A 57,092-nucleotide genomic window follows, 5' to 3' on the forward strand; every position below is an offset into this window, starting at 1 on the left:
CGTCAGAAAAAACGGAATCATCGGGGCGTTGAAGATCATTGTAATAATGATGCCGAGCATCATCGGCTTGCGGATCAGGAATTCCTTGCGGGATAACGGGAACGCGGTTAAGACCGAGAACAGCATGCTCAGCAGCGTACCGACAACCGTAATGTAGGCCGTCACCCCGAAGGCGGTCCATAATCCTTTATTTTGCATGATGTGGACCCATGAGGCCCAAGTGAATTCTACGGGAAGCAGGAACACCTGCTTCGAATCGGCCGCGATCGGCGAGCTGAGCGATACGGCCAGCAGATGGATAAGCGGCATCAGCATCGTGGCGGCGGCCGCAACGAGAAACATATAGTTCAACGCTTGAAATACCTTTTCACCGTATGTCTGCTTCATCACCACAACCCCTGTTCTGACTTTCTCGCCATCCGGTTAAAGATCCACAGCAGCACGAAGCCGATGACGGATTGGAACAGCCCGATCGCTGTTGTAACGCTGTACTGGCCTTGAAGAACCCCTGCACGGTAGACGTAGGTCTCAATAATATCGCCTACGGAGTACGTCATTGGCGTCAATAGATTATAAATCTGGTCAAACCCAAGCTCCAGGAAATTGCCGATATGCAGCAGGAACAGCACGAGAATCGTTGGGAACAAGACAGGGAGCGTAATATGAAGCGTCTGCTTCCAACGGTTCGCCCCGTCCATCACGGCCGCCTCATACAAATTCGGATTGATGCCGGCAATTGCGGCGAGGTAGATGATGGTCCCCCAGCCGACCTCTTTCCAAATTCCCGATAGCACGACAATGGTGCGGAAATAGCTCTGCTGCTGCATAAACAAGACCGGCTCGAGACCGAACCATCCGCGTACCATGTTAGCCACGCCTTGATTGGACAACAGCTCGAACACGATGCCGCCTACAACGACCCAGGATAAGAAGTGCGGGAGATAAAACATGCTCTGCACGACCCGTTTGACCAGCATCAGCCTCACTTCATTGAACAGCAGGGCCAGAATGATAGGCGCCGGGAAGCCGAACACAAGCTGATAGGCGGCTATCGTGGCGGTGTTTCTTAATACATGGTAGAAGTCCTGGTAGGTGAAGATGAATTTGAAATTGTCGAACCCTACCCACGAGCTGCCCAAGATTCCCTTGAAGATCTGATAGTTCTGAAAAGCGATCGCACTCCCCATGAGCGGCACGTATTTAAAAATAATGTAGTATAAGAGCCCGGGGATGATCATTAGATACAGAACCCAATGTTTTCGCATATTCATCAGATACCGGTTTTGCGCGGACTTCGAATGTGTCAATTCTCTATCTGCGATCCCGGCCTTCGCTTCTGTATACAGCTTTGCCACTGTCGCAAACCTCCTTCACGTCTAGTACCGCCATCTTACCCGCCGGGGCGCTTGGAATACAATCGTTCAATCCTCTAGGACATGAACCGATCCGCGAATCGGCTGATTCCCTGCAATTCGTAAGTGAACTGGAGGATAGGTTGATGCCCCGAACACCGATTCTGCCTGGGATTTGCACATAGCCTGCATATAGGCGGCCGGTATATAAGATTATCTTGCATAGAGGAATTGTTGATGTGTTGGAGCATTTGTTTATTCGAATTAATGAACCATTCTCATGTGAATCGCGCTCATTTGGCCATCCCGTTTGAACCAACAAGAATCCGGTTATCCTATTTCTCAGGTGCCGGACTTTTGGTATACTGGGAACAAACCAACTAGAAATGGGTGTCGAGTGTTGAAAAATGAAGATATGCTTGCGGTGCTGAAGGCTCTCTCGAATGAGACTCGTCTCAACATCCTGTGCTGGCTGCGGGAGCCGGAGAAGCTGAACATGAAGCTGCCGAACGTTATCAAAGAGGAGTTCTCCGGCGGTGTCTGTGTGGGAAGCATTCAGGAAAAGTCCGGCCTGGCGCAGTCGGTCATCTCCTCGTACCTCTCTTCCATGCAGAAAGCCGGATTGCTGGAGTCCCGTCGCTATGGTCAATGGACCTATTACAGGCGCAACGAAGAAGCGATCGCCGCCTTCTTGGAGAACTTCGCCGCGGGGCTGCAGGCCAAAAAGGACTAAGGATTACTCCACGGTCTGCTCTGTAGTGCTTGCATTTCACCAAGTTAATCTATATATTTGTATATACAGATTAATAAATAACCTTTTCATTTATAGGAGGAGAGAATATCATGACCCTATCCCAAACATCCAAGGCTTTGTTCAAGCCTTTTGAAGGCGGCCGTCTGCAGCTCGACAACCGTGTTGTCATGGCGCCGATGACCCGCTCCTTTTCGCCGAATGGCGTTCCAGGTCCGAACGTAGCCGGATATTACCGCCGGAGGGCGGAGAATGCCGTCGGCCTCATCATCACGGAAGGAACCGTTATTAACCATCCGGCTGCCGCCGCCGATCATGGCGTGCCGCACTTTTACGGGGAGGAAGCTCTGGAAGGCTGGGCGCGCGTCGTCCGGGAAGTGCACGCAGCCGGCGGCAAAATCGCTCCGCAAATCTGGCACGTCGGTACGGCCCGCTCGAGGGAGAAATTCCCGGATTCGAATGCCGCTCCGATCGGGCCGTCGGGTCTGAGCCTGACCGGCGAACAGGTATCCGAGCCGCTGACCGTCGAGGAGATTCGCGGTCTCATACAGGCGTATGCCCAAGCAGCGGCCGATGCGAAGCGTATCGGATTCGATGCGGTGGAGATTCACGGTGCGCACGGTTACCTCATCGACCAGTTTTTCTGGGACGTGACCAACAAGCGGACGGATGCCTATGGCGGCGACTTCGTTGGCCGCACCCGCTTCGCGGTCGAGGTTATCGAAGCGGTAAGAGCCGCGGTCGGTCCCGACTTCCCTATTATTTTCCGCTTCTCCCAATGGAAGCCGGTCGATTACAGCGCGAAGCTGGCCGCGAATCCGGAGGAGCTGGAGCGCTTCCTCGCCCCGTTGTCCGCGGCAGGCGTCGATATCTTCCACGCCTCCACGCGGCGCTTCTGGGAGCCTGAGTTCGAGGGTTCCGACCTCAACCTGGCGGGCTGGACGCGCAAGCTGACCGGGAAGCCGGCGATTACCGTCGGCTCGGTGGGGCTGGACTCGGATTTCACCTCCTTGTTCTCGGAAGGCAAGGGCGGGCAGGCAGCCGGTCTCGATAGCCTGATCGAGCGTCTGGAGCGCGGCGAATTCGATCTCGTCGCCGTCGGCCGCGCGCTGTTGACCGATCCGGCCTGGGCGGTCAAAATTCGCGATGAGCGCACCGACGAGCTGCAGCCTTTCACCCGGGAGGCGCTGGGCACGCTGAGCTGATTCACGCGGAATCCCGGATTCTCAGCCGGCCGGGTTACATGCAATCATAAGCAGATGACGTCAGCACTTGCTGATGCATCCCTTCGAAGGGCAGCCATCCGGCTGCCCTTTTCTGCTGTTCGTACAAAAGGTCGATTCAGCCTAATATTTTGATTGAAAGCGCTTATATTCCCTTCCGCATCTATCCCTATAATCGTTACGTGAGCTAGAAAGCTGCAACTGAAAGGGGCGGATAAGGCACTCAATCCATCATGCTTGGTCAGGTTGATCGTTAGGCAATGGAAATGAAAATATGGGATAAGAAGGTGTACGTGAATGAAGTGGCTGTCCTCATTACTGTCTATGGTCCTCATTAGCTTAACTTTAATCCCGGTTGTTCATGCGGAGAATGCTGCCGTTCATGTTAACCGAGCTTCTACGGAGCAACAAGCCGAGAAATTTAAAGATTTGATAGATTTGCCGCAGGAAACGAAAGCCAAATTGGATTCGTTGATTCAGGACGGTGTATTCAACGGAGTTTCGGACGATAGGTTCGGCTTGAACGATAAAATGAACCGCGCGCAGTTCGCCAAGGTTGCCGCCATCATCTTCGCCCTGCCGGTCAATCTGTCGGCTGCCGCATCGTCCTTTGCCGATGTCCGCTCCGACGACCCGGCTAACGGCTACGCCCTCCCCTACATCGAAGCGTTACTTGCGGCCGGACTTACGAATGGCGTCGACGAAGAAGGCAAGCTGTACAATCCGGCAGGGCAAGTCACCCGGCAAGAGCTGGCAGCGTTCTTGATCCGCGGGCTGAAGTGGAAGGATACCGGTGTTGCGCCGATTGCGGACAGTACGGTGGATGCCTGGGCACAAGGCTATGTCGCGCTGGCGCTTCAGAATAAGCTCATGACGAACGTAGCCGTGGGGAGCTTCGGCGGCACAGCCCCCTCCACCCGGAAGACGCTTGCTCTCGCCGGCTTCGCAGCCAGACAGGCTTATCAGAGCAAGGCGAGTCCTGTCTCCGGCAGTCCCGCCGCAGCCGAGAGCCTGCCCGCGGGTATTACGGTGCTGCCCACTAAGATTGAACTCGATAATGCCGTTAAGCTGAGCGCAGGAGATGCTTATTATGATGCGGACGGGCATATCTCGACAACGGGGCAGCCGCCGGTGATCGGTCTGAAAGTGACGGGGCCGGACAATTACGAATTTACCCTGAGTCAGATTGAAACTCTCTACAGCAGCGGTTATATCGATATATCCGCCGCGGGCGGCATCGTTCTCGATCAGCCGGCCGTCGGTCAAAGCTATGCGGGACTTGGCAAAATTGTCGTCAAAGAAGTGACTGCGGAGGGCGACGCCTCGATCACGGCCAGCCTTACGCATGTGGGCGATGCCACGGCGAGCCGGACGTTTACCGTAGCGCCTATGCGCATTCCTGCGAGCGTTGAGGTGAATGCCAAAGAGATGGTCGTGCTCGCCGAGAATGAACAGCCGCAAGGCCTCGCTTTTACGATCAAAGACCAATATGGCCAAGCATTCCGTGCGGCTTCTTCCCAGGATCCCAACCGTTATCTGATAGCCTATAAACTGGAGAGAATATCCGGCGAACCCGGTCTGCAAAGCGCCGGGGAGTTCTTCGAGTCGCCATGGAGCGATGGCGCCGATCGCAGCGTCCTGACTTGGCAGCTGCCAGTAGACAAAAGCGGCGATTTGTATAAATTTATGTTCAAGTCCCTTCAGAAGCCGGTAGGCCCGGAGGGCTCCCATTATCAACTTACAGCTTCTGTCGTCAAGCAAGACACCGCTGAAGCGATAGCCTCGGCGACGTCTTCCTTAGAGATTTACAACTGGAAGGATTATGACCCTTTCATGAAATACGAGCTGGATATGCTCGATGATCATTTTGCGGCAGGCCAATATTTATTCGAACGCCATTCACTAGGCTCTCCGGATGATGTCGCCGCGCTGAATGCCAAATATCCTTATTACGGGAAAGAAATTAACATTATCGCTTCCGATGACAAAAACCGGAGAATCGATATCACCAAGGTATTCAAAGACAAAGCCGGCAAGCCGATTTCCGTCGTGCAGCAAGTATCCCCCGATACGAAAGATGCGATTATGGCCGCCCCAAGCGTGAATACGTCCGGCATTCCGGTGTACAAGGCGTACGGCATCCAGCCGACGGAGCTATTCAACGTAGACGTAACGTTCTATACGCCAAGCGGATTGAAAACATTAACCAAATACCAGGTGACCGTTGACGGCGGCGTGCCTGTCGCGAAAGCGGTGGCGCTCAAAAATACGGCGCTGCAATTCAATTTAAACACCGTATATACAATCGTCAAATCAGACGGTACATCCGAACAAATCAGAGGCTCCGACTATCTCGCAAGCAACCCTTATGTATGGGAGTTTCTCAAATTCAGCGACAATCTCGGGCAGAGTGTGAAATACGAAAGCGGCTTCTTCAAATATTTCGTTCAGTCCACCGATCAGTTCGGCTACAAATACCAGAACACCAGCGATGGCGGCATCACGGATTTCGTGGATAACCTCGATCTGCTGAAGGTCCAAGTGGCCATTGATACGGATAACAAATATCCGCCTAAGTGGAGCGTGAAAGACGCGACCTTACAGGATAAAATCTGGATTGACGACAAGTACAGGCTGCATTATGAGCCTGCTGCCCGCAAAGCCGACGGCTCCTTCGACTATTCGAAGAAAACGTTGCAAAGCTTCAGCATCGAGCTCATCACACCCTCGCAACAACGGTCGTGGTGCAACGTTACATTAGGCTATTAAGAAAAATAGACCTGCCAATGACGCCCTCTCCCATACCGGAAGGGCGTCTTTCCTTGCTCAAACGCCTATCTTTTTCAGCCGGTTTTTATTGCGTCGGCGGTAACGTTCATGCTACTGTGAGATGGACTCAATTAACCAACACAAAAGGGTATGGCGATATGAACGAACTTTTCATGGATTTCTTAACGATTCTGCTCCCTACTTATTTCTTTTTCTATATGGCCGTCACATTAATACATCGAAATATGAAGAGTATGCTGAACCGGATTGCTGCCGTACTCATGCTGGCTTTTCAATTTTATTTCCTAGGGGAATATATCAAAACGTCGCTGCTGCCCCAGTATCAAATGCAGATCGTCCTTTATGGGAATAGCCCGATGCTTCTGTTAGTCATCTGCTGCTTGGTCCACCTCAGCATGCTCATCGGCGGCCCCGCTGCATCGCCCTTGAAGCGATGGCTGCCTCTCGTTTACGCCGCACCCTACACGTTGTGGATGATTTTTCTGATTACCAAGGATCATCGGGTATTATACAATGCCGCCGTGACGGATGGGCGAAGTCCGCTCGATCCGCTCTTTCTGCTGCTTACCGTTCTCTTCGTGGCGGGCTATATCCTGATTTCGGTTGTGATCCTCGCCGTTTCCTGGTACCGGGTTCGCGAACCAAAGCATAGGACCATTCTTCGTTCCTTGCTGCTCAGTTTATTTATGCTTTTTGCCTGGTTTGTCCTGGTCACCTTTCTCCTGCAATCGAAGCTAACCACTTCGCGGAATGCGATGATCTTATTTTTCATCGGTTATTTATTCTGGGGAATTATACTTCGCCATTTGATTGGCAAATATGACATTATGCCGGATTACCGCAAGCTGTTTCACATCCTTTTCCAATCGGCTCCTACAGCCATTCTGCTTCTGGACCCTAAAGGGACCGTTAAGGAAATGAATCCAAGAGCCACACAGTGGCTGGAAGGAATCCCTGCCCCCGACATCGTGAGTTATATCCAGTTCGAAGACAGACTGAGTCTGGCCGACAGGTTGGCACGGGTTGAACGGGAGAATGAAGCTCAATGGGAAGCTCGAATGGTTAATCCGAATAAAGGCGATATGGATCTGATCATCGGCCTTGAATTGCTGGAAGAGACCGATGAGAAACTGTTCGTCATGCACCTGACCGACGTTACTTCGCTGAAGGATACGGAACGCAAACTTCTGGAGTCCGAGCAGCGCTACAAATATTTGGCCCACCATGACTCACTGACAAATTTATACAATCGCGCGGCCCTTCAGGAGCAATTGCTGCAAAAAATAGCGCATCGCGAATCTTTTGCCCTCATCATGATCGACTTGGATCAGTTCAAACCGATTAACGATACATACGGACATTTCGTTGGAGATCTTTATCTGAAGCATATTGCTCATCGTTTGGAAAATAGCTCCCGGCCCGATGATCGGATAGGACGTATTGGCGGGGACGAATTCGTATGGGTCATTTCATCTGCGGAAGATAGTGAATTAGACACCATGATCCATAGAGGGTTGTCCCTCCTGGATAAAATTCCCTTCCGGCATGAGGGGATTGAAATTCCGATTTCGTTCAGTGCCGGCTTCAGTCTGTCCCCTAGAGACGGTACGGACCTTGACACCTTAATGAAGATCGCAGATGAGGCTATGTACAAAATGAAACGCGCCAGAAAGCAGCTGCCTGCTCCGGCACCCTGGAATTGAGCAAATCGAAAATCCCCAGAACAACTTGTTCCTGGGGATCTTCTGCTGCCCGTATCTTCGCGGAAACGGTCACATCATGGGTTGCACGTTTCACATCCGCTGTTCCAGCGTTCGTTCCAGACTTGCAAGGACTTGCGGATAACCCTCGATCAATTGACGGAACGTCTCCCGCCTCGCCGACAGCAGCACCGATCGCCTCGTTGCGCGTATAGTAGCGGTTCGGGGAATTCCCCTCAGCAAGGCGATTTCGCCGAAATGATCCCCGTCCTGCAAGGTGGCGACCCGAGCCTCTCCGCCGCCTGGCGTACGCTTAAGAACTTCGACCTGACCGCGCACAATAATATAAAACTTATTCCCTTCGTCTCCCTCACGGACGACGAGGTCATTCGCTTGAAAGACCTCCGTTGCGAACAAGCCCGCAATATGATGCAGCAACGACGTATCGATCCCTTCGAAGAACGAGATGCGCGACAGCCGTTCCGCTTCCACCTCGGCATGCAGTCCGTCATCCGACAGTCGGAAGCCGTGCTGCTTCTCCCACAGCTTGCTATACAGCCCTTTGAGCTGCAGAAGCTCATCGTGCGTCCCCGATTCCACGACGCGGCCTCTGTCAAAGACATGAATACAATCGGCGTCGACGACGGAATCCAGCCGATGCGTGACGGATACGATCGTCCGATCCGGCCGGAGCCGCTGAACCAATGCATGGATCTCCGCTTCGGAAGCCGGGTCGAGCGCGGCTGTGATTTCGTCGAGCAGCAGCAGCTTCGGGCTCCGCAGAAGCGCTCGGGCGATCGATAACCGCTGCCGCTCCCCGCCGGACAAGGAAGCTCCGTTCCCGTGAATCGCCGCATCGTACCCGTTCGGCCAGCGGAGGATGACATCGTGAATGTTCGCTTGCGCCGCGGCTTCTCCGATCTCTTCTTCCGTCAGTCCGGTTCGATCCAGGACCAGGTTGTCCCGAACCGTTCCGTGGAAGAAGAACGCGTCCTGGGACACAAGCGCCGTCGCGCCGCGGAATGACGCTTCATCGATCTCGAACAGATCGATGTCGTTCAGCGTTACAGCGCCTTCCTTAGGCTTGTAGAAGCGAGCAAGCAGCTGCAAGGCCGTGCTCTTCCCGGAGCCGCTCGGCCCTACGAACGCGGCGTAGGTCCCTCCCGGGATCGTGACCGTAACGTCATGCAGCTGCAGCGCGTCCTCCCCGTAACCGAAGGAAACGCTGTCTAAGCGGAGACGCTGCAGAACCGCCGGCATCCCCTTCGGCTGAACCGGTTCGTCGAGCACCGGCTCGTCGAACACTTCGCGAACCCGCCGGTAGCTTACGCCCGATTCGATAATAGCCGGGATGATCGTAGAAAGATTGGTGGCCGATTGCCCGACGTTCAGAAACAGCGTGAAGAAAGCCATGAAGCCGCCGACGCTCAGCTCGTCTTGGAAGATGAGAGACCCGCCGTAACCGATCATAATCCCGTTCAATAGCAGCAGTACCGTTAACGGTACGCGTTCCATCAGCGCGTTCACACTCTGCAGCTTCACTCCGAACGTAAACAGTTCGTTGATTTGCTCGCGGGCTTTCTCTTGGAAACGGCGCTCTTGATGCAATCCCCTTATCGTTCTATGACCTTTCAACGTTTCGTCGATCGTGTTCGCGAAGCGCTCCTGCGCTTCCTTGTACGACAGATTGGCGTTCTCCGCACGGCGCGCGAGCAATCGCGGACTTAGGAACATCAGCGCGGAAGCGGCAAGCACGGCAACGGTCAGCTTCCACTCAAGCGAGAAAAGCAGCACTAATCCGATAGCTACGCTGAAGGTCTCCCTGAGAAAGTAAGGGCTCAACAGGCGAACGGTCCGCTCCACGGCATGCAGATCGTCTGCGAATCGGGTCATCAGATCGCCGATGCGGTACCGCTGGTAGAACGATAGCGGCAGACGCTGAATATGGGTATACAAGTCGACCCGAAGCTTGCGAACGATGCTCGCGCTCAGCCGGCCGATCGCGTAATCCCCCGCCAAATTGGCGCAAACATTGAGAGCTCCTCCTATGATTAATAACGTTAAGATTAGTACGAACATATGCACATTCTTTTGCAAAAAAGCGCCGTCCACCATAAATTTCAAACTGAGCGGAGCTGCGACTGTGTAAGCCGCCTCTGTCAGAACGCCCGCCAGGAATACGCCGCCAAGAAGCTTGTACGACGCTGCCAGTCGAAACATTTCTCGTATAAAATGCAAAATCAGCGCCCCCGTATCCAACCAATTGGCAAACTCTGTAGTATTTACTTTACCATACTAATAATCTATCATCTAAACAAATTTTTCTCCCCGTCCGTTGACATGCGAATAAGACCGCCGATGGGTCGTCCGGCAGTCTAAGGAAGTCGTACAATCGATTAAAACTCGATGTTTTTCAATACTTTTGCAGGATTGCCTCCTACGACAACATTGGCAGGGATATCTTTCGTCACAATGGCCCCGGATGCTATAACCACATTATCGCCAATGGTAACTCCCGGGTTAATGACCGCCCTGCCTCCTATCCACACCTGATTGCCGATCGTCACAGGCTTCCCGAATTCTGCCCCGGAGGCTCGTTCCAACGGATTCAGCGGATGAGTGGCTGTATATATATGAACGCCTGGAGCCAATAAACAATTTTCACCGATACGAACTTCACATACATCCAGAATCACACAGTCGAAATTGGCGTAAAAGTTGTTGCCTACATGAATGTTGTAGCCGTAATCGCAGCGGAACGTCGGTTCCACATACAGGCTCGGGCCGGTTGAACCAAAAAGCTGTTTGAGCAGCTCTACACGTCTCTCATACTCCGTTTCCAGCGTTTCATTCAATAAGCGCGTCCATTTCCGGGCATTTTCACGATCCTTCGTTAATTGCGGGTCGGACGCCTGATAGAGCTCTCCGGCTAACATTTTCTCTTTCTCGGTTCTCAGATCCATGTGCAGCTCCTTCCTGTCTATTCAACTTTTTTGGTTAAAATGATTTCCAATGGCTCATTCTCGAGCAAGAGACACCCGGAGTCGCGATAGCCTAATTTTCTGTAGAAGTGCTGCGCTTCCTCATTGGCCAGGGTAGAGGTCATCACCCGTTCAACCCCCTTCTCTTTCATCGCACGTTCCCAAAAAAGGACGGCTTGTTTCCCCATCCCTTGGCGCCTATAGGGTTCATCGATCCAAATCAAATTCATAAACGGCGTGTTATCCCAGAAGTATCCATACCGCAGGAAGCCGATATTCATATCTGCATCGTCACGCAGGAGGTAAATCTCGTTTCCCTTAATTTTATGTAAGATCAGGTCTTTCAAAATATGAGGATCATGCTCTTGGATATACGCATAGTCCAAATGACTTGCAGCTACGATTTTCACCTCTAGATCCCTCCTGGTCTTCTCGTTAGCCATCGCGATATCCATATTTTAACACAAAAACGATCCGATACATCCGATTACGCCGGCCTGATCGCCGCAGATTGTGAAAACTTTAGGACCTTAATCTTCAAAAACAGCAGCAGGCCGCCAGTACCGGCAGCCTGCTGCTTATGTTAAATAATGGTAGGTACCATCCCCCCGTCCATACGGATGGCGGAGCCTCGAAATGCAGACGCATAAGGGCTGCATACGAAGGCAACCAGCCTGGCTATTTCGGAAGGCCTGATAAACCGCTGAATTTCCGATTGGGGCAGGTTGGCAGCCATAAATGCTTTCTCTTTCTCGGCAAATGCCCTATCATCAGGAAATAAATGATCAATAATTTGATATACATTCTCGGAAAGCGTCGGTCCCGGCATGATTGCATTGGACGTGACGTCCGTTCCCGCCGTTAATTTAGATAAGCTTTTGGATAGCGAAAGCAACATCGTTTTGGTCACGCTATATTGAGGCATTTGTCCTGAAGGCATAACCGCCTCTTCACTTGCGATAAAAATGATTCGTCCGTCATTGTTCTTCAACATTTCAGGCAAATACCATTTAGATAATCCATTAGCCGCAAGGACATTCGTCCGAATGTATCTTTCCCATACTTCATCGTCAACGTCCTCATAGGACATGATTTCATAAATCCCCATACTGTTAACAAGAATATCGACACGGGGATATTTCCGGCATAACGCTTCTCTTTGCTCCCTATCCACAAGATCCGCGGTTGCATTCTGAGGCAAGGTGGATGGAAACTCCGCCTTCAGCTCAGCTACCGTTCGTTCTACCTCTTCATGATTTCGCCCATTAATGAGAACATGAACCCCTTCCCTGGCAAGTTCGATGGCAATCGCTTTCCCTATCCCTCTTGTCGATCCCGTTACTAAAGCTGTTTTGTTCTTTAATCCCATATCCATACCCGATGTCTCCTTTGCTGTCTTCAAGACTTCTGCGCCCCGAATAGAGATCATATTACTTTGTCTGGATCGTTCAGTAACTAGCGTGCGGCGCCAAATTTCTAGTTCAACACGCCATCATTCATGCCGCCACCTTAAAGAGGGTGTGGGTTGGAGCCGATTCGTTCTACACCAGCGGGTGTGACCTTACGACCTTACGTATGCGGAACGCCAATTGGCAGGAGTATCCCCTTCCCATAGGCGGAAGGCGCGGTAGAAGGAGTTCTGGTCCGTGTAGCCAATTAAGAAAGCCACTTCTTTAAGTTCCAGCTTGGGATCTTTCAAATATTCCAGCGACTGCTCATGCCGGGCCTGTGTCAGCAGCTGCTTGAACGTTGTCCCTTCGTCGGTAAGACGGCGCTGCAAGGTACGATTGCTCATGCCCAGCTCACGAGCCACCGCCCGCATGTCCAGGTGTCCTCCGGACAGGCTGCGCTTCAGTATCCACTTGACCATCTCCGGAACCGGACGGCTGCGATGTTCATCCAACGACTGGTCCAATATGGGCGTCAGAACCTCCAACAACTCTTGGTTGTACGATGTAAAAGGTTGCTCCAGATCTCTTCGATGCAGCGTCAATCGGTTCACGGCTGCTCCGGCCCGGACAGGACACCCGAAGTAAGCCTCAAGTAATTGGATATCGTCCATCGGTTGAATAAATTCCACGGATCGCGCCGTCAACGGCTTGCCCGTCCCCCGCCGGCCAAGCTCCAGAAGGAAAGCCAGCGTGGCACCGGTGAGCACTGGCGGCCCCGCTTGTTCGCTGCGCATCCAAGCCAATTCGATTGTACAACGCTCACCCTCTTCGGTGATACGCAAGCTTTCCGGAGGGCACAGTTGTTTGTACCGCGCCATTCGGTTAAGAGCATCGCGATAGTCACGGGCATGGTACGTCGCCAGGACGGTCGGCGGGTATTGTGTCGTTTCAAACACGTTAACAAGCTTGACGATGCCGATGGCCGTGCCGCCAATTAGGTCGGCATAGGCTTGCCAGATGCTGAAATATTCGGCGGATGTTACCGCGGCTTGTTCGGTGATTAGGGATAGCGGCAGCTGCGCTTTGCGAACTACGTCGTGCGGGGAGATGCCCAAGTGCTGTAAGCCCGCCCAAAACCCGTTCGGAAACTTGATACGTTCGAATTTCATGCCGAATGGATCTCCTTATGTATCTTACTAATTGCTCTACTCCAGTCTATACGAAAAGTAAAGTAAATAAAAAGAAGACCCGCAGCAAGGCGGATCTCCCTCATTCGATTTATTTCCCGGACGCTTAGCTCAAGCCGGCTTTGTTCAACCCGAATGCTGCATCTGCAGAGCCCGGTACCGTCTTAAAGGCAACGTTGACTCTATTCCAAGCGTTGATCGCCATGACCGAGAACGTCAGATCCGAGATTTCTTTCTCCGAGAATTGACCGCGAACGCGCTCGTACAATTCGTCCGGCACGCCATGTTCCGGCAGCTTGGTCAAAATCTCGGTCCATGCGAGTGCCGCCCTTTCACGCGGAGAGAACAGCGTCGATTCGCGCCAAATCGAAGTGTGATAGAGGCGAAGCTCGCTCTCGCCATGCATCTTGGCTTGCTTGACGTGCATATCCAGACAGAACCCGCACCCATTCATTTGCGAAGCGCGGATGTGCACAAGGTGAAGAATTTTCTCTTCAATTGCACTTTCCTTCTCGGCGTTGCTGAATTCCATCATCTTTTTGAAAAGCTCCGGGGATTGCTGCATATAATTTAAACGCTGTGTCATGATTAGATTCCTCCAATTTTTAATTAGTTATTATTTCGAAGACACTAATAAGACAAATGGGGTCTTCCATCTGTGACACTTTGGCAGACATTGCTTCTTCACTATTTCGATCATTCGTCTGAATATTGACTTTCGTATGTAGAAGTAGCTTCGAACGGTCTGACTATTGTAAGCAACGGTATCGAGAATTCGAACGATATGCTCGCTATTCGCTGCAATCGTCTGCTTCAGTTGAGAGATGCCCCCTTGCATATAATTGCTATTGTCACGCTTAACCACGTCCACAGAACGAAAATAATTCGTTACCATGATGAGAAGCATCGTAACGACAATTAACGTAGTTAATAAGTTGCAAGAAATTCTACCGAAATTATTCGGGCCTGTCCATGGATTTCAATTAGGTATATGGCTAAGAAATTTCTCGTAGCGGCGATAATTCTGATCCGCCGGGTTACGGCAGCCAGCTTACTGCTCGGCCGCTGCGGCAAGGCTTTGTGCTTACGGCATAGCAGGCATCGCCGTAATTGGTGTATCGCGCTGCCTCGCGAAGCTAACGGACACTAGGAACGTTATTGCCCCGTAAATCGTCTCATCCGGATTCTAGCGGACACCAAGAACCTTATTTGCCGATTTCAAGACAAAATCAGAGCCAAACGGGACAAATAACCGCACTGGTGTCCGTTAGAACCCGCGTCCCGCCCAAACTCGGCAAATAACGGCCACTGTGTCCGTTAGCCACGCCAAAAATCCGCCCTCCAAAATGCCGGAGTGCGGACCATGGCTGCCCGGCTAGGCGGTTGTTGATCTTCCGGTTCGGACCTGCCGCAACCGCGCAGTACAATACAGCCGGCCGGCCGTTCTCGAACAGCAGAGATGGCTTTGCAAACTTATTTTCGGATTACGCCAAGCCCGTCTTTCGAGACTTCTCCCCCATCAAAAAAGGAACAGCTGCCCTATGGCAAACTGTTCCTTCTTCTCTTTCAAAATCATATATCCGCTAACTTAATACCGTGTTGAATACCAGTCCAGCACACGCAGGGCGCGAAGAGTGTTCCAGCGGCTAGGCTCGCCTTCCGCACCCTCCATGTCGAAGTGCACTCGGTCGGGATGAACGTTCTCCAGCGGCCACATCCCGTTATGATCTTGTTTCTTCGCCACCAGACCGACGGCCTCGGCAACCCGTTCATCGGGTTCGACACCGGCGCTGCGCAAGTAATCCAACCCTCGGAGCACGTCGTAATGCCACGTAGTCGGGAACGAGAACCGCGTCCAGTCGGGATCGATGACTTCACCGGATGACAGGGACCTCAGCATACGACGCTCCAGCATATATGCCTGTGCCCGGGCGCGGGCTTCGGTGACAGCAGCCGTTGCGCCCTTCGCCTTCTCGTACTCCAATAGTCCCTCCAAAATACAAATGGTGCTGTGGAACGAGGAACGCCGGCTTTGAGGAGCGTCGCAATTCCAGCCTCCGTCCTCCAACTGCTCGCTGAGGAGCCGGTCGACCAACCGGTCACTTGCCTCTCCGAAGTACGCACCGACACCAAGGATCCACCCATTCACGCAAGGCTCGGTCTCGCCGTCGAAGTATGGCAGACCGCCCATTTGCTGCGGCCAGATGATATGCTCGCGCACAAGGCCGATGGATCTGCGGGCTTCCTCACCCGACGGGTCGAGGCCCAAATCCTTCAAGAGCAGCAAGGTGTAGCTCGTGCACAACCAGTTGCGTGCGTCGGCGTCACCGCCCCAGTTGCCCTTGGGGGATTGCAGGTCAAGGACCCGTGCGCCCCAGCCCTCCGAGGCAACCCGGGACCTCTCTGCAGCAACAACGTCATCGGGCTCCTTGGTCAGATCACGCATCACTTGCCAACGAATCGCAGGGTCCCCGTCAAGCAGCCACGCGATGACCGATTGCTTCGGCTCGGTGATCGGCCATTCGGAATCTTTGGCAGTCATCTCATTTCATCCTTCCTTAGGTTAAGTTTCTGCTCTGCATCCTCTCCAGCAGTTTTCGACTGCCGGTAAATATTTACATGTAGATATTCGCGAATTGATTATGTTCTCCTGCTCTTTAAGAGAAGCCACATGTAAGCACTCCCCCTGATTCTGCCAAGTTATCCGTTAACACCTGACATGCTTGCGCTTGAAACCAAGCTTTCCTCTCGCTTCTGCCTTTTGAATATTTTCCAAAGCGTTAAGAAACCTGCTTTTTCCCTTGTCATTTATGATTTCTACCGGGCATACGGCCTTAGCCGTTGCGACCGCCTGATCATGAAGCGGCGAATAGGACGTCGCCACCGTGTATATAAAATTATTCATGGCATATTTCGTACGCTCAGGAGCATCGCGAATCGTATTTTCCACTTGTTCTAGCATCTTGGCGAGCTTGCTTTCAGCGAATTCACTGTCCGGCCGGCTGCCCAAGAGCCAGCAATAACAACTCCAGCCTGCCGACATTCTCAAATCTTCACCGCTTCCAATCCACTTATCAGCAACATCCTGAGCAATGTCCGCTTCGGACAAAGTGACAGCCACTACATAATCGGACAACATGTAGAAATACGCTGCATCCATCCAACGATCATAATCCGCCTCCGTCATGACATTCGGTTCTGCAATGATGCCGGCGAAGTACATGGCGTCGTAATTGCCTGTGGCATATAACTGCTCCGCCAAAGATTGATTGAGCTTGGTTTTCTTGAGAATCGGCTTCATCTCGCCCGTCGCAACGCCAAATAACGGCTCTCTCGCGCCATTGGATATGTACATTTTCTTGAGCCGTTCTTTGCCAAGGGCTTCAAGCTCCTGCATAACCATTTCAAGATCCATACTGTAACACTCCTTCTGCGGGTTGTTTACGCCCTTATTTTACCATATATTCATCCCGTTAGTGGTACAACCAGAGCTGGAAGTCCCCAGTTAACCAAACGAAAAAACACCGCCAACTTCAAGACGGTGTTCATATTTTGAAACATCAATAAGATTCACGAATCTGACTTGGATGCGCCTGTGCGTCCAACTCGCGCATCGACAGCTTGGCCCCTATCGATCTGAAGCTGCCGATAACGTCTTCGTAGCCGCGCTCGAGGTGCTCGACACCTGTTATACACGTGCTGCCCTCAGCCGCTAAACCGGCCATCAGCAAGCAAGTGCCTGCACGCACATCAGTAGCATGCACCCAGCCGCCTTGCAAGGGCCGTCCTCCGCTGATCAACGCGCTGTCCTGCCGCAGCTCGATCTCTGCACCAAGCCGCCGCAGCTGCGGAACGTGAGCGTACCGCTTGGGGTAGACACGATCGGTAACGATGCTCTTGCCCTTCGCTTGCAGGAGAAGCGCAGTCATGGGCTGCTGCAAATCGGTGGCGAAGCTCGGATACATGCCTGTGCGGATACGCGTCGCTTTCAGCGAATTCGCCCCATAAGCCGTAATGTGGCTCTCGCCGCTTTCCAAATGCATCCCTATTTCCTCCATCTTGGCCAGACATGAGCCCAGATGCTCGGGGATGACGTCCATGACGGTAACCTGCCCCCCGTGGAGCCCGGCCGCCATCAGAAAGGCACCGGCAATCAGCCTGTCGGGAATCACCGTGTGCGTTCCGCCGTTCAGATAGGAGACGCCTTCAATTCGAATAAAATCCGTACCTGCCCCGTAGATTCGCGCACCCAACTGGTTCAGGAAGTTTGCCGTATCGCACACTTCCGGATCTACAGCTGCGTTGTACAGTTGTGTCCGTCCTTTGGCCAGCACAGCCGCCAGCATCGCATTAATCGTCGCGCCGGAAGTAATGGTGTCGAAATAAATGTCCGCCCCCTTCAGCTCAGCAGCCTCAACTTCGTAATAATCTTCGAAGAGACGCACCTGCGCTCCTAGCGCTTTGAATACCTTGATATGCTGATCAATCGGTCTTGAGACGAAATCGTCACCGCCAGGCAATCCGATCGTCACTTTGCCGAATTTGGACAGTAACGCACCTGCGAAATAATAAGACGCCCGGTAGCTCGAAGCTTTGCCTGGATCGATCACGGAGCTATGAATCCATCGCGGGTCAATGATGACTTGCCGGCCTTCCTGTCTAAGCTTCATCCCGATATCCCGGCCGATATCGGCGATAATGCGGACATCGTCTATACGGGGAATCCCCTCTAAAGTTACGATACTGTCCGCCAGACAAGCGGCGGCAAGTAAAGCAAGGGAGCTATTCTTCGCTCCCGGTATATGTACCGTTCCGTTCAGGGGACCTGAGAACTCAGCCTGTATATACTTCATGAAGTGTCCCTACTTTCGTTATGACGATTTCAATTCCGTTTCGAGCATATAGCCGCTGCCTCGCACTGCACTAATCAGAAAGGTAGCTTTGCCGTACTTTTTGCGTACCCGGTAGATCAAGGCATTCAGCTCGTCCAACGTCACATCGGAGAAGCCTTCTGCTCCCGTTGACCTTTCCGGCCATACGCTGGATTTAATTTCCTCGAGCGGAACGAGCCGGTTGGCATTCTCATGCAGCACACGAATCAGTAAATATTCTTTCTCTGACATGAGGATTCGCCTGCCTTCGACGATACATTCTCTTCTTTCCCAATGAATCGTGAGTGGCAGTTCCGGAATTTCTAGCATCCTGGTGACGCTAAGCGGTTCGATTTCTAGAGTCTGATCGGCGAACGTATATGAAAAGTGGATGACGGTCATCCCTTTTGAGAGCTTAATGATATCAAAATTTTTCAACGTATATGGGGTGTGCGGCGTTAACAGTACGCCATTGATCTCCGTTCCGTGCCGGCTTCCTAAATCATATAGCACCGCCGCGTCTTGTTCTTTGCGGATGACGAGATGCTCCCGGGAAATAAAAGCGTTCGTTAAGGCCAAGTCCGGAGTAAACTGATTGGATACCCGGCCGACCCGCGTTTCATCTTCACTGAGATTCACGATGGTGCCCGGTCGATAGGGTTCACCACGTACGATGTATAAGCATGCAAAGTTTTCCAGTATTCTCCCCTCCATTCGCTGAAACAGCTTTCCCCCTTCTAATGGGATAACCCCAGTCATCATCGTACCCCAAACGCAGGCTGATTAAAACCCCTTGACACTGACGTCTCGCTCACATTTCGGTAACATCGGGAACCGGAAAGCATGCATGCAGTTCCCAAATTCATGCAACTTTACCACCGGCTTGACGTCTATTTATGTGAAATACGCGGTTTTTCAATTTATAGGAAATGAGTTGATCGCTTGCTATTATCCGTTCGAAAAATTGCACTTAGCTGTGCGGCCATTGTGCTGCTTGCGTGTGCAGCGCTGCCCGTTCAAGCCACGGCCGGCACCTCGATCCGTGCATCCATTCCGAAGTTTCCTATTACACTTAACAACACTTCATTGGACCAGGCCTACAGTGAGTACCCATTTTTACTTTACAAAGACATTACCTACATGCCTATGACGTGGAACAATCTTCAATCGCTGAATATTGAGTATCAGTGGAGCGATGATGCGGGGCTGATTTTATGGCCAAATCGTAATTATCCGCCTCCTATACGGACGTCTCGGGCCGAGCAGGATCTGAGCAAAACGCGTAACAGTACATCGTACTCCGTTCAATTGGCAAGTTTCCCGATTCAATTCGGAGATAAGAAAATTGAAAATGCGGAAGAGCCTTATCCGTTCTTAACATTCCGGGACATCACCTACATCCCGCTTACATGGCAATTCGCCCATGATTTATTGCGACTCGATCTTGTTTGGAATGAACAAACGGGGCTTGGCATCATTGGCGGTCAGAATGTCATGCAGGACTCATCGGCGACGATGATCAAGCCTTGTATTTTTATTCTTTGCTGGGTGCGGATGACGAGAAGGCGATGGTGAAAATCGACAAGTCCACTCATCAAGCCGAGCTGCAAAACCGCAAAGCGCTGGAGGCGTTCACCAACCGACTCATCGATTCCAAGCACCCTATGGGCGGGAAACCCGTGGAGTTGACGCGCAAAGGCCGCGATTTATATGATGGTAACCTGAAGATCTACACACTGACGGACTCCGATGTATGGGAAGCAGCTGACTGGGGTCCGCCGGTACATTCCTATACGAGGTTCGAGGCGGCGAATAACGCATATATTCTCTCTATCAATCTAAGACTTCCAATCCCTGTGATCGGTCCGAACTATGGAACTACCTACAACTTCTTGGTCCGCGACGGCAAGGTGACGCAGCTCGCTGATTTGAGTCAAAGGCTGGACCGGGTCATACCGAATCCAGACGGGACGACGTGGATCGCATCGGCCTTGCTGCCAGGCCGCAATGGCATGATCTCCGGCACGGCGCGGCTAGCTTTACTGGATCGGGAGGGAAATGTTCACGACGTAAACGACCTGCTTGGTGAGCTGGACGTTCAGGTGCTGGGCCTAACGAACCCGATGCTTACAGATCCTTCCGTCGGGGAAGGCAAGTTGTACGTCGTGATGAACGGTATAAATTCAAAAGATTTCTCACCGAACGAGCAAAGCGGACTGTACACCATGACAACGGAAATAAAAATGGAGCGTGTATCCGAGCTTGCGGAAGGCCTCTATTACATGGATAAAGCACACAAAATTTACATTATTCGGGCAAATAACACGATCGTTGACCAAGCGAAGGATGAAGTTTGGCGTTGGTTTGATGCAGATTTGGATCAATAACATGAGGTGCCGGGGCAATTCGGTGCGGGTACAAGCGGATTGTACAATAAAAAAGCCATAGGAGCTCCCTTCCTGGGAATCTTATGGCTTTTATTGTTTGCTGATTTTCAGCACTTTATAACTTGTTCGCACGCGTACTTCCTCCAAATTCGTCTACCCCGCGAATGTCATACCCTCTTTTTATAAGCCTTCATGGCAAAGAAATAAGCGACGAACACAATGCCGATGCACCACGCAAGCGCAATCCATATCTCATTCCCCACTTGTTGTCCTGACAGCAATGCGCGGATGGCTTCTACAATCGAGGTTACCGGTTGGTTTTCGGCAAAGACGCGAACGACGGTCGGCATTGACTCAGTTGGCACGAATGCTGAGCTGATAAAGGGCAGGAAGATAATCGGGTAGGAGAAGGCGCTTGCGCCATCGACCGTTTTTGCGGACAAGCCGGCTATAGCGGCAACCCAAGTTAAGGCCAACGTAAACAGCGCAAGGATGCCGGCTACGGCCAGCCATGGCAGCACGCCAGCGGATGAACGAAAGCCCATAATCAACGATACGAGAAGGATGACGACAACGGAGATTGCGTTGGATACTAGCGAGGTAAGGACATGCCCCCAGAGCAAGGTGGAACGGGAAATCGGCATGGTGTGAAACCGCTCGAAGATGCCCCGCTGCACATCGGTAAACAGGCGATAAGCCGTGTAAGCCACACCGCTGGCAATAGCAATCAGCAGTATACCGGGCAACAGGTAATTCACATAGTTATCCGTTCCGGTTTGAATGGCACCGCCGAACACATAAACGAACAGCAGCATGAAAGCGATCGGCATGATGGTGACCGTGATGATGGTATCCATACTGCGGGAAATATGACGCATCGAACGTCCAACCATAACGCCCATATCGCTGAAAAAATGGTTCTTTGTCGTCTCCATTCACTTCTCCTCCTTTGTGCCGACGATGGCGAGGAAGATCTCTTCCAAAGTCGGCTGCTTCTCAACATACTCCACCTTGGCGGGTGGGAACAGCTTTTTCAGCTCCGAGAGCGTGCCGCTGGAGATAATCCTGCCCTCATGCAGAATGGCAATTCGGTCGGCAAGCTGCTCTGCCTCCTCTAAATACTGCGTAGTTAAGAAGATGGTCGTGCCTTTGTCCGCCAGCTCCTTGACAATCTTCCAAACTTCTATACGCGCTTCGGGGTCAAGCCCTGTGGTCGGTTCGTCAAGGAAAATGATCTGCGGTTTCCCCACAAGGCTAAGGGCGATGTCGAGCCTGCGGCGCATCCCGCCCGAATAAGTAGCCACCCTGCGGTCCGCGGCGTCTGTCAAGCCGAAGCGTCGGAGCAAGTCGTCCGCTACTTGACGCGGATCCTTAAAGTATCGCAGCTTCGCAATCATGATCAAATTTTCCCGTCCGGTTAAAATTTCGTCCACAGCGGCGAATTGCCCGGTCAGACTAATCGCCTGACGGACATGATCGGGCTTAGCCGCGACATCGAATCCATTGATAGCGGCAGTGCCGCCATCCGGTTGGAGCAGCGTGGTGAGAATTTTGACAACTGTTGTCTTGCCTGCCCCGTTGGAGCCAAGGAGAGCGAATATACTCCCTTTTTCCACCTCGAAATCTACGCCCTTCAGCACTTGATGCTGCTTGTAGGATTTAATCAGTCCTTTTACTTGAATGGGATTGGTTTGCACGGTTGGCATCGGATTCCCTCCCTTAAATTAAACGACAGTAACTTGGGACAAATTGGCTTCCATGCCTTTGAGCAATGCATAGGTCAGTTTATCCATCGTTGCGCCGTCAAAGCAGATGGTTTTGATCGCACGATAGTACTTCTTAGAGAACGTAAACGCAGACTGAAAAGAAACATTCTTTAAAGTAGCGCCCTTGAAGGAAACTCCGTTCAATCCCGCTTTGTCAAACTTAACGCCGATAAACGTCTGTCCGTCGAAGCACTGCCCGGTCAGATCGGAGTATGTGAAGTCAACCCCATCAAATGAACAACCTTCAAACATCGTTTTTCTAAGATCGGTCATTGTAAACGTCACGTCGGTCATTCTTATTCCTGTGAATTTGACGCCGTCAAGCCCCGACTTGCTGAAATTGGTTCGTACTAGGATCGACTTGTGGAAGCTTGCCTTGGACAGGTCAAGCGTGGATAGGCTGCAGTCCGTCAGATTCGCGCCGTCAAAAATGGCTTCGCGTACGTCGCTGCTCTTAAACGAGCTGCCGGTCAAATCTGCGCCCGAGAAATCGGAACCATGCAGCGCGCTGCCTTTAAACTGCCCTTTGTGCGCGGTAACGCCTGCAAAGTCGCTTTTGGCCAAGTTGCTTGCGCTAAAGTTTGTCACGACTTGCCGTTCCAGCGAACGGGAGAGGTTGGCGACCTCCAGGATCGTTTGTTCAATATCGCCGATGCTCTCAATCGTCATCTGAAACGCTGTTTCATCATCCTTGCCCTCCGCTCTGAGTTCGCGGTATCGCTCCTGTAAATCCAAGAGCAGGTCGGCCTTTAATTCGTTGACGCTTTTCACCCCATCGTATGGCGTAAAAACGCTGTTCAAATAATCCGTCAATTTGGGATTCATCATATCCAATCTCTCCTTATACTAAATTTTCTAATACGCGCTTGGCGTATTCCCAATTGCTTTTGTTACGGGTGTAAGTGTCCTTGCCCTTCTCGGTAATTCTAAAATATTTGCGCCGTCCTCCCTGAGTTTCATCGCCCCAATACCACTCGATATCCCCGTCTGCCTCAAGCCGCCGGAAGCTGGAGTACATCGTCGCTTCCTTCAACTCATACTCGCCTCCCGAGCGCTCGGCAATCAGTTTGACAACCTCGTAGCCATAGCGATCAGCTTCAGACAAGAGCCGTAAAATCATCGTATCCGTATGTCCGCGAAGCAGGTCGGATGTGATCTTGTTCTCGCTCAATTCAATCACCTCCATATCCGTATAATAAGTCATATTACTATGACTGTCAAGGTACTGTTTTAAATTAAATACTTTGCCTAGAAAAATCGGCGGATTCATAATAAAAAACCCGCGCATGAGCGCGGTTTTCTTGGATGATGTAAGGCGGGGATTGTTCCCGCTCCTTCAGCTTGTCTGCGATTTACGACAGACGCCAGGCAGCTTTCATCCTGATGATCCTTACCTCTATCGCAAGCATCTTTCCTGATAAGCAAGCAAGCGCACAGCGGCTAGTCCTTAAGTCTGCAGCATAACTGGAAAAACGCCAGTTAATCGAAGCTAGAGCTGGCCTTGGGAGATGAATAACAGGAATTTCTCCCGTTAAAATAGGGCTGAACGGGCCACTTTGCGGCATTATTCATCGAGATAACAGGAGAATCTCCAGTTATATCTCTAGAAGTTCTATGCGCGCAGAAGGCTTGGTCTGGGATAAGCGCAAGTGAAATTGAAGAACTGGTTGCCTGCTGCGAGAAGCAGCGCTATGAAATTTACGGCGACCGGATTCGAGCTCGTTACGGGCATAGCCACGATAAAGTGCAATACCCCGTCGGAGAGCCGCCGGTGCTTCTTTTCCATGGAACGAATGCAAAGGCTGCGCCGGTGATTCTGAAGGAAGGAATGCAGGCCATGGCTGCCAATACGTGCATATGTCCGAAGGGCTGCATTTTGCCATGCTGGCTGGCAGGCGAAGAGGGGAGCTAGTCATTCTATGCATAAATTTGGCTAAGGCCCGTTCGGCGGGAGTTAACTTCTACTATGCGGGCAATGAAGTGTGGCTTGCAGATGCTGTGCCGGCCCAATTCATCTCACTATATAAGGAAGGCGAGACGTGAGCCATGCGCCGGTCGTTCGATGGCGATCGGTCGCAAGAGCGCTGGAAGCCGGCGTGTCACCGAAGGTGCGGCCGGCACGAGCGTGAGAAGCAGCTTGTCGCGGCCCGGTAAGCGGGATGGGGGGCGGCGATGCCGGTGGGGGGCGGCGATGCCGGTGGGCGGCGGCGGTGGCGCCGGTGGTGCGGCGGCGCGACGGCGCGAAAGCGCGACATAGCGCGGCATTCGTCCACGTAACTGTGGGCGTTCCACGGTCGGAGCTGAGGCCAAAGGACCCTCACGCCAGCGGAAATACAGTTCGCTATTACGGCTGAATTAGCGGTTCTGGAAGGTAAAGCGGAAATACAATGCGTTATCCTTGCTGAATTTGGGTGTTTCGCAGCTCAATCAGCATAATAACGCATCTTATTTCCGCTTCAGCGGCTATTGGCCCTCGTTTTACTAAAATAAGGGCCTGTATTTCCGTTCCGCTCACGCGCCGCCAAGCTTCCCAACCGAATCTACTGTCATCACGGCAGAACTCCATCCTCGTACCCTTAAGAGCCTGTCCCTTCAATGTCGCACACATCCACCTAACAAGCTGCCGCGCCGGAATGACCTCGCTACTATTTATTGCCTAACAACCCCACGAGTTCCCCCTTGGAAATATTGTGGCCCAAGGACTCTCACGCCAGCGGAAATACAGTTCGCTATTACGGCTGAATTAGCGGTTCTGGAAGGTAAAGCGGAAATACAACGCGTTATCCTTGCTGAATTTGGGTGTTTCATAGCTCAATCAGCATAATAACGCATCTTATTTCCGCTTCCACGGCTATTGGCCCTCGTTATACTGAAATAAGGGCTTGTATTTCCGCGGCTAGGCCCTCTAAATAGGTGTCTTGTCCACCCAATTTGAAAACTTAGTCGGTGGCATCAATTCTAAGCTTCCATGCATTTTACGGTTGTTATAGAAGTCCATATAGGTTTCGAACGCTTCAGAAGCATCCTCCCCAAGCGTATTAAATGCTCTTAGGCTGAGTAGATCACGTTACGTTCGTAGTATGTTGACTCCGATATCCCAAGGATGTGCAGTACAACTGCTGCTGGCTCACCCCGCTTAATGAATGGGTCTGCTACTTCAAATTTTTCTGATAAGCGGGGTTTTTCTTTTTTAATAGCTCTCGGAGGATTTCTATTTCGAGTTCTTTCTCACCAAGAACTTTCACCGCTTTTTCATAGCGCTCCTCCACCTCCTGCAGTCGCCGTAATTCCTCTATGTTCTCATCTGTTCGAGGGATCTCCGATTCTGGGATGGCGTCGCGGTAATCGTTCACCCACAAACGGATGGTTTCGGGGTGTGTGTCATATAAGCGGGCGAGTACCCCAATCTTAACACCGGCCAATGCTTCGTTAACTATTTTAAGTTTTTCTTCCTCTTTAAACCTCTTTTTCATTCTGGATCATCTCCCTTGCTTTTAGTTTAATTTATTGGTTGAGAGGACTCCAGTTTAATTAAGGGGCCTAAGAGGAATCTCCAGTTATATCTCTACAAGAGGATTTTTAAGCTGAAATAAAAGGAGAAATTCCAGTTACGCTTGCGTCGGGGCCAGGATGGGCCCTTATAAATGGCTTAAAACCGAGCTTTTTGTTGATCTACAGCTAGTCAAGAATAATTTTCAAAGAAGATTCTCATGGTTTTCTAATAAAGCGGTCTGATCCCTTTCGAGCCCACGGTTTGCTCTCCCTCTAGTAAATTATAGGAGACTTTCAGTCTGCTATACTAGGCTTAGCTACGAAATAGCGCTCATAACAAGGAGGAAGACAACTATGAAACTACATCATAAATGGAGCAAGCGCTTGGCAATTATGACAATTGGAGCAACAGTTGCTATCTCAGGAGGGCTAATCAGTAGTCCACAACCTACTCAAGCTGCTACTGCTGCTACAATCACCGCAACGTCAAAAGCGGATAAAATTATTTCTTTAGGGAAAAGATATTTGGGCACGCCTTATAAATTCGGGGCCAAAGTCGGACAGACACGCAACTTCGACTGCTCGACCTTAACGAAATATATTTTCGGGAAATACGGCATTAGCCTGCCGCGGACAGCTGCTCAGCAATCGAGAGTCGGTAGTTATGTTTCGAAAAGCAATTGGAAGAAAGGCGACCTGCTATTCTTCTCCGTTCCGGGCAGACCCGGAGTCGGCCATGTAGGCGTTTACGTTGGAAATAACAAAATGTTAAACACTTACGGTGCCGGCGGTGTGAAAATCACTACGATTAACTCCTATTGGAAGTCTCACTACATGACAGCACGCCGTGTGATTAAATAGGTTCCACAGAACGGTTAACGAACTATTGATCTCTTTGAGATTAGTAGTTCGTTTTTTTCATATTCTTATCATTTGAAATCTTTATTTTCCAGCATGATTAATTGTGTATTTGAGGATTTTGCGATTTTCTTTGTATGATGAACGAGATGGATAATGTCTTGATAGGCTTGTTTAGCTCCAATAATTAATAACGGTACGCCTATAAAATCAATCTTCAGCCACCGTGACAGCATGCCGCCACATGTCATTGAAAAAGGCACCGTCGGAGACGTATTGGATAATATAATTTTTTCATGCAGAACCCCCTCCTCAATCAACATATCGATCAAATTAAGAATCTTAGACCTGCCTCTCCCCATTGTATAGACCTTGTTGCCGTCCTCATCTTTCCCGTGAAAGTATAACTTTCCTCTGTCCTTATACACTAATTTATTAAAATTATGCGTGTTCAGGATTTCTTTCTTCGTGGGCTCGCGAGTTTCATCCAACTTCTTCAGATGATAAGCTGCAGCCAAAGCCGTCGTATGCGTCCCCCCGAAATCGTTATAAATATATATCATTGGCAAGCCACCTCATTCTCTTTATTATCATTATCCCCCACAATGACAAAAACAATCGATACAATGCTTGACATCTGCAGCCCCGTGCAAATTAAAAAAGCCTGCAGCTAATTCGCCACAGGCTGAACAACATTATCAAAATAATGATGAGAACGATTCTTTGCTAATTACCAGACGAATGTCATAGTAACAATAACCAATAGAATGAAGAGAACTAAAATTGCGGCTGCGCTTGTCGTATTACCTGTTGTATACCCCATAGTTCGTATCCTCCTTCCTTGGAAAAAGCAATCACTTGTAGAGAGGAATCCATGCTGCCAATTTTCATCCAAATGACATAATCGCAATTAAGGAAATGTAAGACCTTACAAGCTGACTGAAGTGAGAACGATAACCAGTAAGATGAACAGAACAAGGACGGTTGCTGCCGATGTATACCCTCCACCATAGCTTCCAGCAGATGACGCGGTGTAACCCATAAAGTGCTCCTCCTCTTGTAATCAAAAGTTTGACGACTTTATAAAGTACGAACCTATTAGCGCATTTGCTTGGACGGAATGATCAGTTACATGTGCCTATCCCTTCATGGCCGGCCGCCGCTGTGTCTTTATCACTTATTCCCGCTCCCTATCATCCCCCTTTTCTACGGGACCACAACACAACCGGAATAAGAAGCAAGGACAGAAATCCTCCAGCCAAGGAGAGTGTCGAATAGCTGGACTGAGCCACAACCATCCCGGACAAGGCGCCTCCGGATGCCCCAGCCAGAGCAATAAGAACGTCCACGGTTCCTTGCGTCTTCGCGCGTATTTGGGGAGTCGTGGCATCGACGATCGCCGCTGTCCCGCTGATCAACCCGAAGTTCCACCCTAATCCAAGAAGCGCAAGTGCAAGAACGAGCAGCACCGTTGAGTCCCCGGGTGCATATGCAGCCAGTAAGCCGGCCAAGAGCAGCGTAATACCTGAGGCATAGGACATGGGCAATCTTCCGTACTTATCGACGAGAACACCCGTTAATAGCGATGGCAGATACATCGCAGCAACATGGATGCCGATCACAACACCAACCTCTCCAAGTCCGTGTCCGTGATGCTTCATGTGAACCGGCGTCATGGTCATAATGCCGACCATAACAATCTGGGTTACTACCATCACTGACGCGCCAACAATGATCCCCCGTTTATTGAAACCCGCTTCCAATGCATGCGATGATGGCAGTGTGCCGTTCTGACGATCTTTTAATCGCTCAACCTCTGCAATGGCTTTGGCCACGATCAAAGGATCAGGCCGCAGGAAGATGAGCAGCACGAATCCCGCCAACAGATATGCGATGGCCGCCAGCATAAAGGGCCCGGATAACGCAGGAGCGCCAAGAGATGTCGCTATCCGACCTGTCAACGTGACAAGATTCGGCCCGGCAACCGCGCCAATGGTCGTGAAAACCATAGCCGTACTTATCGCTTTGGCCCTTCCTGTCGGGAGGGCCAGATCCGTTCCGGCATATCTGGCCTGCAGGTTGGTTGCCATCCCTGCTCCATAGAGCAGCAGCGAAAGCAAGAGCAGCCCGATATGATGGAAGACGGCTGCCAGGACGACGCCTGCAGCGCCAAGCCCGCCTGTTAAGAAACCCGCAGCCAGCCCCGCACGACGCCCCAAGCGTTGGGACAGACGGCCGACGATTAGCGCCGCGGCAGCAGAGCCTAACGTAAACAGGGCAGTCGGAACGCCGGCAAAGCTGTCTGTTCCGAGCATATCCTGTGCGAGCAGTGCCCCTACCGTGATTCCTGCAGCCAATCCCGCCCCGCCAAAAATTTGAGAGGCAACGACGATGATCATCGTTCTTTGGTGCAGCTGACGCTGTTTCTCAGGGGAATCCACATATTGCTTCAGTGATTCTCTCCCGTTTTCTATTTGTTCTTGATCGAGTGCTGTTCGGCTCGACATGTCCCCATCCCCTTCTATTACCAATTAATTGCCTTCATGAATATGGAGAACGGCCCGAAACCGAGTGGATGCCGCCATCATTCGGTCATAGGCTTCGCTAACACGTTCCAGCGGAAAAGTTTCAATCATGGGCCGTACATCCGTAAGCACGCTGAAGTTAACGGCTTCCTGAATTTCTCGCGCATGTCCAGTAAAGGAGCCTCTCACCGTATTCGGTCCTTTGAGGAAATCTCTTGCCGATAAACCCAGCTGCTCACCCGAGCCGGCTGCAATAATGAGCTCACTATCCGATCCAAGCCCGTTCATGAGGGAAGCGATCGCTTGGGCGTTCGGCGCAGTAGCGAGAATGACTTTGGCCCCACCTAACGCCTGCAAGGCCAAAGCCGGGTCTTCCTTGTCGGAATTAATGTAGTGATGGGCTCCAAGTTGACGTATCAGCTCTTCTTTGTCGCTGCCGCGCGAAATCGCTGCCGTGCGGAACCCCGCCTTGCGGGCATATTGAACCGCTAAGTGCCCAAGTCCGCCAATCCCTTGAATGGCTACAAGATCGCCAGGCCGAGCTTTACTGTTCCGAAGTGCACTAAAGGTTGTTTCACCTGCACACATAAGGGGTGCTGCTTCTACCGCGGACAATTCCTCCGGGATCAATGACAAGCTCTCCTCATAGGCAACCATGTACTCAGCGTAACCGCCGTCGATGGTCAGGCCTGTAACGTGGTTGTCCCCACCATGCCATCCAATACCCACGCGATCGCCAATGTTCCATTTCGTGGAACCGGCACCAAGCTGCACAACGCTGCCAATGACTTCATGGCCAGGGATGCGGGGATACGCTGGGGACGCCCCTCCAATGGCGAGCGAGTCACCATGACATACGCCGCATGCTTCTACACGAAGCAAGACTTGCCCTTCTCCCGGCTGGGGCACCGGAATCTGCACCAATCGCATTTTTTCCCCTTTGGCGGGAATTTGTACGGCGTTCATCACTTTCATCATGCACGGCCTCCTATCCATTTATTTATCTCTGAAACTGCCTTGTCAGCAGACCGAAGCGCACCTTCCAAATGCCCGCCGAATGGCGAATTCGTCTCTGTACCGGCAAAGAAGATTTTCTTCTCCCATCTCCCAACGACCGAGGGTTGACCATAGGCCGGGGCATTCATAAGCGGTTCGAAGTCTTCTTCAACAGCCGTTTCGTCATCTTCCGACCAATCCTTGTAAAGAAAAGCACGTTCTTGACAAGCCTGGGGTCCAAACAGCCTAACCAATTGGTCCATGATTCTTTTCTTCAATTCCTCCTGCCCTAGTTTATGGCGCATGGGGGCTGGTATGCCGAAGAAACCGAATAGCGCTCCTGAGCCTGTACCAGGAGAAGCATCATGAATTTCCTGCAAGGGTCCGACCCGGCTTGATACGAATCCGGAGAACCCCAATTCCCGCCAGAAAGGACGATCATAGACGACAACGGCCTTGGCCTGTCCTGCCATCCACGTAGGTTTGTTGACAAGGTCGGCAACCAGTTCTGGAGGAAGAAGCGGCGTGAATGCCATATGCCGCGCCACAAGGCGAGGCGGCAAGGCTAGAATCACCGCGTTTGCTGTTATCTGTTCACGCTCTCCGTCTGCATGAACGGCATCAACCGTGACCGTACCATTACTATTGAGCCGAAGAGCTGTAGCTCGTGTCTCTAACTCGATGGTCCCTGGAGGAATCGTATCCGCTAACGCATCAATAAGCGACTGTACGCCTCCTGTGAATCGAATCGAGCTTTCATTCGCGTTAGCCGGCAGCCTATATCGCTCTGCCGGCTCGTTGTGAAACCGTTCCAGCAGTATCTCTCCTTCGGTGTACTGATTGAAGGTTTCTAGCTGTAATTCTTTAACCAGATTGGTAATCGTGCTCTCATATTGCGGCCAGAACCATGTCGGTCCGAGGTCAAACTTGCCCAGCTCAGGCCGATTCAGAACAGAAGTGCTCATGACCCTGCCGCCAATCCGGTCTCTAGCCTCTAGCACCCTGCATGAGATCCCGTGCACATGAAGCAGAGAGGCAGCTCGAAGGCCGCTTAAACCGGCTCCAACAATAACCACTTGATTGTCCATAAGGCTTCCTCCTTCCTTCAAGCAAGCTTCTTGCTACCCTTCAACAAGATTTGCTCCATCATAACACGCACAAAAATGCCATACAATATCATAATTGTATGGCAAACAATTTTCCTATTCGGTTATCTCGTGAAGTATATATTGAAGGATCGCTAATCCTTCCTCTAGCTCTTGGACCGTTGCCGGTGCACAGACTGCAATCCTTACAGCCCGCTCTGGGGTACTATTCCCCACTACGAACCGCTCAGCTGCATACACTTGTCCCCCTTGCTTTGCGGCTAGCCTTTCGAACTCTGCACCTGTGATACTGCCTGGTAACAGCAGCCAACGGAAGATACCTGTTTCAGCCCCCAAGCACGTATAGTCTGACAAGTATCGGTTTACGATTCGATTTCTGCGAATGGCTTGTTCCCGATGGCCATCAATTATGCTTTCGAATTGATTAGATACAATTGTACGCGCTGCCAGTTCGGCAAACAACGGCGACACGTAAACATTTAAATTATATAAAGCCTTGGCAATTAGCTCCTTGAAGGGACTCGGAACGGCTACATAGGCTAGCCGCAAGCCCGGTGCGATCGATTTGGATAAACTCGCTATGTAGATGGTCTGTTCCGGCGCGAAGGAGGCCACTGCGGGAAGCCGTTTGTCGCTCAGAAGGCTGTAAGACGCATCTTCAATAATGAATGGATTATACTTTTTGGCAACGGCTGCAATCCTTTGGCGATTCTCTACCGACATCGTACTAGCTGTCGGATTATGATAATCCGGAATTAAGTAAACGCCTTTCATATTGTCATTTTTACACGCGTATTCCAAAGCAGCCGGACTCATTTCGCCGTTCTCCGACTTTATCGGTACAATTTGGATACTAAGCATCGCTGCAGCCGTTTTTAAACCAGGGTATGTATGCGGATCGGCACCAATGCGGTCTCCAGGCTTACATAAACTTGCAAGTGTGGCCGCAATGGCATTCTGACCACCATTAGCCAGTACAATGCGATCGACTGTTGTTTCAAGGCCGCTTCTTCGGATGAGTTTAAGAGCTGCGTCCCTTTGCCAGAGGCTTTCGCCTGAACGGCCATAACCGAACCACTTTTCATAATCCGTATCTTGCAGCATACTTTTCAACTGAAGCAGCAACGGCTCGTATGAAGCATTATCCGGCAGTGTCGCTCCCATTTCGATTAAGTGCTTCGGCTTGGTATCTTCAAGTAAATACGCATTGGATAACGCATCATACGATACGAATGTTCCACTGCCAACGGCTGCACTTAACAAACCTTTCAACTCACACATCTTAAACGCTTTGGATATCGTGCTCAAATTTAAGTCTAGGAAATCGGCCAGTTCCCGCTGCGAAGGGAGTCTTGTTCCGGGTAACAGAACTCCGTTTAGAATATCCTGATACAATTGCCTTGCGAGTACTTTATAAATAGGTTTTTGGGTTTTATCAATCGATGGTTTCCAGCTCATTGGATAGTTATCAAAAGAATTAATCGGCATGATCGGCATCCTTTGTCATCTTACTAGTTTGAAGAACGAGGTATGCTCTATTATAACCTTTGAACCCTTCATTACACTAACCCTCTAGAACCATAATCAATTGCTGCCGGCCTTGCGAATAGCTAAAAACGTTGGTCTCCATGATTCTTCAAGACATGATAGATGGTCACCCACAAGCTCAAGACGACCAAATAAATGCAGAAAGAGTAATAGATGCTATATCCTTGTTGGTAATGAAAGATCCCAACTAGCACGCACAATCGCTCGAAACCGGTACTTACGAATGCCCATACCAGAATGTACAACATAGCATTACTCGTTTTGACACGGAAGAAGTCATATAAATAAAAGAAAAGATAACTGTAGGGTGCGTACATCACATGGGAAAAAAAGTCCATCACTTCAAAGCGGGAAGTATCATTAATATCATAAAAACTAACCGGAAACACACTCAACGTATGATCGAAAAAGAAACCGTTAAATACGCCGCACATCAGGTACACGCAGGCCGTCTTTTTAGAAAAACGTCGTGGCAGCCATAATACCATCAAGGTTCCAACAATGAGGGCAATGACGATAAACCACTCATTCAGATTAAAGGAATAGTCGTAACGAATTTCGCTCAAGATTCTTTTGAGACCTCCTTATCCAGGCCTATATACCAATGGGCAATACGCCAGATGAGGATCACAAATACCCCGTACATGAGAACGGAATAGCCTACATTCCATCTCACGAACTCCATGAGATCAAGCCTCAAATAAATCCGGTCCGCCCCGGATAAGACCATGACGATGATCGCCGATAAAACCACACGCCATTTCACTTTCATGTTCGAAAGGAGGACGCAGGCAGCCATGAGGACAAGAAGAGGGATTACGAAGAAACGACAAATATACATGGCTAAGGAACCTTCAACTTTGCGAGTGAGTGGAACCCAGTTCAGATTAACATCAAGGATAGTGAATATCGTAATGGTTAAGACGACGATGACGAAGTATAGAAGAACCATTTCCGTAAGTGTTAACCCTTTGGGCACAAGCGAGAATACAATCATCACCAACCATGCCATTAAAGCCAGAATCGCAATGGACATTGCAATCATCCTTTGAAGAAGTTAGCTGATACAGATACAAATTATTCCCATACATGCCTGAAATCATCCAAATCGTTTATCCGTAAAAAAAACACCTCAGCGGAGGTGTCTAATTAGTTCCTATTCTTTAAGCACTCTCAGCGTGCCGTTCACCTCTTCAATCGGCAGGAAAAGCGGCCGCTCATTCGGTGTCTGATTCGGCGTATGAACCGCGAGCATCAGGGTTCCGTCGAAGGCATGGAATAGCATGCCATGTCCGCCATCGCTTCGAAATAAAGCTTCTTCCTCCTGTACCCATGGCCCCTGTACCCGACCGGATACGGACTTCGCTACGCCGACAGCATACGTATTGTGAATAAAACTAGCCCATAGCATCATCAGCTCGCCCTTGGCTGTACGATACATGGAAGGTCCGTCGGTCACGTAGTTGTCTTGACCTGGATAACGCGCATGCTGGAAAGAAGTCGGCCACTTCGCTTGTGAAGCGGTAAAGAGAAGCTCAGGCTCTCCGATGGTGCCCTTCAGATCTTTCGTTAAGCGGACCGCGCAAACCTGGCCATCTCTTACCTGCTGCCATTCTCTGCAGAACACCATCCAAGGCCGACCCTCCTCATCGATAAACAAAGTCCCGTCCAGCGAGCACCATGCCTTCGGCGTCAGCGGCCCCTCGCTATGCGGGGTAAAAGGACCTAACAGGCTGTCGCTGACGAGCACGGCGGTGCCGAGCAAGTTGTTGTCCTTCCGGCGGAAGGTCGCGAACATATAAAAGCGGCCCTCGTACTTGTGCACTTCCGGCGCCCAGAAATTGTTCTCCGCGTAGAAGTCCGCATCGGGCCGGAAGACCGGGTAAGGCCCTTCCCAGGTTTCCAGGTCTCTCCCCACGTACACGTCAAACCCGATTCCCTTGCCCCAAATATTCGGATCCGTACTCCCGAACAAGTAGTATAGTCCTTCCGCTTGAACGGGAATGACAAAGGGATCCCGCACTTGCAATTGATGATTATGAACCGCAGCCATAGATGAACACCTCCTTTATCGATACGTTGGATAGATAATGCCTAGATCGCGCACACGGATGAATCGTCCTTGTGACAGCTCGACTTGCTCATTTCCCTTCACCACAAGAGGAAGTTCTTGTCCTTCATACCTAACCGTTCCTTCAATTGTACGCACATTCATCCCGATGACGGCTTTCAATCGGCCGCTTCTGTCGGTCACAGCCCGAGTACCGCTCGGGATTTGCAAATAGGCTTCGCCGTTACGATAGACGGTGCTTCCTTCCTTTGTCGTCAGGCATTCAAACGTGACCCCATCGATGATTCGGCTGTAGCCGATCTCGGCGGCCATCACCTCGCCATGGTCCTGCGGATACGGGATTAATGAAGTGAACCAGAGTTCCCCATCAGGCCTTGGCACGATGCCGCTCATCCGCTCAACGAAGTCTAATAGGCACAGAATGGCAGGCGAATAGGACTCCGTAAAGCCCTCTTTCCCTGTCCAAGGGCTAACAGTTTGCGCAAAACGCGTCATCTGCGCCAAGGCCGTAACGATCGGATTCAGCACCCACGTCAGCTCCACATAACGATGATGATGCTCGAAGGCGTGCGGCGTACGGATCAAACTCAAGAAATTGGATGTGCCTGCCCACGTATTGTAGCTGGAGAACGGATCAAAGCGGGGGTCATCCATGGCAATGGAGGTGAACGGATATTTGGCGAAAAATTTGCTCGTATTGAGCAAATACTTCCGCAGCGAAGCCGCAAAGAATTCGCCATCGCCCACCTCGCAAGCCAACACCCGCAAGAGAACATCCGACTGAATGCGGACCCATTCACCGTTCCGATCCACATCGTAGAAGAAGGCATCCGCCCTGTCGTAGCAATGTTCAAACAAGCTATCCAAGCTTTGTTGAGCCTTGGCTTCCCAGCCCGCAGCCGCCTCCGCATCCCCCAGCTCTTGGGCCATGCGCGATAAATAAAGCCGCTGGCAATATACATTCGCCGTCAAATCCGGCGCTAAGAAAGGCAAAATCGGAGAGTCCGGATTATACTGTCTCGCATCGTCAAGATGCGCGGAATCCGGCACATGCCAGAACCGCGGAGACAGGTCATGCCCTGTATCAAACGTGCAAAAGGCTTCTACGCAGCCGGTTTGCCGTGTATCGCGGTACGTCGCCAGCCACTTGTCAAAGCGTGCCATCGCCTCATACATTTTTCTCAGAAAGGCTTGATTGCGTCCATTCAGCGTATAGTGATTCCACACGCTGCGAGCCAGCGGCGTTACCATCTGAATTTGCCGGTAAGCCGGACCGTTTTCCGTTATTTTATAGGGCATCTGCCCGTCTTCCTTCTGATAGTCCGCAAATAGCTCAAAGGTGTCCTCCGATACCGCCGGCAGGAAACGCGATAGCAGCTCATTATTGATCGTTCCCGTGCTTTCCATCCAGCACCCCAAATAAATGCCGCCTTCGTGCAGGACAGGGGCTTCCCCCATCGTTGGCACGATGCAATCCAGCAGCTTGCGCAGCGCCGTGTAATAGGTTGCCTCGAGACGGCCGCCCGTCGATGCGAACTTCACTCCGGATTGCTGCCAGGCTTGGAGCACGTCTCCGTCCGTCGCTTTTTTCAGCTGACCCACCTGCTCCTCTACGGAGAGGCCCCGAAGCCGGTTCAATAGTTGTTCATGCATACCTTCTTATTCCTCCTTGATGAAAAAGACTGCCAAAGGCAGCCCAATTCGCTCAGTCTATGATCAGGTTGCCTTAACCCTTCACGCTGCCCATGACGAGGCCCTTCATGAAATATTTTTGTAGAAAGGGGTAAAAAATCAAAATCGGGAATGCCGCAAGGAAGACTTGCGCCGCTTTGAACGTACGGTCCGATACCTCGGACATATAAAGCTCGGTTGATGACAGCGTACTGGAGTCAGGATTGACGATAATCGTTTGCAAATAGCTTTGCAGCGGATAATTCGATGGCGAGTTCATGTAGATCAAGCCGTCGAACCAAGAATTCCAATGCATCACGACGGTGAATAACGTGATCGTTGCGAGCGCAGGCTTGGATAATGGAATGTACATGCTCCACAGCACCTTCCAATGGCCCGCTCCATCGATGTAGGCAGCCTCTTCAATTTCCTTCGGCAAGTTCCGAAAGAAATTCAGCAGCAGAATCATATTGAACACGTGCACAGCTCCCGGCAGCACCAACGCCCATATCGTATCCAGCAAGCCAAGTGCTTTCATGGTCATATAGCTGGGAATTAATCCGCCGTGAAACAGCATAGTGATGATGAAGAACCAAGCATACACGTTCCTTGAACGAAGCACGCTCGTTTCTTTGGAAAGCGGGTAGGCAATGAGGATCGTAATGGCCATATTGATCACATACCCCAGCACTACGCGTTGTACCGAAACGTACAGGCCCTCCATAAACTCCCTCTTCGTTAGGGCATGTTTGTAAGAGGCAATCGTGAAATCCACCGGCCATAGCTTCACGAATCCCGCTGCCGCAGCGCTGCTGGAGCTAAATGAGACAGCTAATACGTTGATCAGCGGCAGGAGACATAGAAAGGCGATTAACCCCAACAAAATATAGTTGAATAACAGAAATATTTTTCTGCTCACTGTCATTTTTTGCATAACCTTACCCCCTACCTAGAAAATCCGATAACCGGTAAATCGATTGGCAAGCTTATTGGAGATCACGATGAGGATGAAGGCAATCACGGATTTAAACAATCCAACCGCCGTCGCTACGCCGTATTGCGCATCTACTAACCCGATTCGGTACACCATCGTATCAATAATATCACCCGTGCTATAAACCATTGGACTGTACAGATTGAACACCTGATCGAACCCCGCATTCAGTACGTTGCCTAAGCTTAATACGGTCATTAGCGTGACGATCGGCATCATGCCGGGGATTGTAACATGAAGCGTCTGCTTCCAGCGATTAGCCCCATCCATGACCGCAGCTTCATACAGAGATTGATCGATCGCCGTCAGGGCGGCTAAATACACAATCGTGCTATATCCAAATTCCTTCCAAGTGTCTGATGCGACAAGTGTGAAAGGAAACCAGTTTTCATTGCCAAGGAAAAAGATAGGCTCGATGCCGATCAGACCCAGAAATTGATTCACAATGCCGGCGGATGGCGAAAGGATATCGATGAGAATGCCCCCCAGAATAACCCAGGACAGGAAATAGGGGAAATAGATGATGGTTTGTACAGTACGTTTGAATGCCGTGCTAATAACCTCATTCAGCAGCAGAGCAAAAATAACAGGCACGATTAAATGAACAATAATTTTCATCACGGCGATAAAAACAGTGTTCCATACAACGCTCGAAAAATTGGGCATCTCCAGCATATAGCGGAAATTATCGAGTCCGATCCATTTGGAATGGAAAATGCCCTTGGATGGTACAAACTTCTGAAAGGCAATGACAATCCCTGCGATCGGGACATAGCTAAAAATCAGGGTAAGGATGACGCCTGGCAGCAGCATGAGATGCAAAGGAATTTCCTGCAGTTTTTTATTCATCTCCACTTGTACTCCTCTCCGTTTGCATTGGCGGGCGAATAACGAAGGGGAAAGCAGTGTTACGACCGCTTTCCCCTAAGCTTTCGTCTCGTCTTAAGTTGTCCGATTCTTATTTATTTTTCGCGTACCAGTCGTTCACTTCTTTCGCGATCTGATCGCCGCCAAGCTTCTTCCAATCTTCAACGAATTTGTCAAACGTATCGATGGATTGACCCATAATAATTTTCGTGAATACTTCCTCCTCCATCTTCTGAAGGGAGGCGTTCTTCTCCACCATCGTCGGTGTCGCTGCGCCATAGAAGGCGTCCAGCATGTAGTTATCATCTTTTACATATTGAGAGATGACATCGAAGGAGCTTGGCGAACCGAAGACGCGCTCTGTTCCCCAATTCGCTTTATTTCCTTTACGAAAATCTACGATTTTGTCGTAGTAGCCCTTCTCTTCTGTCGACAGCTTGGAAGGATCGTTCGCAGCAATCGCGCTGAGCGCATTATGATGTGCGTTCAAGTTTTTATTCGCAGGCTCCGGATTCATTAAGCTGTAGAGATAAACAGGGATATTCGTTTTGCTGAAGCTCATCTCTGGGTTAGGCTTCTTGCTTTCGTCATAGCCATCCATCGCGAAGTTGAGTAATTTGATAATCGCTTCCGGATTTTTGCTCTTCTTGCTGACGGCATAATACCGTTGAATCGGCATTTTACCGATTGGCGTAGCCTTCTCATCATCGATAGAAAGCAGTGGAATCGCTTTCCATTCCGCCTTCGGATCGTTGTCGATATTCTTCTGCGTGATCGAGAGCGGCGCGGACATGCTGCCATAGAAGATACCCACTTTGCCGCCGGCTACAGACTCCGTAACTTTCGCGCGGTCTTTGACACCGAATTCTTTATCCAGCAGCCCTTGTGCGTACATGTCCTGCAATTGCTTCAGCGCAGCCTTGGTTTCCGGTAAAGTGCTTCCATAAACCAAGTTGCCGGAGGCATTCTTCACCCATTTGCCCGCATAGGCATGAAAGCCGGAGAAGAAGCCCGACGTGCCGAAATGGGAATCGGTCAAAAACGTTTTCGTAAACGCCATCCCGAACGTATCATCCTTGCCGTTGCCGTCCGGATCCTTCTTCGTGAACGCTTCCGCTACAGCCAGAACATCCTTCATCGATTTCGGTTCGGAGAGTCCCAGCTTGTTCAGCCAATCCGTTCGAACATACAATAGCGGGAGTCCGTCAATCGCCGATGACGTTTGTGGAATCGCCATCAGCTTGCCGCCGATTTTGGCGGTGTTGAAGGCCTTCTGATCCTGCTGCAGGATGCTCTTCGCCATAGGCGATGCATATTTCTCATACAGCTCGGTCAAATCATAGAGCATATCATTATCCGTCAGGTCAGTGAGCTGCTTATTCTTCAGCCACATGATATCCGGCAAATCTCCAGCGGCAATCGCCACATTCAGCTTTTGATCGAATTGCTCGATGGGCACGGTCCACTGGTATTTCAAGTTGATCCCGAGCTCATTCTGATAAGCTTTTGTATAAATGTTATTTTCAATGGTATCGCCGTTTTCGTACTTGTAGGTGGCTTCCGTGTAACGCCAGGCGGTAATATCGACCGGCTTCTCATACTTGGCCATCAGGTTGGCTGGAGGCGTTGCTGCGCCCGGCTTCTCCGTTGCTTTGGCCGTGTTGTCTTCCGTACTTGATGAACTGCAAGCTGAGAGCACCATTAGTCCTGCTGCCGAGAGAATAACGGCTGATTTGGCTTTATCTCTTTTTCTCATGTGAACCTCCCCGAAAGATCGATCATGTAGTAGCATGCCTACCTCTCTAATGGTAAAGCGCATTCATTCGGCATTCAATATTCATGTCTTTACATTTGAATCACTTGTTTACTTGTTCATGATCGTAGCCCGATATTCGAGCGGTGTCATGTGCGCTGCCTTGCGGAAATACCTCGTAAAGTTCGTAGCGGTTCCATACCCGACCTGTTCGGCTACATCTTGAATTTTAATATTCGGATTCTCCAGCAGCGCTTTCGCTTTCGCCAATCGAGCAGCGGAGATATAGTCGGATAGATTGGTTCCGGTCACTTGCTTAAACAAGCGGGAGAGGTAGGAAGGATTGAAATATACCAGCTCGGCTAATTTCATCAGCGAGATTTCGTCCGGGTTGTGCAGATGATCTCTAATATGCTTCTGAATGAATCCGATAATCGCATTCGCCCTTCTCTCCTCTTCTTGGTTCTGAAGGTTGAACAGAATGTCTTCAACACGCCCTAGATAGTCAAAAGCCACCTTCCAGGATTCATGCTCGCCCGGCTGCATCAGCTTATGAAGTCCGATCTGCTCCGCCACGGTCTCTACCAAATGCCAACGATTCATATAGGATAAGAAGACCAATCCGATGGCATAATACAGCTCCTGTGCAGGAACATCGTGCATGCTGTCAATCTCTTGTACAGAGGCCGCACAGGCGAGCAGCGTACTGTTAAAGTCGGCTCGCTGCCCGTGCTCCAATTGATCTGCGAGCTGATCCAGCTTGGCTTGCCGGATCTGCGGCTTCTCGCGATGGCCGCCCTCTACATGCTGCTTGTCCAGCAGCAGCATGCCGCCGCCTTGGCCGATGCGATAATTCATCAGCATCGTTAGCGTCGAGAAACGCTCGGCGGCCTCGCGCCAGACAACCGTGCTGTCATCCAGCACAAAGGACAGCACGGCACCGACGGATTCGCGGCACGCCGCCTGGATTAATTCCACCGTCCCTTTCATGAAGGTCAAGGTGCGATCCCAGCCTTCCCTCTCCATATGATCTTGGAACGGCTGAATGAACCACACCAGATCCATATGTTCATTCACCGCTGCCACAAAAGACACATGCGAAGCCAGATAGGGCTCAGCGATCAGCTTAATCCGGTAGAGCTGCCGCGATTTCTCCGAATACGTCATCTTGCCCGGCATACCGTTCATTCGGCCTATCATGAGGAGGACAGGACGGTCGGCTTGCAGCGGAATCGCCAATTCATTGAATTGTTCTTGATGAATCTCTCGTACATCCAGCTGATCGTTTAGAATCCGCTTCACATACTCGTTTTGCAGCATCCCTCTCATATCATCCAGCTGCTGCTGCGCATTCATGAGCAGGGACTGCGCCTTGAACTCGGTTTCAATTTCCATAACGGCATGCTCCACCATCTGGATCACCTTCGGATAGCCTTCCGTTTTCAGTAAATAACTGACCCCCTCATACTGGATAGCCGAATACACATAGGCAAATTCGTTATAACCCGTAAGGAAAATCACCCTGCACTGCGGCCATCTCTCGCGGATTTTCTCCAGCAGCTGCAAGCCGTCGAGCTCCGGCATCCGGATATCCGTCAGCACAATATCGAAACGAGTCCGGTCAAAAAGCCGCAATGCCTCCATGCCCGAATAGGCTTTATATACGTCTAACTCCAGCTGTGGAATCCCCTGCAGCACCTCGCATAATCCGTCTGCAATAATCATCTCATCGTCAACTACCAGAACCCTGTACATTGTCTATACGCCTCCACCCATGTAATCGATGACCATTGTTGCTTTAAAGCCGCCCCATTCGCTTCGCTCCACATACAGCCCGCTGGACGGTCCGAACTTCAATCGGATGCGCTGGTGGATATTCAGAATGCCGGTTATCTCCAGCCCTTCATGTTTGGTTAATGCTTGATTAAGCGATGCGATTCGCTCATCGTCCACCGCTTCGCCGTTATCCTCCACGATCATCCGTATCTCATGATCGCTCTTAACGAGCCGGATCCTCAGAATACCGTTCGCGGCCTTCCTTTCCAAACCGTGCTCGAAGGCATTCTCAATAATCGGCTGCAGAATTAACCGTGGCACCATGACGTGACCGATATGCTCCGGCAGCTCATCGAATTCAACCCGCAGCCGGTTCGCGAATCGCATGGCTTGAATTTCCGCGTACACTTTGGCATGATTCACTTCTTTCCACAGCGGTACCTCATCCGAGCTATTTCGGGTCACGAACTGGAAATACTCGCCTAATTGATTCGTAAACTGCTCGAGATTCTCGTAATCGCCAACGCGGGCCATCGTGCCCAGAATAAAGAGATTGTTGTACAGAAAGTGAGGATTAATCTGAGACTGCAGCTGCTTCAATTCGGCCTTCTGCGTCAGAATTTGTTGTTTGTATACCTGGTCGATCAAGGATTGCAAATTGCCCGACATCACATTGAAACGCGTATATATATACTGAAACTCATCGTTGATGCCATGCTCGATCTGAACATCGAAATCGCCATACTCGATTTTGCGGAAAGCTCTCACCAGCTTATCCAGCGGTTTATGAATGTATTTATACACATATAAGGAGTAAATGACGATAATAATAAGAGCTACGGCAGCTAGCAGGATAAACCAGCTTCTGTATTTCTGCAGCGGTTCGAACACGGCGGCTTCCGGCACATACTTGCTTAACACGGCGCCAAAAAAGGGAGAGGCGGTATACACGGCAAGGTAGTGCTTGTCTTGAATGACCAGCTTCTGCACTTTGCCAATATTCCCGCTAATGACCATATGCTGCGAGATTTCCTTATCGAAGTCAGCGTCGGGACTCGTGGAGATCACGAATTGCGAGCTATTGAGAATCAAGCCTTCATCCGGAGAATTCACCATCAATTTGAGATGCTCCTCCAGCTTTTCCTTCGACAGTTCGATCGCCACAATGAACAGCGGACTTCTTTTACTGCTTGGCGTGGAGAAGGGATACACAGCGCTTAGAAATAATCCCCCGTTCACATTCATGACCTGCGAATCCAGCGTAAATGGAATGTTCCGCAGATTTTCAAATTGCTGTTGATCGAAGGCGGAAATCGTTAACGCCGACACATTCTTTTGGATCGCCGGTATGTAAGCGTAAACATCTTTGATATACATGGAGCTGTTTCGAATCGCATTGAGCCTCTGCTGAAGTCGTAAAATGCTTTGCATTTTCTCAATATCATTCAAGGAATCCGGAATCGCTCCGAGCGCGTTAAGATTGTCATCGGTTAAGGCATCGTACTGCAGCGTTTGGATCCGTCTGAAATCCTCTTCCAAGCCACTGAAATATTGCGATACCTGCGAGATCATCGATTTGGAGATTTCATCTTGCAGCGTTCGTATCCCCCAATTATAGATAATCATACTAAGGATATAGAGGGGGACGAGAATACAAATAAACGAGAGAATCAGTCTTTTTAGCGCATTTTTCTTCCACGGGTGTTTCATTAGATTCATAATTATCCCCTTTTGTCTGACAATTAAATGGCTAGTTTCTCTAAGTGTCTTCAATTTCATCGAATTTAAGCTATTATAAGCTGAATTATTGCGTTTCCACCAGTGATAAAAATATACAGGAAGAAAAACGGTAACGGAGAAAAGGCAGCCACTTGAAGTCGGCTGCCTTCCTTAACTAAACAAACATCCGTCCAGGAACGACGTAGATTATGGGTACAAGTAGGAAATACCGGAGAACGTGACGGGACCTGTAACTGTTGCGCCGACTAACAAGCCTGGTTCCAGCTGTACAGTTAGGGAGTAGTTTTGGTTGGATATTGAAGCAACGTTCGAATCGATGGCTTGAAAGGTGATTGTGAGCTCTTGCAGGGAGTACGAGAAAGAGAACCGCTCGATGCACCAGGAACACTTGTCCCAACGCTGAAATTTTCTGCCATAAAACCACCTTCTTTCACTATATTCTATTAAATTTCCATATACTTGCTTGTGCGGGAATGATGTAAATGAAAAAAGATAGCCCCATGAACCGGCTATCTTTCATTTGCTGTTAGTAGGAGGCATCCTACGCGGGTTACCAGGCGTAAACGCCCTTCTCATTCAAGAATTCGCCGTTATGACGTTTGCCATCCGTCGCATACCCCACTATAATCGCAGCGGCGGCTTCTTTCGATTTACCGCCTGCAGCATTGCCGTTAAGGTCTGTTGTGGTGAAGCCAGGCGTTACCGCGAACACTTGAGCGCTGCTGTTTTTGACTTCATAAGCCATCGATAGTGTCATGGCATTGTTGGCCGTTTTAGATGAGTTATAATCGAATGCGTTTAATGTAAATTCGGCATTTTGCATATGGTCCAGAGAAGCCATGTCAGTCGATACATTGACGATTGTGCCTTCGTTTTCTTTGATCAACGGGAACAAACGCTGGTTCAAACGGAAGGTCCCGAAAAAGTTGGTTTCGAAGGCATTCCGCAGATCCTCCTCTTGGGTATCCGTAAATGAACGGGAGAAAGCGCCGGGCATACCAGCATTATTGACCAGAAGCTTCAAGTCCGGATAATTCTTGCTGATCGTGTCGGTTGCCTGTTCGATAGTTTTCAAGTCACCCATATCAATTCGTACAAATTCTACGTCTAACCCCTTGGAAGCTAACTCGGTAACGGCGGCTTCCCCCCGTTCGGCACTGCGTGCGCCAAGGATAACTTTCCAGCCTGCTTCACCTAACTGCTTAACGATTTCAAATCCGATTCCTTTATTGGCTCCGGTTACAAAGGCGGTCTTCTTCATGCGAATCCTTCTTTCCCAATTGATTTTTCTTTAACAATTTATAAATTACTATGCTACACTTAGTGCAGGTCAACAACTAATTTTATATAAAAGAGGGTTCGTATGTTAACGATTGGAGAAGTGGCGAAGGAAGTTGGAATCAATATCGGAGCCATCCGCTTTTACGAAAGAAAAGGACTTTTGAAACCTGCTGCCCGAAGCGAGCAGAATAACCGTCTTTATACGAATGAGGATCTGAGCTGGCTGGTTTTCATCAAATGTCTGCGCGAAACCGGGATGAGTGTGGAGGACATCAAGAAGTATTATGATAAGGTGAACGAAGGAACCTCAACCCTGCCGGAGCGAATCCGACTGATTGAAGATCAAAAGCAAAAGCTGCTGAAAGATATTGAAGAGAAGGAAGCGCAGCTCGTTCATTTGGAGAACAAACTGAAGCGCTATTATCGCGGGGAAAATTACTAAAAGACCAAGGCGAATAAGAATCTAAAGGCAGTCGACCCTCTTCATCTGGGCCGGCTGCCTTTATGCTTTTAACACCCAAACTGATACAATGCTCCTGGGAATACGTTCCCATGCCCCCTGAAAATAATCATAGGTCTCGTATACCTTAGTATCGGCCGACAAATTACAAACAAGAGGTGGCAGTACATATGAAATACAATTTTATAACCAAAAGCGCCATGCTTAGCCTACTCGTTTTTAGCGTAGGCACAAGCAGTGTATTCGCTTCAGAGATGCCGACACCAACACCGTCCTCTACGCCTGCATCCGTGAGCGTAACCGAGAATAAAACGGAAACCACAAGTTTATTGCCTGGAGACTTCTTCTATTTCGTAAAAACCATGTACGAAAATATTCGCTTAGCCTTAACTGTTAATGACATTAATGAAGCAAGATTGCTTACCTCCTATGCCCAAGAACGGCTTGGGGAGGCGAACTCCTTATTCGCCAAGGGAAAAACGAATGAAGCGAGTCTATCTCTTCAGAAGTCGCTGGAAACTCAACAAAATGCGATCCAAAAAACAGAACAGGCTTCCGGTTTGTCGATAACCGAAACATCTGCACCCGCTGCGTCTGCGACACCGTCGGTAAATACGGAAACAGCGACTGCAGCAACAGAGCAAACTGAAACCAAAATTGAGAACGATAGTGAAATCGAAGTCAAACACCCTGAGAAGGTACTGAAGGTAAAAACCGATTTGCAGCACAACATCCTGGCTTTGGCTTCCGCATTGGAAAAAGTGGGGAATCCAAAAGCCCAGTCAGCTCTAATGAAAAATATAGAAAAATCGTTTGATCACTTAGATAAAAAACTGTCTAAAATCGAAAAGAAAACGCAACAGGGGCAGACAATCAAGGTTGTAACAGATCAAGCTGATAAAGATGAGCCGCAACCCGTTGCTTCATGGGTTCCATCCGCAGTTCCGTCACCGTCTCCAGTTCCATCACCAGCAACATCACAAGTTCGTAACGACGCTGTTGTCTCTATCCAAGTAAAACAAGACGACTCCGTAGAGGAACAAGCCGATCATATGAAAAAGGGTAAAGACAACAAAGATAAAAATAGATCCACGCAAGAAAAAGAAAAAAAGAACAATAATCAACATGGCGGCAGCTGGAATGAGCACGGTAGAGGAAACGATAAGAATAAGGGAAATAAACAAGAATAATCATTGCTATTGGTACCTACTCTTCGTGAATGAAAAGCAAAAAACAGTGTATAGCTTGTCCAAAGTTATACACTCTTTTTACTTTTATAGAACAGATGAACCAATCGGAGGCGTTAAAATTGCAAAATATTACAATTGCAATCTGTACTAGAAATCGAATTGCAGATATCACCAAATGCATCGAATCCATCAGTAGGCAGGTTGAGCTTAATTGTGAGGTTGAGATTTTAATTGTGGATGATGGAGATATCAATAAGGAACAATTACATATATTTGAAGCTATCTTATCAAAAATAAAAGGCATGAAGCTGTCATACTTTAAGAAACTAAAAGCTGGAGTTTGGATTTCAAGGGTTGAATGTGTCCGAATCGCCGCCCATGAAATTATCCTTTATCTAGATGATGATGTTGAATTAGATGATCCTTACTATATAAGCAAATTACTAAAAAATTACGAAGATGATGCAAGCCTGGCAGGAGTAGGAGGTATAGCCAAGGGTTTATATTCTAGCAAACTAGCAAATGCGCTCGGAATAGCTACGTTTCAAATGTCCCGTTCGTTGGGGAAATTGTCCAAAAGCGGTTTAGCAGGATCTATAGCCAATTGGCATAAAGCCAAGTCGACTTTTGAAACGGAATTTTTCCATGGGTGCAATATGTCATTTAAAAAGAGTTCACTTAAAGACATGAAGCCTTTAAACTGGATGGAAAATTATGCCGTTGGCGATGATTTATATATGTGCTGCTATGCAAGCCATTATGGCAGATTGGTTATAGATCCGGGTTTAAAAATCATCCATCACGAATCGCCTCAATCCAGGGATAAAGCCGAAAATGTGGCTAAGGCCAAGGTCGTAAATCATTACTATTTCCTTAAAATGAAACAAGCAGGGCTTTTGAATTACGGGGCCCTATTATGGACTATTGTGTATTCGATAGGTAAAGAACTGGTTAAGAAAAATAAAGATGCGTCAGTAGGTTACTTAAAAGGGATGAAATTTCTGTTATTTGCGAAGAAGGAATCTCTATAGTTATGAAATCTAATAATCCATGATATATCTCTCCATCGTTTGAACGTGTTGGAACTAGAAATCCTGCCAGCTTTCTGGCAGGATAAACTCGTTTGATCAGAACAATGTCCTCTGTAAAAATCAATTAGTGCCCTTAACTTTTGAATATAAGGATTGCCATCCCAGCCACTCGACTAGCACACATCACCACTTTAAGATGTCTGCGCCTCGGCAGTCGTCTTGAGGTCGGCGAGCCAGGTATTGAGCGAGGTCGTGAGAGCCGCACGCATGCCTTCGGGATCAGCCGCTACTGGCGGACCGTCCCAAGATTCCGTCGTATGCACGATGACTCCTTTGGCGGTGGGAGTGATGGTCCATACATGAACACCCTCGATGCCTTGTGCCGGTCCTCCCCACACAATCCGTCTCATGGGATCAACCTCGCGGATGGTAGAATGGATAGGCAGCCCATGGGTCTCCCACTGGAAGGTGCTTCCTACCGCGATTGGGCCGGATAACCGGGCTTGGGTGACGTTTTTCTGCCATGCTGGCCACTGGTCGATACCAGTTTGTATCCGCCATACGGTTTCCTCTGAAGCGTTGATTTCGACAGACAGGTCGACGATGACCTGGGCGTTTCGATCGACATCGATGGTAGACTGCTTTGAATCATCAAAGCGACTCGCAAAAATGACCCCACCAATTAAAACTATGAATAAAAGAAAGCTAATCTTGAATATTTTTGACTTGAACGATATATTCATTTTATTTCATCTCCTTATTATTGATTGACCAATTACTATTAAACAAAAGAAGCCTTACTCTTCTTCAATGCCAGTACAGTTGCGGCAATACCCTCTTGGAAAGGCGTCGCGGTGATCGGTCCGATTAACCGTTTGTATTTTTCACCACTTAGCGTCAGCGGCTCTTCCGTTAAATAAAGCATCTCGACAACTTCTTTCATCACGGGCACACCCATACCTATTAACGATAAACCTAATTTTTTTAAAGGAATGACCGGTTTAACATGGCCGCTTGCTTTTTGTGCAATCTGTACAATCTCTCGCCCCGAAATAAGCCCGGCACCCGGTATATGCCAGTTTTGTCCATAGGCGAAGTCTTTGCCTGCCAGCTCGGCAACCATCGAAGCCGCATCCGGTAAATAGATGAATTCGCGGGGAACATGCATGTTGCCGACGAAAAAGGCCATTTTGCCGGCAGCTATCGCTTCCAGAGTCGAGCCTAAATACGAGGCTTCATTGGCCGTAGGCCCATAATAATCAGGCAAGCGAGCAATCATAACCTTGGCCTTCGTCCACCGCTTGCTGAACAACATCCGTTCATAGTCCAGCCGTACTTTTCCTTTTATCGTATGAGGCTGTTTGGGATGCTCTTCCGTGACAAGCTCCATCTTCCTTCTTCCATAAGGATAAATTCCGTCGATTGCTACCACTTTAATCGCAAGCCGTTCTGCCGCCTCCATCACCGATTCGCCTAGCGGAATTAGCTTGTTCACCATCTCGTGATAAGGTACATTCGCGCAATGGAACAATACGTCGGCCCCGCCTGCCTGGGCTACAATATCGTCAGGGCGCATTGCATCTCCTATGGCAAGCGTCAAATGGTTAGGGTTACCCAGCCTTCTAGCAAACTGCTCTAATTTCTGACGCGAACGTCCAAAAGCAATGGTACGAATCCCCCGTTTGATCAATTCTTCCGTGATCGCTGCTCCCGTCCCGCCCGTTGCTCCAATAACAATTGCATTTTTCATTCTCTTCAGCCTCATTTCGATTTGTAATTGATCAATCACTAACTTGAACTCATCTTATCATCTTGTTATTGATTAGTCAATCACTAATTTGGAGTTTTGATGTAAAACCTAGACTCAGTTCTAATACACGAAATCAGGGAGCAGCTCCCATGGCGAGTCACTCCCTAGTTATCCCGGACCCACAAACGGCAAGATCCAAATAAGACCACAACCAAAAGCAATATGAGACCGGTAATCCATATACTGAATCGGTGGGATCTGTAGGATATCACAAATTAATCGCTTGGGCTTTCTATTTCGTCATATGCTTCCCGCGCTTTCTCAACTTCAGAGTAATAGGCGGAGGTCCACTGCTTCAAATGTTTCAACGGTACCGTTAAGGTTTCACCCAGCGCAGTTAGCGAGTAATCGACGATCGGAGGGACAGATGCCGTGATATCGCGTTTGACTAGTCCATCCCGTTCCAGTTGCCGCAGCGTCTGGGTGAGCATCTTTTTAGATATGCCGTCTATACGCCTCCCAATCTCCCCGTAACGCATGCTTCCATCTTCTAATGCATAGATGACAAGTGCCGTCCATTTGTTAGAAATGATCTCGAGCACCTTACTGTATCCGCAAACGGAAAGCGAGATGTCCGCGTGTATAACTTTCGTTGGAATTTTCACTAGGACGTCCTCCTTTATGCACCTAAAGGTTCCCAATGAACCACAAAGTGCCTACTTACATTATTTTAGTTAATGAAATATTGTATATACATCCCCATCGAAAAGGAGACGTATTCTTATGAAAGTATATCAAATTCAAGGCGGTTTTGGACTCGATCATTTGGTAGCTGCTGAACGGCCCGTACCGGTTCCCGGTCCAGGCGAAGTGCTTGTCAAACTGCGAGCAGTGTCGCTGAATTCGAGGGACCTTGGCGTGATTGGAGGTTTCTATAACCCGCATCTGCAGGAGCCACTGATTCCGGTATCCGACGGAGTAGGCGAGGTTGTTGCATTGGGAGAGCAGGTCTCCCGCTTGAAGCTGGGGGATCGGGTCAGCGGAATCTTTACCCAGAGTTGGATCAGCGGTGAACCTACGAAAGCAAACTGGATGAGCACACTCGGGAGTCCATTAGACGGACTACTGGCGGAATACGCGGTCCTTCCCGAAGATGGCTTAGTTCATGTACCTGCGTATCTATCGGATGAAGAGGCCGCTGCACTGCCCTGCGCAGCTGTGACCGCTTGGCACGCTATTGTGGAGGAAGGAAAGGTCAAGGCTGGGGATACAGTCGTCGTCCAAGGTACAGGTGGCGTATCGCTGTTCGCCCTTCAATTCGCCAAGCTTCATGGAGCAACCGTCATCGTGACTTCGAGCAGCGACGAGAAGCTCGAGCGGGTGAAAATGTTGGGCGCCGATGCTGGGATTAACTATAGACAAAGCCCTGATTGGGACAAAGCTGTGATAAATCTGACAAATGGGCTGGGAGCAGATCATATTATCGATTTGGGCGGTGCCGTTACCTTAAACCGCTCGATATCGGCATTGCGGGTAGGCGGACAGATCAGCATTGTCGGTGTGCTGTCCGGAGCTCGTGTGGAGGGGCTGGATCTGGTTCCTGCTATACTGAGAAAAGCGCGGTTCCAAGCGATCAATGTTGGCAGTCGCGCTATGTTCGAGGCGATGAACCGGGCGATAGAGCATCACGTTCTCCGGCCGGTCGTGGACCGCATATTCCCATTCGAACAAGCAGTAGAAGCGCTTCAATACTTAGAGAGTGGTGAACATTTCGGGAAAATATGCATCAAATTCTGACCGGTCAATCCTTTAAGATAAGGTCCGTTACTTCAAGGAAACAAGGGGCAGATGGCTACGGCAGGCAGCTGTCCTTTGTATGCGCTATCGTTCTCCGCTTAGCTCAACAGACTACTTCTCGTAAAATTCTTTCTTTTTTGCAAGGGGCGGATAAAATTAAACCCAGACTTTATTAGTCCATCGATCTGTTTTGTATCTCATATCACCTTCAAAGTTGTTATAATTCCATCGGAAGTTTGCCACTACATTTAGCGTAATAATAAAAATAATAAGGGCAACTAACATTCGTTTTCTTCTATCCAAAACATCCTCCTTTTCCACCATGACAGACTTTCTGAAGCTTAGCCATCGTCTCCTCGTTAGTTGAAAGGTCCATCTGAATGTTTTAACTTGTAGGCATCTGACACTTCATTCCCACCTACAAAACTTGGAGTGCCAAATTGCCTAACCCCGTTTTTGTCACTCTTATAATAATAAATTATGTTATCTTCATCAGAAAAAACTACTCTTGCACTATATCGTGGCGCTTTGGAAGAGTAAGTTCTTATACTTTTAATATGATCCTTTGAGTAACCCTGTTGTAATAAATAATTTGTTACATCATGCTTTAGAGAAATCTTTTGAAGCTCGTCAAAACAAAATACCATTAATAAGAAAACGGAAAGGCCAATAATAATGAATCTTAGAGGGCGATTTTTCATTGAGCTTCCACCTCCTGAAATCGTTTAACCAGAAGGATTCCCCCGGTAGTCATGATCACCCCATCTATCGTTCCTCATTATTCCTTTGTACATATTATCTTCTACAACAGGGGAATTTCACCTGCTCATATGGGTCAGCAATCCGTTAAGGAAACTCAAAAAAGCACAAAACGAGTTCCTATCGGATAACGTTCTGTGCTTTTATTTTAAATTATAGTAAGCTGCCGTTCGTTTTACAGTACTCTGTCTGCATTGTACTTCGCTCTGTACTTATTTGCAATATAGATTTCATAGATAGCTCGATCCAGAAGTCCTTCAACGATACAAACCTCGATTTTCGTAATTTCATCTCTGTGGTTTTTGACTGGCGATACCGTATCTTCAAAGTGTTTTTTAATTCTTGGGCGCAGCTTTCTCGCTTTCCCCACAAACAGCAGCTCATCTTTATCATTGTAAAACATAAATATTCCGCCTGTTTCTCTAGAAATTAAATGAAAATCGGTAAACCCATAAATATTGCTTTGCTGGGGATTACTCTGTTTGGTTAGGGTCACGTCTGGCTTCGGTATGGTTATATTGATCACGATTGATTCACATCCTCTTTAATGTAGCTCTATACTACCATGAATTTAAGTGTAAACCTAATCTACCATCACTTGTGATGCGGCTCACCGTAATTTATCCAAACACAAAGCACAACTTGACCACAAAGTATACATGAATATATAAAGATAGAGCCACTCCTGTCACACCCTTAATTTAACCTGCCCGTTACTTCAATCAGCGACAGCAACCACCGTTTCGATCTGCTCCCTGATCATTTCACATTCACCACCGTTAACGTGATCCTTCATTGACCGGCTTTTTTCCAATTTACTCATGCGTATTTTCAGTTGAAAGGAACTTCTGGAAGAATGTCATTATTCGAAAATTAAACAGCATTTTGATGCTCCACATTCACATTTGGTTAAGCGATTACGCTAAAATCAACGAAACCATTAAATAACTCCGTCAAAAGTTGGCATTCATCGCAAAAAAGGTGTAACATCAGTCTAATCAATGAAACTTATTATAGTTTCAGCAGCAAGAAGGAGCCTAAATCCGTTGAACATTGAACGTACCAATGAAATCCCCGCGAAATTCGAAGAATTAAAGAAATCAGCCAATCGAACATCCAACTGGAGAGAACGGTTAGCAGCAGTTGAAGAGTTAGGTCAGTATAATGACCAACAAGCCATTAACATACTAACGCGTTTGATGACTAGTGATGCTGTTTACCCTATCCAAGAGGCCGCCTATCGTAAACTCAAAGCATTTGGTGAGGATGTCAAGCTACCGTCAAGGAAAAAAGGCGACTTGATAAAAGGTGCAGGTAAAATTTTGCTAAGAATTAAGAAAAGCTTACCAGATGGCCACACATTCGAAGAATTTAAGGAGAAGTTACAAAAAACGAGAAGCGATGTATATGATACTTACGAAGGCGACAAGGGACCAGAGTTTGACCAATGGCTTGAATCGACGTGGGCCTCGTTACTGAAGAAGTAGAAACACAACGTAATGGAGTGAACACATGAGTAAAGCAAAAGGTAAAGGCGGTACAGGTAGAGGGACGGATAAAAAGGGGTGGAATCGTTGGCAAGTAAGTGCCAATCGAGCAAAGAGCGCCCCAAAGCCTTATAAAAGCAAGGGACTTAAAGCCGCCGCGGAAGCCGCCGCAAAATCAGCAATCAGCAGCAAAAGTGAGAAGACAACCGAGTAGCATTGTGCAATTTAAAAAAACAAGGGACAGTATGCCGCGGCAGCTGGTCCTTGTTTTTTTGTTTTAAAAGCCTGAAAGACGCCCCCTTTCCTAGCTCCTGCGATCTCGTTATTGCGGTCACGACAACCGAGGCTGGAATTTCCCCTGAACCAGATCGATACTGAAATTGCAATTCCATATAGTTAGTATCCAAGGGAAATATTCTCAAAAATTATGAATTCTTGAAACTTCTACCCCAAAAGGTCTGGAAAGATTTTTTAAATTGGATGGTATTGAAGACGCTGCTTCAGTTAATATCACCAGTTACGCTGTGACAACAGAGTCCATTATCAAAAAAGATGGAACGGTTTGGATCTGGGGACTTGACCAATTCAACAAATTAAACAAAAAACCGCAGCAAGTAGAATTCAGGAATTAGTTTAGCAACTTCACTGACAGTAACTGTCAGTGAAGTTGCTTATAATAAAAGTAGAACACGATTCTTAAGGAGGAAAACCAAATGTCTACTTTCAAAATGGAGCATAAAAACCCGGAGGGTTTATTTGTATCAAAAGCATTTAGTCAAGCGATCACAGTAAGTGGAAAGGCAAAAACAATTTACATAGGCGGACAAAACGCTACTAATTCATCAGGTGAACTAATCGGGGCTGGCGATTTGGAATTGCAGACAAGGCAGGCGCTTAATAATATCGCAACTATACTAGCTTCTGAAAATGCAAGTTTCGCCAACCTGGTTAAACTCAATATATATTTAGTCAGTGGGAGCGACCCGCGAATTGGTTACAAAGCGTTCCAAGAGGTAGCTGGTATTTTAGAAAATCCACCTTTGGTCACCGTTTTATTTGTTTCGGAATTTGCCCGTCCTTCTTGCCTTCTTGAAATAGATGGAATTGCTGTTATTGAGGATATAGACTAAGCTATTTCGTCCCTAGTGTTAATGAAAGGTAGCCGGAGGACTTCTTAGAAACCTTTTAACCATTCCATGATTCCATCCACCGGCTCCCTGTATCTCTGTCCTACAAGCAAGCCCGTGTGAGTTGTATGACTAATGCCCATATATTGGGCATGGAGGTGTTCAGCTGTCAGTCTCCCTCGACGATCGTCATCTTCACAATTTACTGCTTTGATAACCAAGCATGGGCAAGAAATCGAGTTACTTTCTATAGAGATGCCCTTCGATCCATATAAATAAGAAAAAGCACTAAACGCCTTTGATGATTCCATCGCCAAATATTTTCTTTGGAATGCAATGTCATCCGCCGACTCGTCTATCGTTGAATGCTCATCGCGTACCGGCGGCGGCACAATCATGCCTAGAGACATCTGTGCTAATTCCTTGTAAGGAACTAGATCATGAACTTCCCTGCTTATGCTTGAATCGATCAACACCAAACCGGCAAGATCAACAGTTTCAGCCAGTTTCTGGCCCAAAATTCCGCCCATGCTGAATCCGATTAGAATCGGCGGGACTCCGCACATCGCGATAACCTCTTTAATATCCTCCAAATAATCTTCGAAAGTGATCTTTGTGATATCCAGCACCCTGCTTTTGTAGTGACATCTCAAGTTCATGACAAAGCATTTCCACCCATCACTTATAAAGTGAGGAATGTATTTGCTCCACATCCAACTGCCTGTATAAGCACCGTGGACAAAAAGTAACGGCGGCCTGTTTTCTGAGACGGTCTCCCCTTCGAAAATCTCTAAGAATAAATCGTTCTCCCCAATATAAGTTTCCGTATGGTCAGGCAATGCTTTCGTATAATCTCGCACGATGTTTTCCCCTCTCTTCACGTTGGTTTGATATCAAACTATTTGTTCAAAAAAAATCAAAAGTTGTTATAAATCTTTGTTAACACGCTAAGAACATCCTTTTTTTCTTTATCTGAAATGTTAGAGTAAAACACGGTTAGCAATTTTTCGGATATTGCATCGAAGGCAGGTTCCAGTTCTCTCCCCTTATTGGTTAAAGCAACATAAACAACCCTTGTGTCCTCTTTGCTCCTTTCTTTAGTTACGTATCCAAGCCGGACCAACTTTTCAACAAGTGCAGTGACGGTAGACTTATCCTTATTAATTCCCTTGGATATCTCAGCCATCGTGAGTCTGGGATTCTTAAATAGGGAATAGATTATATCCCCATGTGACGTGGCAATACCGTCCAGCCCATATCTCTCCATTTCCGATACAATAAACCGATTGACCTCTTCCCTAATTTTGGAGATCAATGAAATCACATCTCTTGTTTCCATATTCGCATTATAGTTTGACATCAAACCAATGTCAAGCAGAATCCATATCGTTTGGATGGGAGACAAATTACACAAGGCCAGTAAACTCAAAGGTTTGCCGGCCTTGTGGTGAAAATCAAAAATGGATTTTAAGCCATATTGTCTCATTGACACATTATTAGGCCCTGTTAGAGCCTCGCGAACGTAATGTAATCGACTTGAGCAGGCTCTGCCGATTCGATCCGAAGTGCCCGGTTGATCTGCCCCCGGTGGTATTGCCCATGTAAGAGGACTTGCAATAGGATGTCCCGGACGGACGTTCGGAACAGAACCCCGCTCAGGTTCGCATAGTCGATCATCTCGTCCAACTCGGATTCCTCAAGCCCTTCAATATAGATACGATAATGCTCGGCGTTTTCTTCGAACATCGTCCGGATCACCGTCAGGTCTTCCGCTTCCTCCCACAACGAATATTGCGCGCTGCCCTTGCCCTGCAACCGGGACAGCCAGACTCGTTCCGCGACCGCGACGTGCCGTACCAGCTTCAGCAGGTCCTTGTTCTTGGTCTCACTCTCGTCGAGCGCGTCCAAGATGCGTCCGTCCGCCCAGTACAGGTGATCCATCATGCGCTTGATCGTCTTCATTTCGGTTCCCCCTTCTCGTCTCATCGATTACTTGAACCTACTGGTCCCGTAAGCGTAATGCTTCCAGCCTTTTTGCTCGTTCATACGCTTAATGTAGAAACTCTTTAGCCGATATATTCTCGTAATCCCAGTTCAATAAATTGGTTCCGTGAAGCTATGTTATTACACTATTAAATAATTGGCAAACCTTAAAAACACACGATAGAGTTCTGGATTGAAACATACATTAGCCGAGTGAGTTTCTATCAATAGATACGCATTTGAAGAATTGATCTTATAGCTCTGCTAAGTTTAATAAGTAAATAATTAATATGCTAAAATAAAAGAAAAAGACCTCACTATTAAAAGTGAGGTCTATCTGCTTGGCAACGTTCTACTCTCCCAGAACCCTGCGGTTCAAGTACCATCGACGCTGGAGGGCTTAACGGTCGTGTTCGAGATGGGAACGCGTG

Annotated in this window: 57 protein-coding genes, 1 rRNA gene and 1 pseudogene (1 of these 59 only partly in view); 16 read left to right on the plus strand and 43 right to left on the minus strand. The window is 49.0% G+C overall.

What is annotated here, in order from left to right; translation table 11 throughout:
* Both J2X61_RS28695 and J2X61_RS28700 read right to left on the minus strand, forming a co-directional pair.
* A protein-coding gene (locus J2X61_RS28695) for a carbohydrate ABC transporter permease (protein WP_310192884.1) crosses the window boundary here: on the minus strand, window positions 1–387 show its beginning. The gene continues 483 nt to the left of window position 1, outside the view; only the first 387 of its 870 coding nucleotides appear in the window; the start codon lies at window positions 385–387; the stop codon falls past the left edge of the window.
* Window positions 387–1,271 (minus strand): ABC transporter permease, encoded by an 885-nt coding sequence (locus J2X61_RS28700; RefSeq protein WP_274472819.1) that lies wholly within the window; start codon window positions 1,269–1,271, stop codon window positions 387–389. Before J2X61_RS28700 ends, J2X61_RS28695 begins: the two co-directional genes overlap by 1 nt.
* Window positions 1,272–1,767: 496 nt before the next feature.
* Between J2X61_RS28700 and J2X61_RS28705 the strand changes: the two genes are divergently transcribed.
* The 4 genes from J2X61_RS28705 (at window position 1,768) to J2X61_RS28720 (ending at window position 7,819) form a co-directional block, all read left to right on the plus strand.
* Window positions 1,768–2,085, plus strand: a complete 318-nt coding sequence (locus J2X61_RS28705) for an ArsR/SmtB family transcription factor (protein WP_274472818.1) — start codon at window positions 1,768–1,770, stop codon at window positions 2,083–2,085.
* Window positions 2,086–2,195: 110 nt separating this feature from the next.
* Complete coding sequence (locus J2X61_RS28710) at window positions 2,196–3,308, plus strand: NADH:flavin oxidoreductase (RefSeq protein WP_274472738.1); 1,113 nt, start codon at window positions 2,196–2,198, stop codon at window positions 3,306–3,308.
* A gap of 342 nt (window positions 3,309–3,650) precedes the next feature.
* Window positions 3,651–6,095: an S-layer homology domain-containing protein gene (locus tag J2X61_RS28715; RefSeq protein ID WP_310192887.1), complete on the plus strand. Its 2,445-nt coding sequence runs from the start codon at window positions 3,651–3,653 to the stop codon at window positions 6,093–6,095.
* Window positions 6,096–6,253: 158 nt separating this feature from the next.
* Window positions 6,254–7,819 carry a GGDEF domain-containing protein gene (locus J2X61_RS28720; protein WP_310192889.1) on the plus strand — a complete coding sequence of 522 codons (1,566 nt, stop codon included), beginning with the start codon at window positions 6,254–6,256 and terminating at the stop codon, window positions 7,817–7,819.
* Between the two features lie 90 nt (window positions 7,820–7,909).
* On the opposite strand, the gene J2X61_RS28725 is transcribed toward J2X61_RS28720, so the two are convergent.
* From J2X61_RS28725 to J2X61_RS28750, 6 genes are all read right to left on the minus strand, one after another.
* On the minus strand, window positions 7,910–10,036 hold the full coding sequence (locus J2X61_RS28725) for an ABC transporter transmembrane domain-containing protein (protein ID WP_310192892.1): 2,127 nt from the start codon (window positions 10,034–10,036) through the stop codon (window positions 7,910–7,912).
* Window positions 10,037–10,212: 176 nt separating this feature from the next.
* The gene (locus J2X61_RS28730; RefSeq protein WP_274472817.1) at window positions 10,213–10,773 is read right to left on the minus strand and encodes a maltose acetyltransferase domain-containing protein; all 561 of its coding nucleotides are present in this window, start codon (window positions 10,771–10,773) and stop codon (window positions 10,213–10,215) included.
* 23 nt (window positions 10,774–10,796) lie between these two features.
* Window positions 10,797–11,207, minus strand: a complete 411-nt coding sequence (locus J2X61_RS28735; protein WP_310192894.1) for a GNAT family N-acetyltransferase — start codon at window positions 11,205–11,207, stop codon at window positions 10,797–10,799.
* A 173-nt stretch (window positions 11,208–11,380) separates the two neighbouring features.
* Complete coding sequence (locus tag J2X61_RS28740) at window positions 11,381–12,172, minus strand: SDR family NAD(P)-dependent oxidoreductase (RefSeq protein ID WP_310192897.1); 792 nt, start codon at window positions 12,170–12,172, stop codon at window positions 11,381–11,383.
* A 186-nt stretch (window positions 12,173–12,358) separates the two neighbouring features.
* Window positions 12,359–13,357, minus strand: coding sequence for an AraC family transcriptional regulator ligand-binding domain-containing protein (locus J2X61_RS28745; RefSeq protein WP_310192900.1), 999 nt, complete (start codon window positions 13,355–13,357; stop codon window positions 12,359–12,361).
* Between the two features lie 124 nt (window positions 13,358–13,481).
* A complete protein-coding gene (locus tag J2X61_RS28750) occupies window positions 13,482–13,961 on the minus strand; it encodes a carboxymuconolactone decarboxylase family protein (RefSeq protein ID WP_274472731.1) in 480 nt (159 codons plus the stop codon).
* 405 nt (window positions 13,962–14,366) lie between these two features.
* Here J2X61_RS28750 and J2X61_RS28755 point away from each other — a divergent pair, with 405 nt between their 5' ends.
* Window positions 14,367–14,525, plus strand: coding sequence for a hypothetical protein (locus tag J2X61_RS28755; protein ID WP_274472730.1), 159 nt, complete (start codon window positions 14,367–14,369; stop codon window positions 14,523–14,525).
* A gap of 438 nt (window positions 14,526–14,963) precedes the next feature.
* Here J2X61_RS28755 and J2X61_RS28760 read toward each other — a convergent pair whose 3' ends face one another.
* The 4 genes from J2X61_RS28760 to J2X61_RS28775 all read right to left on the minus strand — a co-directional run bounded on the left by J2X61_RS28760 (window position 14,964) and on the right by J2X61_RS28775 (window position 18,885).
* Window positions 14,964–15,917: a prenyltransferase/squalene oxidase repeat-containing protein gene (locus tag J2X61_RS28760; protein WP_310192904.1), complete on the minus strand. Its 954-nt coding sequence runs from the start codon at window positions 15,915–15,917 to the stop codon at window positions 14,964–14,966.
* Between the two features lie 165 nt (window positions 15,918–16,082).
* Window positions 16,083–16,790: a DNA alkylation repair protein gene (locus J2X61_RS28765; RefSeq protein ID WP_310192907.1), complete on the minus strand. Its 708-nt coding sequence runs from the start codon at window positions 16,788–16,790 to the stop codon at window positions 16,083–16,085.
* 145 nt (window positions 16,791–16,935) lie between these two features.
* On the minus strand, window positions 16,936–18,228 hold the full coding sequence (gene murA, locus J2X61_RS28770) for a UDP-N-acetylglucosamine 1-carboxyvinyltransferase (RefSeq protein ID WP_310192909.1): 1,293 nt from the start codon (window positions 18,226–18,228) through the stop codon (window positions 16,936–16,938).
* Window positions 18,229–18,246: 18 nt separating this feature from the next.
* Window positions 18,247–18,885: an FHA domain-containing protein gene (locus tag J2X61_RS28775; protein WP_310192912.1), complete on the minus strand. Its 639-nt coding sequence runs from the start codon at window positions 18,883–18,885 to the stop codon at window positions 18,247–18,249.
* A 303-nt stretch (window positions 18,886–19,188) separates the two neighbouring features.
* Here J2X61_RS28775 and J2X61_RS28780 point away from each other — a divergent pair, with 303 nt between their 5' ends.
* Complete coding sequence (locus tag J2X61_RS28780) at window positions 19,189–19,821, plus strand: hypothetical protein (protein ID WP_310192915.1); 633 nt, start codon at window positions 19,189–19,191, stop codon at window positions 19,819–19,821.
* Complete coding sequence (locus tag J2X61_RS28785) at window positions 19,773–20,633, plus strand: hypothetical protein (RefSeq protein ID WP_310192917.1); 861 nt, start codon at window positions 19,773–19,775, stop codon at window positions 20,631–20,633. The genes J2X61_RS28780 and J2X61_RS28785 overlap by 49 nt, the downstream gene beginning before the upstream one ends.
* Window positions 20,634–20,800: 167 nt before the next feature.
* On the opposite strand, the gene J2X61_RS28790 is transcribed toward J2X61_RS28785, so the two are convergent.
* From J2X61_RS28790 to J2X61_RS28805, 4 genes are read right to left on the minus strand one after another with little or no spacing between them, the layout of a single operon-like run.
* Window positions 20,801–21,568, minus strand: coding sequence for an ABC transporter permease (locus J2X61_RS28790; protein ID WP_274472724.1), 768 nt, complete (start codon window positions 21,566–21,568; stop codon window positions 20,801–20,803).
* Complete coding sequence (locus tag J2X61_RS28795) at window positions 21,569–22,339, minus strand: ABC transporter ATP-binding protein (RefSeq protein WP_310192924.1); 771 nt, start codon at window positions 22,337–22,339, stop codon at window positions 21,569–21,571.
* A gap of 18 nt (window positions 22,340–22,357) precedes the next feature.
* Window positions 22,358–23,224, minus strand: a complete 867-nt coding sequence (locus tag J2X61_RS28800; protein WP_274472816.1) for a pentapeptide repeat-containing protein — start codon at window positions 23,222–23,224, stop codon at window positions 22,358–22,360.
* Window positions 23,225–23,240: 16 nt separating this feature from the next.
* A complete protein-coding gene (locus J2X61_RS28805) occupies window positions 23,241–23,570 on the minus strand; it encodes a PadR family transcriptional regulator (protein ID WP_274472722.1) in 330 nt (109 codons plus the stop codon).
* Between the two features lie 492 nt (window positions 23,571–24,062).
* Between J2X61_RS28805 and J2X61_RS28810 the strand changes: the two are divergent.
* Window positions 24,063–24,442 (plus strand): annotated as a pseudogene (locus tag J2X61_RS28810) (RNA 2'-phosphotransferase).
* Window positions 24,443–25,551: 1,109 nt separating this feature from the next.
* Here J2X61_RS28810 and J2X61_RS28820 read toward each other — a convergent pair.
* On the minus strand, window positions 25,552–25,872 hold the full coding sequence (locus J2X61_RS28820) for a helix-turn-helix domain-containing protein (protein ID WP_310192927.1): 321 nt from the start codon (window positions 25,870–25,872) through the stop codon (window positions 25,552–25,554).
* A gap of 373 nt (window positions 25,873–26,245) precedes the next feature.
* Between J2X61_RS28820 and J2X61_RS28825 the strand changes: the two genes are divergently transcribed.
* Complete coding sequence (locus tag J2X61_RS28825; protein WP_274472720.1) at window positions 26,246–26,752, plus strand: C40 family peptidase; 507 nt, start codon at window positions 26,246–26,248, stop codon at window positions 26,750–26,752.
* A gap of 68 nt (window positions 26,753–26,820) precedes the next feature.
* Here the strand turns inward: J2X61_RS28825 and J2X61_RS28830 are convergent, their stop codons facing one another.
* From J2X61_RS28830 to J2X61_RS28910, 17 genes are all read right to left on the minus strand, one after another.
* Entirely contained in the window at window positions 26,821–27,312 is a 492-nt protein-coding gene (locus tag J2X61_RS28830) for a DUF3189 family protein (protein WP_310192930.1), read from the minus strand.
* A gap of 167 nt (window positions 27,313–27,479) precedes the next feature.
* Window positions 27,480–27,572, minus strand: a complete 93-nt coding sequence (locus J2X61_RS28835; protein WP_310192933.1) for a YjcZ family sporulation protein — start codon at window positions 27,570–27,572, stop codon at window positions 27,480–27,482.
* A gap of 105 nt (window positions 27,573–27,677) precedes the next feature.
* Window positions 27,678–27,791 (minus strand): YjcZ family sporulation protein, encoded by a 114-nt coding sequence (locus J2X61_RS28840; protein WP_310192935.1) that lies wholly within the window; start codon window positions 27,789–27,791, stop codon window positions 27,678–27,680.
* A 151-nt stretch (window positions 27,792–27,942) separates the two neighbouring features.
* A complete protein-coding gene (locus J2X61_RS28845) occupies window positions 27,943–29,256 on the minus strand; it encodes an MFS transporter (protein ID WP_310192938.1) in 1,314 nt (437 codons plus the stop codon).
* Window positions 29,257–29,280: 24 nt separating this feature from the next.
* Entirely contained in the window at window positions 29,281–30,249 is a 969-nt protein-coding gene (locus tag J2X61_RS28850; protein ID WP_310193008.1) for an alcohol dehydrogenase catalytic domain-containing protein, read from the minus strand.
* Window positions 30,249–31,358, minus strand: a complete 1,110-nt coding sequence (locus J2X61_RS28855; protein WP_310192940.1) for a flavin monoamine oxidase family protein — start codon at window positions 31,356–31,358, stop codon at window positions 30,249–30,251. The genes J2X61_RS28850 and J2X61_RS28855 overlap by 1 nt, the downstream gene beginning before the upstream one ends.
* 114 nt (window positions 31,359–31,472) lie before the next feature.
* Entirely contained in the window at window positions 31,473–32,864 is a 1,392-nt protein-coding gene (locus J2X61_RS28860) for an aminotransferase-like domain-containing protein (protein ID WP_310192942.1), read from the minus strand.
* Between the two features lie 122 nt (window positions 32,865–32,986).
* Window positions 32,987–33,490, minus strand: a complete 504-nt coding sequence (locus J2X61_RS28865) for a hypothetical protein (protein ID WP_274472715.1) — start codon at window positions 33,488–33,490, stop codon at window positions 32,987–32,989.
* Window positions 33,487–33,960: a hypothetical protein gene (locus J2X61_RS28870; RefSeq protein ID WP_310192946.1), complete on the minus strand. Its 474-nt coding sequence runs from the start codon at window positions 33,958–33,960 to the stop codon at window positions 33,487–33,489. Before J2X61_RS28870 ends, J2X61_RS28865 begins: the two co-directional genes overlap by 4 nt.
* Window positions 33,961–34,080: 120 nt before the next feature.
* The gene (locus tag J2X61_RS28875) at window positions 34,081–34,977 is read right to left on the minus strand and encodes a glycoside hydrolase family 43 protein (RefSeq protein ID WP_310192949.1); all 897 of its coding nucleotides are present in this window, start codon (window positions 34,975–34,977) and stop codon (window positions 34,081–34,083) included.
* Window positions 34,978–34,992: 15 nt separating this feature from the next.
* Entirely contained in the window at window positions 34,993–36,648 is a 1,656-nt protein-coding gene (locus J2X61_RS28880; protein WP_310192952.1) for an MGH1-like glycoside hydrolase domain-containing protein, read from the minus strand.
* Window positions 36,649–36,721: 73 nt separating this feature from the next.
* Complete coding sequence (locus tag J2X61_RS28885) at window positions 36,722–37,600, minus strand: carbohydrate ABC transporter permease (protein WP_274472711.1); 879 nt, start codon at window positions 37,598–37,600, stop codon at window positions 36,722–36,724.
* A gap of 15 nt (window positions 37,601–37,615) precedes the next feature.
* Window positions 37,616–38,509, minus strand: a complete 894-nt coding sequence (locus J2X61_RS28890) for an ABC transporter permease (RefSeq protein ID WP_310192956.1) — start codon at window positions 38,507–38,509, stop codon at window positions 37,616–37,618.
* 109 nt (window positions 38,510–38,618) lie between these two features.
* On the minus strand, window positions 38,619–40,283 hold the full coding sequence (locus J2X61_RS28895; protein WP_310192959.1) for an extracellular solute-binding protein: 1,665 nt from the start codon (window positions 40,281–40,283) through the stop codon (window positions 38,619–38,621).
* Between the two features lie 108 nt (window positions 40,284–40,391).
* The gene (locus J2X61_RS28900) at window positions 40,392–42,035 is read right to left on the minus strand and encodes a response regulator (RefSeq protein ID WP_310192962.1); all 1,644 of its coding nucleotides are present in this window, start codon (window positions 42,033–42,035) and stop codon (window positions 40,392–40,394) included.
* A 3-nt stretch (window positions 42,036–42,038) separates the two neighbouring features.
* Complete coding sequence (locus tag J2X61_RS28905; RefSeq protein WP_310192965.1) at window positions 42,039–43,775, minus strand: sensor histidine kinase; 1,737 nt, start codon at window positions 43,773–43,775, stop codon at window positions 42,039–42,041.
* Between the two features lie 571 nt (window positions 43,776–44,346).
* Entirely contained in the window at window positions 44,347–45,057 is a 711-nt protein-coding gene (locus J2X61_RS28910) for an SDR family NAD(P)-dependent oxidoreductase (RefSeq protein ID WP_274472706.1), read from the minus strand.
* 102 nt (window positions 45,058–45,159) lie between these two features.
* Here J2X61_RS28910 and J2X61_RS28915 point away from each other — a divergent pair, with 102 nt between their 5' ends.
* The 3 genes from J2X61_RS28915 (at window position 45,160) to J2X61_RS28925 (ending at window position 47,758) form a co-directional block, all read left to right on the plus strand.
* Window positions 45,160–45,519, plus strand: coding sequence for a MerR family transcriptional regulator (locus tag J2X61_RS28915; RefSeq protein ID WP_274472705.1), 360 nt, complete (start codon window positions 45,160–45,162; stop codon window positions 45,517–45,519).
* Window positions 45,520–45,707: 188 nt separating this feature from the next.
* Window positions 45,708–46,727, plus strand: coding sequence for a DUF5667 domain-containing protein (locus J2X61_RS28920; protein ID WP_310192969.1), 1,020 nt, complete (start codon window positions 45,708–45,710; stop codon window positions 46,725–46,727).
* A gap of 29 nt (window positions 46,728–46,756) precedes the next feature.
* The gene (locus J2X61_RS28925; protein WP_310192972.1) at window positions 46,757–47,758 is read left to right on the plus strand and encodes a glycosyltransferase family A protein; all 1,002 of its coding nucleotides are present in this window, start codon (window positions 46,757–46,759) and stop codon (window positions 47,756–47,758) included.
* A 191-nt stretch (window positions 47,759–47,949) separates the two neighbouring features.
* Here the strand turns inward: J2X61_RS28925 and J2X61_RS28930 are convergent, their stop codons facing one another.
* The 3 genes from J2X61_RS28930 to J2X61_RS28940 form a co-directional block, all read right to left on the minus strand.
* On the minus strand, window positions 47,950–48,501 hold the full coding sequence (locus tag J2X61_RS28930; RefSeq protein WP_274472702.1) for an SRPBCC family protein: 552 nt from the start codon (window positions 48,499–48,501) through the stop codon (window positions 47,950–47,952).
* Between the two features lie 38 nt (window positions 48,502–48,539).
* A complete protein-coding gene (locus J2X61_RS28935; protein ID WP_310192975.1) occupies window positions 48,540–49,508 on the minus strand; it encodes an SDR family NAD(P)-dependent oxidoreductase in 969 nt (322 codons plus the stop codon).
* A gap of 275 nt (window positions 49,509–49,783) precedes the next feature.
* Entirely contained in the window at window positions 49,784–50,173 is a 390-nt protein-coding gene (locus J2X61_RS28940) for a winged helix-turn-helix transcriptional regulator (protein ID WP_379241067.1), read from the minus strand.
* Between the two features lie 118 nt (window positions 50,174–50,291).
* Between J2X61_RS28940 and J2X61_RS28945 the strand changes: the two genes are divergently transcribed.
* Complete coding sequence (locus J2X61_RS28945; protein ID WP_310192977.1) at window positions 50,292–51,305, plus strand: zinc-dependent alcohol dehydrogenase family protein; 1,014 nt, start codon at window positions 50,292–50,294, stop codon at window positions 51,303–51,305.
* A gap of 359 nt (window positions 51,306–51,664) precedes the next feature.
* On the opposite strand, the gene J2X61_RS28950 is transcribed toward J2X61_RS28945, so the two are convergent.
* Window positions 51,665–52,006, minus strand: a complete 342-nt coding sequence (locus J2X61_RS28950) for a DUF3139 domain-containing protein (protein ID WP_274472699.1) — start codon at window positions 52,004–52,006, stop codon at window positions 51,665–51,667.
* 233 nt (window positions 52,007–52,239) lie between these two features.
* Entirely contained in the window at window positions 52,240–52,590 is a 351-nt protein-coding gene (locus J2X61_RS28955; RefSeq protein ID WP_274472698.1) for a nucleotide excision repair endonuclease, read from the minus strand.
* Window positions 52,591–53,110: 520 nt separating this feature from the next.
* Between J2X61_RS28955 and J2X61_RS28960 the strand changes: the two genes are divergently transcribed.
* From J2X61_RS28960 to J2X61_RS28970, 3 genes are all read left to right on the plus strand, one after another.
* Window positions 53,111–53,551, plus strand: coding sequence for a HEAT repeat domain-containing protein (locus J2X61_RS28960; RefSeq protein ID WP_274472697.1), 441 nt, complete (start codon window positions 53,111–53,113; stop codon window positions 53,549–53,551).
* A gap of 25 nt (window positions 53,552–53,576) precedes the next feature.
* Entirely contained in the window at window positions 53,577–53,765 is a 189-nt protein-coding gene (locus tag J2X61_RS28965; protein WP_274472696.1) for a DUF3934 family protein, read from the plus strand.
* A 499-nt stretch (window positions 53,766–54,264) separates the two neighbouring features.
* Complete coding sequence (locus tag J2X61_RS28970; RefSeq protein ID WP_274472695.1) at window positions 54,265–54,681, plus strand: RidA family protein; 417 nt, start codon at window positions 54,265–54,267, stop codon at window positions 54,679–54,681.
* A gap of 44 nt (window positions 54,682–54,725) precedes the next feature.
* On the opposite strand, the gene J2X61_RS28975 is transcribed toward J2X61_RS28970, so the two are convergent.
* From J2X61_RS28975 to rrf, 4 genes are all read right to left on the minus strand, one after another.
* A complete protein-coding gene (locus J2X61_RS28975; RefSeq protein ID WP_310192984.1) occupies window positions 54,726–55,538 on the minus strand; it encodes an alpha/beta hydrolase in 813 nt (270 codons plus the stop codon).
* Window positions 55,539–55,594: 56 nt separating this feature from the next.
* Window positions 55,595–56,038 carry a MarR family winged helix-turn-helix transcriptional regulator gene (locus tag J2X61_RS28980; RefSeq protein WP_310192986.1) on the minus strand — a complete coding sequence of 148 codons (444 nt, stop codon included), beginning with the start codon at window positions 56,036–56,038 and terminating at the stop codon, window positions 55,595–55,597.
* A gap of 146 nt (window positions 56,039–56,184) precedes the next feature.
* Window positions 56,185–56,640, minus strand: a complete 456-nt coding sequence (locus tag J2X61_RS28985) for a DinB family protein (protein ID WP_274472692.1) — start codon at window positions 56,638–56,640, stop codon at window positions 56,185–56,187.
* Window positions 56,641–57,000: 360 nt separating this feature from the next.
* Window positions 57,001–57,092, minus strand: a 5S ribosomal RNA gene (gene rrf, locus J2X61_RS28990); the annotation flags it as partial.

The sequence above is a fragment of the Bacillus sp. 3255 genome (genome assembly GCF_031456485.1).
Taxonomy (GTDB): Bacteria; Bacillota; Bacilli; order Paenibacillales; family NBRC-103111; genus Paenibacillus_E.

What these genes read in the sequence shown, in the direction of transcription:
- J2X61_RS28710 (WP_274472738.1), top strand. Translation starts at nt 2,196, where the DNA reads ATGACCCTATCCCAAACATCCAAGGCTTTGTTCAAGCCTTTTGAAGGC.
- J2X61_RS28705 (WP_274472818.1), top strand. Translation starts at nt 1,768, where the DNA reads ATGCTTGCGGTGCTGAAGGCTCTCTCGAATGAGACTCGTCTCAACATC.
- J2X61_RS28765 (WP_310192907.1), bottom strand. Translation starts at nt 16,790, where the DNA reads ATGGATCTTGAAATGGTTATGCAGGAGCTTGAAGCCCTTGGCAAAGAA.
- J2X61_RS28915 (WP_274472705.1), top strand. Translation starts at nt 45,160, where the DNA reads ATGTTAACGATTGGAGAAGTGGCGAAGGAAGTTGGAATCAATATCGGA.
- J2X61_RS28750 (WP_274472731.1), bottom strand. Translation starts at nt 13,961, where the DNA reads ATGACACAGCGTTTAAATTATATGCAGCAATCCCCGGAGCTTTTCAAA.
- J2X61_RS28935 (WP_310192975.1), bottom strand. Translation starts at nt 49,508, where the DNA reads ATGAAAAATGCAATTGTTATTGGAGCAACGGGCGGGACGGGAGCAGCG.
- J2X61_RS28725 (WP_310192892.1), bottom strand. Translation starts at nt 10,036, where the DNA reads ATGTTTCGACTGGCAGCGTCGTACAAGCTTCTTGGCGGCGTATTCCTG.
- J2X61_RS28885 (WP_274472711.1), bottom strand. Translation starts at nt 37,600, where the DNA reads ATGCAAAAAATGACAGTGAGCAGAAAAATATTTCTGTTATTCAACTAT.
- J2X61_RS28760 (WP_310192904.1), bottom strand. Translation starts at nt 15,917, where the DNA reads ATGACTGCCAAAGATTCCGAATGGCCGATCACCGAGCCGAAGCAATCG.
- J2X61_RS28980 (WP_310192986.1), bottom strand. Translation starts at nt 56,038, where the DNA reads ATGTCAAACTATAATGCGAATATGGAAACAAGAGATGTGATTTCATTG.
- J2X61_RS28790 (WP_274472724.1), bottom strand. Translation starts at nt 21,568, where the DNA reads ATGGAGACGACAAAGAACCATTTTTTCAGCGATATGGGCGTTATGGTT.
- J2X61_RS28835 (WP_310192933.1), bottom strand. Translation starts at nt 27,572, where the DNA reads ATGGGGTATACAACAGGTAATACGACAAGCGCAGCCGCAATTTTAGTT.
- J2X61_RS28945 (WP_310192977.1), top strand. Translation starts at nt 50,292, where the DNA reads ATGAAAGTATATCAAATTCAAGGCGGTTTTGGACTCGATCATTTGGTA.
- J2X61_RS28925 (WP_310192972.1), top strand. Translation starts at nt 46,757, where the DNA reads ATGAAAAGCAAAAAACAGTGTATAGCTTGTCCAAAGTTATACACTCTT.
- murA (WP_310192909.1), bottom strand. Translation starts at nt 18,228, where the DNA reads ATGAAGTATATACAGGCTGAGTTCTCAGGTCCCCTGAACGGAACGGTA.
- J2X61_RS28860 (WP_310192942.1), bottom strand. Translation starts at nt 32,864, where the DNA reads ATGCCGATTAATTCTTTTGATAACTATCCAATGAGCTGGAAACCATCG.
- J2X61_RS28745 (WP_310192900.1), bottom strand. Translation starts at nt 13,357, where the DNA reads ATGAAATTCGAACGTATCAAGTTTCCGAACGGGTTTTGGGCGGGCTTA.
- J2X61_RS28755 (WP_274472730.1), top strand. Translation starts at nt 14,367, where the DNA reads ATGGCTAAGAAATTTCTCGTAGCGGCGATAATTCTGATCCGCCGGGTT.
- J2X61_RS28895 (WP_310192959.1), bottom strand. Translation starts at nt 40,283, where the DNA reads ATGAGAAAAAGAGATAAAGCCAAATCAGCCGTTATTCTCTCGGCAGCA.
- J2X61_RS28970 (WP_274472695.1), top strand. Translation starts at nt 54,265, where the DNA reads ATGTCTACTTTCAAAATGGAGCATAAAAACCCGGAGGGTTTATTTGTA.
- J2X61_RS28720 (WP_310192889.1), top strand. Translation starts at nt 6,254, where the DNA reads ATGAACGAACTTTTCATGGATTTCTTAACGATTCTGCTCCCTACTTAT.
- J2X61_RS28700 (WP_274472819.1), bottom strand. Translation starts at nt 1,271, where the DNA reads ATGAATATGCGAAAACATTGGGTTCTGTATCTAATGATCATCCCCGGG.
- J2X61_RS28825 (WP_274472720.1), top strand. Translation starts at nt 26,246, where the DNA reads ATGAAACTACATCATAAATGGAGCAAGCGCTTGGCAATTATGACAATT.
- J2X61_RS28830 (WP_310192930.1), bottom strand. Translation starts at nt 27,312, where the DNA reads ATGATATATATTTATAACGATTTCGGGGGGACGCATACGACGGCTTTG.
- J2X61_RS28965 (WP_274472696.1), top strand. Translation starts at nt 53,577, where the DNA reads ATGAGTAAAGCAAAAGGTAAAGGCGGTACAGGTAGAGGGACGGATAAA.
- J2X61_RS28845 (WP_310192938.1), bottom strand. Translation starts at nt 29,256, where the DNA reads ATGTCGAGCCGAACAGCACTCGATCAAGAACAAATAGAAAACGGGAGA.
- J2X61_RS28950 (WP_274472699.1), bottom strand. Translation starts at nt 52,006, where the DNA reads ATGAAAAATCGCCCTCTAAGATTCATTATTATTGGCCTTTCCGTTTTC.
- J2X61_RS28800 (WP_274472816.1), bottom strand. Translation starts at nt 23,224, where the DNA reads ATGAATCCCAAATTGACGGATTATTTGAACAGCGTTTTTACGCCATAC.
- J2X61_RS28850 (WP_310193008.1), bottom strand. Translation starts at nt 30,249, where the DNA reads ATGAAAGTGATGAACGCCGTACAAATTCCCGCCAAAGGGGAAAAAATG.
- J2X61_RS28920 (WP_310192969.1), top strand. Translation starts at nt 45,708, where the DNA reads ATGAAATACAATTTTATAACCAAAAGCGCCATGCTTAGCCTACTCGTT.
- J2X61_RS28715 (WP_310192887.1), top strand. Translation starts at nt 3,651, where the DNA reads ATGGTCCTCATTAGCTTAACTTTAATCCCGGTTGTTCATGCGGAGAAT.
- J2X61_RS28740 (WP_310192897.1), bottom strand. Translation starts at nt 12,172, where the DNA reads ATGGATATGGGATTAAAGAACAAAACAGCTTTAGTAACGGGATCGACA.
- J2X61_RS28820 (WP_310192927.1), bottom strand. Translation starts at nt 25,872, where the DNA reads ATGAAAAAGAGGTTTAAAGAGGAAGAAAAACTTAAAATAGTTAACGAA.
- J2X61_RS28795 (WP_310192924.1), bottom strand. Translation starts at nt 22,339, where the DNA reads ATGCCAACCGTGCAAACCAATCCCATTCAAGTAAAAGGACTGATTAAA.
- J2X61_RS28875 (WP_310192949.1), bottom strand. Translation starts at nt 34,977, where the DNA reads ATGGCTGCGGTTCATAATCATCAATTGCAAGTGCGGGATCCCTTTGTC.
- J2X61_RS28890 (WP_310192956.1), bottom strand. Translation starts at nt 38,509, where the DNA reads ATGAATAAAAAACTGCAGGAAATTCCTTTGCATCTCATGCTGCTGCCA.
- J2X61_RS28840 (WP_310192935.1), bottom strand. Translation starts at nt 27,791, where the DNA reads ATGGGTTACACCGCGTCATCTGCTGGAAGCTATGGTGGAGGGTATACA.
- J2X61_RS28910 (WP_274472706.1), bottom strand. Translation starts at nt 45,057, where the DNA reads ATGAAGAAGACCGCCTTTGTAACCGGAGCCAATAAAGGAATCGGATTT.
- J2X61_RS28900 (WP_310192962.1), bottom strand. Translation starts at nt 42,035, where the DNA reads ATGTACAGGGTTCTGGTAGTTGACGATGAGATGATTATTGCAGACGGA.
- J2X61_RS28905 (WP_310192965.1), bottom strand. Translation starts at nt 43,775, where the DNA reads ATGAATCTAATGAAACACCCGTGGAAGAAAAATGCGCTAAAAAGACTG.
- J2X61_RS28985 (WP_274472692.1), bottom strand. Translation starts at nt 56,640, where the DNA reads ATGAAGACGATCAAGCGCATGATGGATCACCTGTACTGGGCGGACGGA.
- J2X61_RS28880 (WP_310192952.1), bottom strand. Translation starts at nt 36,648, where the DNA reads ATGCATGAACAACTATTGAACCGGCTTCGGGGCCTCTCCGTAGAGGAG.
- J2X61_RS28870 (WP_310192946.1), bottom strand. Translation starts at nt 33,960, where the DNA reads ATGTCCATTGCGATTCTGGCTTTAATGGCATGGTTGGTGATGATTGTA.
- J2X61_RS28855 (WP_310192940.1), bottom strand. Translation starts at nt 31,358, where the DNA reads ATGGACAATCAAGTGGTTATTGTTGGAGCCGGTTTAAGCGGCCTTCGA.
- J2X61_RS28930 (WP_274472702.1), bottom strand. Translation starts at nt 48,501, where the DNA reads ATGAATATATCGTTCAAGTCAAAAATATTCAAGATTAGCTTTCTTTTA.